Consider the following 44,423-nt stretch of genomic DNA (forward strand, 5'->3'; position numbering starts at 1 on the left):
GGGCCGGGCCCGGGGCGGCCGGTGCAGGGCCGGGCCCGGGGCGGCCGGTGCAGGGCCGGGGAGCGCGGCGGACCCGTGGAGAGCCGGGCCCCAAGGCTGCCCGCGGAGAAGTCAGGCCCAGGGGAGGCCCATCGGTGGGGTCAGGCCCGGGGGCGGCCCATGGCGCGGAAGGTCCATCCGGCGTCGCGCCACACGGCGGGGTCCAGGGCGTTCCGGCCGTCGAGGATGATCCGCTGGTTCACGACCTCGCCGAGCGCGGCGGGGTCGATCTCGCGGAACTCGCGCCACTCGGTCAGGTGCAGCACCACGTCGGCGCCGCGCACCGCCTCCAGTGCGCTGTCGGCGTAGCCGAGGGTGGGGAAGATCCGGCGGGCGTTGTCCATGCCCTTCGGGTCGTACACGGTGACCTGGCCGCCCTGGAGGTGGATCTGCCCGGCCACGTTCAGGGCGGGCGAGTCGCGCACGTCGTCGGAGTCGGGCTTGAAGGCGGCGCCCAGCACTGCGACGCGCTTGCCGAGGAAGGTGCCGTCGCCGAGGGCCTCGCGGGCCATGCCGACCATCTGGCCGCGGCGCCGCATGTTGATGGAGTCGATCTCCCGCAGGAAGGTCAGGGCCTGGTCGGCGCCGAGCTCGCCCGCGCGGGCCATGAAGGCGCGGATGTCCTTCGGCAGGCAGCCGCCGCCGAAGCCGATGCCGGCCCGCAGGAACTTCGCGCCGATGCGGTCGTCGTGCCCGATGGCCTCCGCCAGCTTCGCCACGTCGCCGCCGGCGGCCTCGCAGACCTCGGCCATGGCGTTGATGAAGGAGATCTTCGTGGCGAGGAAGGAGTTCGCGGCGGTCTTGACCAGCTCGGCGGTCGGGAAGTCCGTGACGACGAACGGCGAGCCCTCGCCGATGGGCGTCTCGTACACCTCGCGCAGGATCTTCTCGGCGCGCTCGCTCTCCACGCCGACGACGATCCGGTCCGGGTGCAGGGTGTCCTGCACGGCGAAGCCCTCGCGCAGGAACTCCGGGTTCCAGGCCAGTTCCACGTCGGCCCCGGCGGGGGCGCGGTCGGCGAGCAGACGCGAGAGGCGCTCGGCGCTGCCGACCGGCACGGTGGACTTGCCGACGACGAGACTGGGCTTGCGCAGGTGCGGCACCAGCGACCCGAAGGCCGCGTCGACGTACGTCATGTCGCAGCCGTACTCGCCGTGCCGCTGCGGCGTGTTCACGCACACGAAGTGGACGTCTCCGAACTCTCCGACCTCCTCCCAGGAGGTGGTGAACCGCAGCCGTCCCGTGGAACCCTCGATTCCGGCGACGTGCTTGCGCAGCAGGTCCTCCAGGCCGGGCTCGTACATGGGGACGCGCCCGGCGGCCAGCATCTCGATCTTCTGCGGCAGCACGTCGAGCCCGAGCACGTCGAAGCCGAGTTCCGCCATGGCCGCCGCATGGGTGGCGCCGAGGTAGCCGGTGCCGATCACGGTGATCTTCAGGGCCATGTGTGCTGCTCCTGTGCTGTGCGGGCGGGTGCGCCAGGCGAGCATAGCCGGGCCCCACCTGGGGCATTGTTCCGGCGGCGTGGGCCCTGTCAGCAAGCTCACGCGAGCGCCACATAGGCCCGGGCGCGGGGCGGGCACTAAAATCAGGGTTACTTAACGGTAGTTAGCACGTAGCTCAGGGGAGTGAGAGACAGATGGCGGGAACGCCTGACTTCGATCTGTACCGCCCGTCCGAGGAGCACGACATGCTCCGCGAGACCGTCCGCTCGCTCGCCGAGGCCAAGATCGCCCCGTACGCGGCGGCGGTCGACGAGGAAGCCCGCTTCCCGCAGGAGGCGCTCGACGCCCTGGTCGGCTCCGACCTGCACGCCGTCCACGTCCCGGAGAGCTACGGCGGCGCGGGCGCCGACGCCCTCGCCACGGTGATCGTCATCGAGGAGGTCGCCCGTGTCTGCGCCTCCTCGTCGCTGATCCCCGCGGTGAACAAGCTCGGTTCGCTCCCGGTCGTCCTGTCGGGCTCCGAGGAGCTGAAGCAGAAGTACCTGCGGCCGCTCGCCCAGGGCGACGCGATGTTCTCGTACTGCCTGTCGGAGCCGGACGCCGGCTCCGACGCCGCCGGCATGAAGACGAAGGCGGTCCGCGACGGCGACCACTACGTCCTCAACGGCGTGAAGCGCTGGATCACCAACGCGGGCGTGTCCGAGTACTACACAGTCATGGCGGTCACGGACCCGGAGAAGCGCTCCAAGGGCATCTCCGCCTTCGTGGTGGAGAAGTCCGACGAGGGCGTCTCCTTCGGCGCACCCGAGAAGAAGCTCGGCATCAAGGGCTCCCCGACGCGCGAGGTCTACCTCGACAACGTCCGCATCCCCGCCGACCGCATGATCGGCGAGGAGGGCACCGGCTTCGCCACCGCGATGAAGACCCTGGACCACACCCGCATCACCATCGCGGCGCAGGCCCTCGGCATCGCGCAGGGCGCCCTCGACTACGCCAAGGGCTACGTCAAGGAGCGCAAGCAGTTCGGCAAGCCCATCGCCGACTTCCAGGGCGTCCAGTTCATGCTGGCCGACATGGCGATGAAGCTGGAGGCCGCCCGCCAGCTCACGTACGCGGCCGCCGCGAAGTCGGAGCGCGTCGACGGCGACCTCACCTTCTTCGGCGCCGCCGCGAAGTGCTTCGCCTCGGACGCGGCGATGGAGATCACCACGGACGCGGTGCAGCTCCTCGGCGGCTACGGCTACACCCGCGACTACCCGGTCGAGCGCATGATGCGCGACGCGAAGATCACGCAGATCTACGAGGGCACGAACCAGGTCCAGCGGATCGTGATGGCCCGCAACCTGCCGTAGCCCCTCCGGGCCGCCCCGGCGGCGGCCCCGAAGGCCGCACGCGGCAACGCTCCGGTCCGCCCCGGCGCCGCGGGCGGGCCACCTGCCTCCGCTCGCCGCGGCGGCCACCGCCCCGCACCGACACCGCAGCCCCCGGCCCACGCCGGGGGCTGCTGCCGTACGCGGGTCGGGTGAGGGCCGGGGCCTACGTCACCGGCGCGCGCGGCCAGGGCGGAGGCGCCCGCCGTGCGGCCTTCCCGGCCCGGGCGCTTCCGCGTACGGGCATCCGGTACGGCTCGGCGCGGTTGACCTGCGCGTTCGATGCGGACGGCCCCCGAGATTTGAGTGACTTCTGAGGCGGAATTATGGCCTCCGCCACAGCGTGGGGTCGGTGCCCTTGATGGGGTGGTCTCGACCGAACGGGCACGGGGGTGCTCTGCCTGACCAGCAGGGAGTCCTCGTGTCCGCTGCAAGACCCATGGGGGAACAAGCATGTACACGGGAATCCTTTCCCGCACCGCTCTGCGCCGTACGACCGTGACCGTGGCGAGCGTCGCCGCGGCCGCCGTCTTCACCACCGCCGCCGCCCACGCGGCACCCGCGCGGAGCGCTGACAGCAAGCCGGCGACCGCGGCCGCACAGGCCGCCGCCGTCGTCGAGAAGGCCACCGGCACGGCCGACATCGTGCCCGCCGCGACCACGCCCGAGGGCTCGCTGCGCGCGGTCGTGGCCACGGAGGGCGGCGTGAACACCGTCACCGCCCCCGCCACCGCCCGGGGCGTCGTCGAAGCCTCGGCCGGGGACGCGGACACCGTGGGGATCGGCCTGCCCGACGTGGGCACGTCCTCCGCGACCGCCACCGGCAACGGCACGATCGTCTACTCGGGCGCGGACTCGGCCACCGACCTCGCGGTCCAGCCGACCGTCAACGGCGTCCGCTCCCTGGTCGTCATCAACAACGCCTCCGCCGCCAAGGAGTACCGCTTCGACCTCCACCTGCCGGCCGGCGCCGTGGCGGAGGAGCAGGAGGACGGAAGCGTCACCGTCAGCAGGGGCGAGGAGCTGCTGGGCACCTTCGACGCGCCCTGGGCCAAGGACGCCCGCGGCGCGGCGGTGCCGACGTCGTACCGCGTCGAGGGCGGGGCGCTCGTCCAGACGGTCGGGTTCGACGAGGACACCGCCTTCCCGGTGGTCGCCGACCCGAGCTGGTGGGACCAGACGAAGTTCATCGCCAAGTGCAGCGCCGCCGTCGCGGGCGTCCTGCTGACCTTCCTCCCGGCGGGGTCCAGCATCAAGGTCGCCCGCGCCGTCGCCCTGTTCAAGAAGTACGGTGCCAAGAAGACCGCCACGATCATCTGGCGCTTCGTCAACGGCAAGCGCGTCGGGTCGAAGGAGCGCGAGGCGGTCAAGGCGTTCATCGGCATCACTGCCATCTCCAACGCATGCCAGAAGTGAGGTGACTTCTTTGGGTGTCATCGAGAAGGTGGCCGTCGTGGCGCTGGCGGTCGAGGTCGCGGTGATGGTGCTGGCGCGGGTCGGCACCGAGCGGCGCCACTGGAGCCACTACAAGAAGCGCGGCCCGGTGCCCGACCGCCGCGACGACATCACGCACGCGTCCGGCGTGCTCTACGGGATCGCCGCGCTCGCGGTCGCCGCGGCGGCCTTCACGGTGCCGCTGGAGTGGTCCTTGTCGACCGTCGGGACGTTCGCGCTCTTCGGCGTGCTGCTCCCGGCGCTGGCCGCCAACTCGGTCATGGTCCTGGCGACCCGGGGCCGTCCCGACCGGGCGCCGCGCTGGTCGCAGGGGCTGGCCTACGCGGTGGCCGCGGGCGGCGGGCTGCTCTCGGTCGGCCTCGCCGTCTGACGCCCGCACCGGCGACCACCCGCGCCTGAGGGTCCGGGGCCTGCACGGCCCCGGACCCTCCCGGCTTCCCGGCGGGCCCGGTCAGCCCCGGCAGGTGCTGCCGGGGCTGCTGCGTGGCCGGCCTACCCGTGGCAGGCGCACGTGCAGGTGATGGCGAACCACGGCTCCTCGTCGGGGCCCGGGGCGTCGGAGTCGTACACCTCCATCGGACGGCAGACCTCGTGCTCGCCCCCCTCGCACTCCTGTGTCCGCCCGGACCGCCGGGAATCCGCGATGATCTGCTCCGTCGTCCGCGCCGCGTTCACCGTGTGCCTCCCAGTAGGTCGGACACGTCCGGCAGCGGCGGGAAGTACGGCGCGCAGGCGGGGCACGCGTACACGGCGAACCCCGGGCCACTGGCCTGGTGCACCTCGGACACCACCACCGGCTCCTCCGTGACCCGCTCGCACCGCACGCACAGCCGGACGGGACGCCGCCCGCCCCTCGGCACGCTCACCAGGCCGCCCCGGCGCCCTGCCCGTACGGGAACCCGGGGCGCGGGCCCCATCCCCAGGCGGGGCCGGACCGCGCGCTCCTCCCCTGCCGGGAAGACGCCCCGGCCGCACAGGCCGCCTTCCCTCGGCCGGAGACGGGCCGATCGATGGCATGCGCGGCGACCGGATGCCCTGTGGAACCGCCCTTCAGCAGGCCGAACAGCCGCGCGAGTAGCGCAGCGATAGGGTTTCGCATGTCCGAAGCTCCGTTCTTCGGTAGCCCCTGGGATTCGGCCCTTGCCCGGCCGCCCGGGGGCGCTTCTGTTGGCGCATCCACGTTAGCGCAGTTATCCACGGTTATCTACGGATGCACGGAGACCTGCGGTCACCCACGCTGGCGCCATGGACCTTGATCGCACCCGCCCTCTGTGGAGGCAGATCTCAGCGGAGATCATCCGGCGGATCCAGGACGGGACCTACCCGCCCGGCAGTCGCGTGCCTTCCACGCTGGAGATCGCCCAGGAGTTCGGTGTGGTGAACGCGACCGCGGCGAAGGCCATGCGGCACGTGCGGGAACAGGGGTGGACGCGGGGCGAGGTCGGGTTGGGAACGTTCGTCGCCGACCCGCTGCCGCCCGCCGAGTAGTCGCCCCCCTCCCCGAGGCGCCCGGCGTCACCGGCGCCGCTCGCCACGCCCTGCCGAAGCTCCTTCGAGGCTGGTGGCCGTGCCCCCGGGGCCCTTGCTGCGCAGACTAGGCACTTGTCAGGTGTGTCATGCCAAGACAGGTGACGTCAGCTGATGTCGCAGCTCGACTACGGTCGAGGTATGACTGTCGACCTCGAAGGACCCGAGCCGCTGTACGAGCAGATCGCAGACGAGCTCGGGCGGCGCATCGCCGAAGGCGTCTACGCGCCTCGCCGCCGGGTCCCCTCGGAGGCGGCCATCTGCGACGAGTTCGGCGTGTCCCGCCCGACCGCGCGGGCCGCCATCCAGCTCCTGGGCCGCCGGGGCCTGATCGTCACGGTCCGCGGGAAGGGCTCGTTCGTCACCGAGCAGTCGCCCAGCGAGTGATCGCCTGTCCGCAGCGCCCGCCGTCGCCCGCGCCGCACTTCCGGTCACCGGCGTACGGCAGGCGCTGCGGCCGGCCGGGAGGCGTCAGTGGCCCTCCGGATGTCGGCGCAGGAGGACGTTGCAGTCCGACACCGTGGTCATGTCGCCTCCAGCACGGGCCCGCCGCCGCAGCTCCGCCAACTCCGTGCAACCGGCGCAGCCCTGGACCGGTACGGGCTCCGGTTCCATGCCCAGCGGCAGTTGCACCGGCGGCGCCGGCCACCTCACGGGTTCTGTGGTCATCCTGCTCTCCGACCCCTTCTGCGGCTTGCGCGGTTTACGGGGCGAACGTAGGGCGCCGGGCCTGGCGGACTCCATGGGCTTGCATGTACTTGCACGCCAATCGGTTGGCGCCGACGCACTGTTGACGTGGTCTGCGCAGTACAGCGAGGCTGGTGCAAGCCCGAGCAAGCACCCACCTGAGGGAGCCCCGCCATGGCCGTGGAGTTCGTCGGGATCGACCCCGACACCGACCGGGACCACTGTCCTACCGTGTGGGCGGACACAGCGTCCCAGGAGATCCTGCTTCAAGGATGGAAGCCGAGCCCCGCGACGCTGGCTGCATGCGAGGCGAGCAGTCCCGCCAACGGCCCGGTGCCGGCCACCGAAGCCGTGGTCAGGATCCCGGCCAGGATGATCTCCATCCTCAGGGAGGCATGTGATGCCGTCGAGCGCGCCCAGCTTCGCTGATCTGCTGCTTCGCTGCCAACGGTCCGCGGTTCATCTGGAGTTGCGCGACTCCTACGCCCCGACGGACCGCTTCGAGGCATGGAAGCGGGGAGAGCGGATCGAGTGGGAGGACCGCCAGTCCTGGTGGCATCCCTACGATCAGCTGATCACCGACACCGTGAAGCGAGGCGTGGTCATCCGGCGGGCCCGCATCGTGTCCGAACCCGTCTCCGAGTACATCCGGTGGGAGCACTACGTCACTCGCGCCAATATCACGGCGGGCGAGGAGGTCCGCTGGCTGCCACGGCGTCGGGCCACCGCCATCGCCCTGCCGGGCAACGACTTCTGGCTGTTCGACGACAGCCTCCTCCGCGTGCACCACTTCTCCGGTGACGGAGCCGTGGTCGAGGACGAGATCACCGCCGATCCGGAGGCCGTGAAACTGTGCTCCACCGCATTCGAAGCGGTCTGGGAGCGTGCCGTCCCGCACCACCTGTACGCCATCTGACGAAGGCCGCTCCATGCCCCCGCACCCCTCTTCACACGTCCAGCGAGCCCGCGCGGAGATCGCCGGCCGTCTGCGCGAGATCCGGAAGGACGCGGGAATCACGGGGCGGGAGCTGGCCGCCCGATGCGGCTGGTCGGAGTCGAAGTCGTCCCGCATCGAGAACGCCCGGACCACGCCGTCCGACCAGGACATCCGCACGTGGTGCCGTGCCTGCGCCGCTGACGACCAGATCCCCGACCTGATCGCGGCGAACCGGCAGTCCGCCGACGCCCACGTGCAGTGGCGGCGGCTTCAGCGGACGGGCCTCAGGCGGCTGCAGGAGTCCGCGGGCGACCTGTACCGCCAGACCAGGGTGTTCCGTGTGTACGTATCCGATGTGATCCCCGGATTCCTCCAGACCCCGGGATACGCCACCGCTCTCCTGTCGTCCATCGCGGACTTCCGTGGGACTCCGGATGACGTGAGCGACGCCGTGGCAGCTCGCATGAAGCGCAACGTGGTGCTGAACGGCGGCGTACGCCGCTTCTCGTTCGTGCTGGAGGAGGCGGTTCTGCGGTACCGGTTGTGCAGTACCGAGACCATGGCGGCCCAGCTCGGGCATCTGCTCGGCGTCATGGACCTCCAGAACGTCGCCGTGGGCATCGTTCCGTTCTCGGCTCGGCGAACAATGTGGCCCATGCCGACCTTCACGATCTTCGATGACTCACGGGTGCACGCGGACACGCTGGAGGCCGCCTCCACCCTGACGCAGCCCAGCCAGGTGGACCTCTACGCAAGAGCGTTCGGTCGACTCTCGCAGGCAGCCTCCCGGGGAGCTGCGGCACGCTCGCTCATTTCGGACGCGCTGGCAGTACTCGACTGAGCGGCTCGGCGCGGGCTCTCGATGCACCGTCAAGTCCGCCCTCGACCTGCTTCAGGTCGGAGATGGAGCCCCGGGCGGGCATGGGGTGTGGTCGTCACCGCCGAGCCGAGGGCACGCGGGGCCCGCCGCCTGATGTACCGGCGGTCGCCGTACGGGCGTGCGGGGGGTGCGGGGGGCGCGGTCACCCGTGGGGGTGAGTTGTCCTCGGGCGCGTGGGGCGGGAGGGGCGGGGGCGCTATACAGGCGGGATGTCTGTAGGCATCGGCGTATGCGCCACCGACCACACACTTGAGTACCGCGGATTCCGGTTCGTCGCCCGCACGACGGACGGGGGGCAACGCGGGACGGAGCCCGTCGTGCTGCTCGGCGGGTCCTCGCAGGACCGGTTCTCCTGGCTGCGGTACGAGCGATGGCTGCTGCCGCACGGCGGCATGGTGACCCTGGACCTGCCCGGATACGGCGACGCCGATCCGCTGCCGGTGGAGCACGGCATGGACTTCCTCGGTGAAGCCGTGCGGCACGCCCTCGACGCGTTGGAGCTGCCGCGCGTGAACGTGTTCGGCGCCTGCTTCGGCGCCTCCATCGCCCTGCGGTTCGCGCAGCGGAACCCTGACCGGGTCGCGCGGCTGATGCTCGGCGGTACCGCCGTGCACACCTCGCCCGAGTACGTCGCGTCCGCGCACCGGTGGCGCCGCATGGCGGACGCCGGGCGGCTCGACGCGCTCGCCGAGGACCTCGTCGAGCAGTTCATGGCTCCGCCGGACCGCGGGGTGGTGCGGCGGCGGGCGGCCGTGGCGCGGCTGATGCGACAGCGGTTCGGGAGCATGACGGAGCGGCAGCTGACCATGGACGTCACGCACCACGAGCGGCTCCTGACCCACCCGTGGAGCGTGCCCGACCGGTCCGTCACCGCCCCGGTGCTGGTCTTCACCGGCGAGCACGACGTGCTGACGCCGCCCGCCGTGGGACGCAGCGTCGCCGCGGAGCTCGGCGGACTGTTCACCACCATCAGGGAGTCGGACCACCTGGTGCAGCTGGAGCGGGACGCCGAACTGGCCGATCTGATGGTTCGCTTCTTCACCGACCGGCCGCTCGGCGACCTCCCGTACCTGACCCCCGTCGAGCGCTGCGCGCCCGTGTAGCGTCAGCCGTCCAGTTCCTCCAGGGTCGCCGTGGACGGGCCGCGGCGGCCGGCCGCGTCCCGGGCGACCGCTTCCGCGTCGCGCAGGACACGGACCGCGTTGTGCCAGGTCAGCTTCGCGATGTCGGCGCGTGACCAGTGGCGTGCCAGGAGTTCCGCGACGAGGTTCGGGTAGCCCGCCACGTCGTCGAGACCGGCCGGGGTGAAGGCGGTGCCGTCGAAGTCGCCGCCGATGCCGACGTGGTCGACGCCCGCCGCCTCGCGCATGTGGTCGAGGTGGTCCGCGACGGTCGCCGCCGTGGCGACCGGGCGGGGGTGCGCCTGCTCGAACTCCGCGTGCAGGCGCATCGCCTCCGGCGTGGTGTCGAGGTGGTGGAAGCCGTGCGACCGCAGGTTCTCGTCCGCCCTCGCCGTCCATTCCACCGCCGCGGGCAGGATGAACTTCGGCACGAACGTCGCCATGGCCACGCCGCCGTTCGCGGGGAGGCGCTCCAGCACGTCGTCCGGGACGTTCCTCGGGTGGTCGCAGACCGCCCGGGAGGAGGAGTGCGAGAAGATCACCGGCGCTTCGGTGGCGTCCAGGGCGTCGCGCATCGTCGTCGCCGCCACGTGGGACAGGTCCACCAGCATGCCCAGGCGGTTCATCTCGCGGACCACCTCGCGGCCGAAGGCGGACAGGCCGCCGACCGCCGGGACGTCCGTCGCCGAGTCGGCCCACGCGATGTTGTCGTTGTGCGTGAGCGTCATGTAGCGCACGCCCAGGGCGTACAGGGCGCGCAGGGCGGCCAGCGACGCGTTGATGGAGTGGCCGCCCTCGGCGCCCTTCAGGGAGGCGATGCGGCCCTCCGCGCGGGCCCGCTCCATGTCGTCCGCCGTGCGGGCGGGCGCCAGCCGGTCCGCGTGGCGCGCCACGAGCCGGTCCACGCAGTCGATCTGCTCCAGCGTCGCGGTGACCGCGCGGTCCCCCGCGAAGTCGCTGCGGACGTACACCGACCAGAACTGGGCGCCGACGCCGCCCGCGCGGAGGCGGGCGAGGTCGGTGTGGAGGCGACCCGTCTGGTCCGCCGCGATGTCCAGCCGGCCGAGGTCGTAGCCGCCCTGGGTGCGCAGCGCCCACGGCAGGTCGTTGTGGCCGTCCACGACCGGGTGCTCGGCGAGCAGGCCGCGGGCCTCCGCGAGGCGGTCCGCCCGGGCCGTCACTGCGCGGAGCCGTACGACGCCGCGCCCTCGACCTTCGCCCGCAGGCGCTTGCCCTTCTCCGTGGCCTGGTCGTTGAGGTCCTGCTGGAACTCCTTCATCCGGGCGAGGAGGTCCGGGTCCTGGGCCGCGAGGATGCGGGCCGCGAGCAGGCCGGCGTTGCGGGCGCCCGCCACGGACACCGTGGCGACGGGGACGCCCGCCGGCATCTGGACGATCGACAGCAGGGAGTCCATGCCGTCCAGGTACTTCAGCGGCACCGGGACGCCGATGACGGGCAGCGGGGTGACCGAGGCGAGCATGCCGGGCAGGTGGGCCGCGCCGCCGGCGCCCGCGACGATCGCCTTGAGGCCGCGGTCGGCGGCCCGCTCGCCGTACGCGACCATCTCGCGGGGCATGCGGTGCGCGGAGACGACGTCGACCTCGTACGGGATCTCGAACTCGTCGAGCGCCTGGGCCGCGGCCTCCATGACGGGCCAGTCGGAGTCCGAGCCCATGACGATGCCGACGAGCGGGGCGGGTGCGTTACTCAACGATCGTTCCTCGCAGGTAGTCGGCGGCGTGGCGGGCGCGCTCCAGCACGTCGTCCAGGTCGTCGCCGTAGGTGTTGACGTGGCCCACCTTGCGGCCCGGCTTCACGTCCTTGCCGTACATGTGGATCTTGAGCTTGGGGTCCCGGGCCATGCAGTGCAGGTAGCCCTGGTACATGTCGGGGTAGTCGCCGCCGAGGACGTTCGCCATGACCGTCCAGGTCGCGCGGGGGCGCGGGTCGCCCAGCGGCAGGTCGAGGACCGCGCGGACGTGGTTGGCGAACTGCGAGGTGACCGCGCCGTCCTGGGTCCAGTGGCCGGAGTTGTGCGGGCGCATCGCCAGCTCGTTGACGAGGATCCGGCCGTCGCGGGTCTCGAACAGCTCGACGGCGAGGTGGCCCACCACGCCCAGCTCGCGGGCGATGCGCAGGGCCAGTTCCTGGGCCTCCACGGCCCGGGCCTCGGGGAGGTCCGGGGCGGGGGCGATGACGGTGTCGCAGACGCCGTCGACCTGCCGGGACTCCACGACGGGGTAGGCCACGGCCTGGCCGTGCGGGGAGCGGACGACGTTCGCCGCCAGCTCGCGCACGAAATCGACCTTCTCCTCCGCGAGGACGGGGACGCCCGCGAGGAACGGGGCGGCCGCCTCCTCCTCGGAGCGGACGAACCACACGCCCTTGCCGTCGTAGCCGCCGCGGACCGTCTTCAGGATGACCGGGAAGCCGCCGGCCTCCCGGGCGAACGCGGCCGCGTCGGCCGGGTCCGCGACGATGCGGTGGCGCGGGCTGGGCGCGCCGATCGCGTCGAGCTTCGCCCGCATCACGCCCTTGTCCTGGGCGTGCACCAACGCGTCGGGCCCCGGGCGGACGGGGATGCCGTCCGCTTCCAGGGCCCTGAGGTGCTCGGTGGGCACGTGCTCGTGATCGAACGTGATCACGTCGCACCCGCGCGCGAAGTCACGCAGCGTGTCCAGGTCGCGGTAGTCGCCGATGACGACATCGCTCACGACCTGGGCCGCGGAATCCTGGGGCGTGTCACTGAGGAGCTTGAATCTGATGCCGAGGGGGATGCCCGCCTCGTGGGTCATACGGGCGAGCTGACCGCCGCCGACCATGCCGACTACCGGGAACGTCACCCTTCCAGGGTATCGGGCGCCCGCACGGGACCCGTTAGGTACTCCTCCTCGTGCTCTCCCGGGGTTCCCCGGCGTTCCTCCTGAGCCCGCGCGTCACCCGGGTGGTGGTGGTTAGCATGACGGAGTTGACGCATTCGACCGGACGGGGCTGAAAGATCACGATGAGTGAGCGCGGCGTGCTGCGGGCGCGGCTTGACCGGCTACTCCGGGAGGTCGCCAAGTTCGGTCTGGTCGGCGGTGTGGGGCTGCTGGTCAACATGGCGGTGTTCAACCTGGTCCGGCACGCGACGGAGATCCCCGTCGTCCGGGCCAGTCTGATCGCGACCGTGGTGGCCATCGCGTGCAACTACGTGGGGTTCCGCTACTTCACGTACCGCGACCGGGACAAGACGGGGCGGACCCGTGAGATGACGCTGTTCCTGGTGTTCAGTGTGGTGGGCCTGGTGATCGAGAACGGGGTGCTCTACACCGCCACCTACGGGTTCGGCTGGGACACCCCGCTGCAGAACAACGTCTTCAAGTTCTCGGGGATCGCCGTGGCGACGCTGTTCCGGTTCTGGTCGTACCGGACGTGGGTGTTCCGTGCGCTGCCCGCGGCGGCGGAGCCCGCGGGCGGGGCCTCGGTGCAGGACCGGCCCGCCCTGGAGGACCCGGCCCCCGCGGCGGCGGGGCACGGCAGCCGGTAGGCGCGGCGGCCCCCCGGGCCGCCCGGCCGGTACCCGGCTCTCCCCCTCTGAGGGGCTCGTACCGCTGTGAGGGACTCGTGCCGCGCGTCCTGGCGGCCGCGTGACCGTGCGCCTCGCCTCGCCTCCGGGGAGGAGCGCCACCCCGGGCCCAGCCCCCGTCGGCTCTCGGCAGGGCGGCAGCGCCGCAGCGGGACCGGCCGTACGGTCCCGGGCGGTGCCGCCGGCACGGCCTCCGCGGGCGGCCCCGCCGGTGGGCGCGAACAGGTCGCGGGCGGGTACGGGGCTCGGCGGACGCCGGCCCGGCGCGGGGTGCCCGTGCCCCGGAGGCGCCGCCCGGCCTCCGCGGGTCAGCGGACGGGGCGGGTCGTCGGGGCCGGGGCGGGACTGCCGACCTCGCGGCTGAGGAAGAGGGCGAAGACCGCGGGCTTCAGCTGGACCAGCTCCAGGCGGCCGCCGTCGGCCTCGGCGAGGTCCCGGGCCACGGCCAGGCCGATACCCGTCGAGTTCCGGCCGCTGATGGCCCGCTCGAAGATCCTCGCGCCCAGATCGGCCGGGACGCCCGGGCCCTCGTCGGAGACCTCCACGACGGTCTGGTTGCCGGTGACGCGGGTGCGCAGGGCGACGGTGCCGCCGCCGTGCATGAGGGAGTTCTCGATCAGCGCGGCCAGCACCTGGGCGACCGCGCCCGGCGTGCCGACGGCCCGCATGCCGGTCTTCCCGGACCGTACGAGCGCTCGGCCGGCGCTGCGGTAGGCGGGCCGCCACTCGTCGATCTGCTGCTTGACGACCTCGTCGACGTCGAAGGCGACGGCGGAGCCCGTACGGGGGTCGCGGGAGTTCGTCAGCAGCCGCTGGACGACGTCGGTGAGCCGCTCCACCTGGGCGAGGGCGGCGTGTGCCTCCTCCTGGACCGTCTCGGGGTCGTCGGTGACCGCGATCTCCTCCAGCCGCATGGACAGGGCGGTCAGCGGAGTGCGGAGCTGGTGCGAGGCGTCGGCGGCGAGCCTCCGCTCGGCGGTGAGCATCCGCCCGATGCGCTCCGCGGACGCGTCCAGCACGTCGGCGACCCGGTCCAGCTCGGGCACGCCGTACCGCTTGTGGCGGGGCCTGGGGTCGCCGGAGCCGAGCCGTTCCGCGGTCTCGGCGAGGTCGGTGAGCGGCGCGGCGAGCCGGTTGCCCTGCCGTACGGCGAGGAGGACGGCGGTGATCACGGCGAGCAGCGCGACGGCGCCGATGATCAGCAGGGTGCGGCCCACCTCGCGCAGGACGCCGGACCGGGACTCCTCCACGGTGACCTTCTCGCCGTGCTCCCCTATGGCGGTGCCGCGGATGACGCTGCCGTCGGGGCGGGAACCCACCTCGATGGGGGGCTCGCCGGGGATCTCGATGCGGGCGTACCGCTCGGCGCCGCTCTGGTCGGCGAGGATGTCCGGGTCGACGGGCTCGCCGCCGATGAGCCGGCTGTCGACGATGCTGGCGAGGCGCACCGCCTCGGAGTCGACGCTCTCCTGGGCGCTGCTGCTGATGGTGCGGGTCTCCACGATGACGAGGGAGACGCCGAAGAGGGCGATGACCACCAGCACGACGGCGAGGGTGGAGTTGATGAGCCGACGGCGCACGGCGGGGCTCTAGCTCTTCTCGAAGCGGAAGCCGACGCCGCGGACGGTCGCGATGTAGCGGGGGTTGGCCGCGTCGTCGCCGAGCTTCTTGCGGAGCCAGGAGATGTGCATGTCGAGGGTCTTGGTGGAGGACCACCAGGTGGTGTCCCAGACCTCGCGCATGAGCTGGTCGCGGGTGACCACGCGGCCGGCGTCGCGGACGAGGACCCGCAGCAGGTCGAACTCCTTCGCGGTGAGCTGGAGTTCTTCGTCGCCCATCCAGGCGCGGTGCGACTCGACGTCGATGCGGACGCCGTGCGTGGCGGGCTGGGCGGCGGGCTCGGCCGCGCCGCGCCGCAGCAGGGCGCGGACCCGGGCGAGCAGCTCGGCGAGGCGGAACGGCTTGGTGACGTAGTCGTCGGCGCCCGCGTCGAGCCCGACGACGGTGTCGACCTCGTCGGCGCGGGCGGTCAGGACGAGGATCGGCAGCGTGTGCCCCTCGGCGCGCAGCCTGCGGCATACCTCCAGGCCGTCCATGCCCGGCAGCCCCAGGTCGAGGACGATCAGGTCGATCCCGCCGCGCAGGCCCGCTTCGAGCGCGCCGGGCCCGTCCTCACGGACCTCGACCTCGTACCCCTCCCGCCGCAGCGCGCGGGCCAGCGGTTCCGAGATGGATGCGTCGTCCTCGGAGAGCAGTACTCGGGTCATGGGGTGATGGTAGTCCGCGGGGTGCGCCGTCCGTGAGGAGACGGAAGCAAGATCATCGAGACCTGCGGTCACGGGGGCTCATTCAGCGGATGACCTTTGAACGTGCGCACACGGTTCCATGATCGCCTGTGATCCATCTCTCAAGTCCTTCCATTTCCCTCTGTGTCATGGCGTATGGTGGCGAGACGCTTGTTGCGGTAATCGGGGACCTTTGGCGCCATCGCTCATCTGATGCGGCAAGGGTCTCTTTTTCTGCGCGGCGTACGCATCCGAAGGACCAACCAGTTGGCCGGACTCCGCCCCCCGTGAGAGGTGCGGCGGGGTATGGATCCCGGAACGGCTACCCCGAACCGGTGCCGGCCACCCCCCACGCGGGCGCCCGCGGCCCGACCGGCCGCACGCGTCCCGAGACAACAAGGATCTTGACCATGGCGTCCAGCCTGACGAAGGACTCGGCGGGCCTCCCCGCCCACGAGAGGACCCTTCTCGGCCACCCCCGCGGCCTGGCTTTCCTCTTCATGACCGAGATGTGGGAGCGCTACAGCTACTACGGCATGCGCGCCCTGCTCGTGCTGTACCTGTCGGCCAAGGCCGCCGACGGCGGTCTCGGCTTCGAGGACGCGACGGCCATCGCGATCTACTCCGTCTACAACGCGATGGTGTACCTGCTCGCCCTGCCGGGCGGCTGGTTCGGCGACCGCGTCTGGGGCGCCCGCAAGACGGTCGCGGTCGCCGGCACGATCATCATGATCGGCCACTTCTTGCTCGCGGTGCCCCTGGAGGCGTCGTTCTTCGCCGGCCTCGCGTTCATCGCGGCCGGCTCCGGCCTGCTGAAGGCCAACATCTCGACGATGGTCGGCCACCTGTACCGGGACAAGAACGACCCGCGCCGGGACGGCGGCTTCACGATCTTCTACATGGGCATCAACCTGGGTGCCTTCGTCGCGCCCCTCACCATCGGCCTCGTCGGCCAGACGGTGAACTGGCACCTGGGCTTCGCCATGGCCGGTGTCGGCATGGCCCTCGGCCTGCTCTTCTACTTCCTCGGCTTCCGCAGCCTCGCGCCCGCGTCGAGCATGGTGCCGGCCCCGCTGTCCGCCGCCGAGCGCACCGGCCTCGTCAAGAAGGCCCTGATCTGGCTGGCCGTCGCCGGCGCCGCGTACGCCCTGGTCGGCCTGGCCGGCGTGTTCACGATCGACTGGGTGCTGTGGCCGCTGACCGTCCTGGGCCTCGCCCTGCCGACGTACTACCTGGTCAAGGTGCGGCGCGACCGCGACCTGGAGCCGGTGGAGCGGTCCCGGATGTCGGCGTACGCCTGGTTCTTCGTGGCCGCCGCCGCGTTCTGGGCGATCTACGACCAGACCGGCTCCACGCTCAGCCTCTTCGCGAAGAACAACACCGAGAACACCCTGTTCGGCTTCGACTTCCCGTCGAGCTGGTTCCAGTCGCTGAACCCGCTGTACGTGATGGCGCTCGCGCCGGTCTTCGCCTGGCTGTGGGTGGCGCTGTCACGGCGCGGCAAGGAGCCGAGCACGCTCAGCAAGTTCGCGACCGGTCTGGTGATGATCGGCGGCTCCTTCTTCGTGATGATGCTGGCGCAGGCCGCGTCGTCGGGCGGCGTCAAGGTCACGCCGCTGTGGCTGTGCTCGGTGTACCTGATCCAGACGGTGGGCGAGCTGACCCTCTCCCCCGTCGGCCTGTCGCTGACGACGAAGCTGGCTCCGGCGAAGTACGCCTCCCAGATGATGGGCGTCTGGTTCCTCGCGGTGACCGCGGGCTCCTCCGTGATCTCGCTGCTGCAGCTCGTGGGCGCGCCCACGGACACCGCGTGGTGGTTCGCCAGCCAGGGCGCCGTCGCCGTGCTGGGCGGTTTCGCGATCTTCATGTTCCGCAAGAAGGTGCAGCCGCTGATGGGCGGCGTGCACTGACCTTCCGGTCGGCGCGCCCGGTCACCGGCGCACCCCGGCCTTCCGGTCCTCCCGGGGGCGCCGCACCGGCAGGGTGCGGCGCCCCCGGCGCGTCCGGGGCGGCGGGCCGCACGGCACGTCGCGCGGAAGGCGGGCACCGGATGCCGGGTCCGGCGCCGGGGCCGGACCGGCGCCGCTACCGGGGCGGCACATCCGCAGCGGGGCCGCCGCCCGGACGGCGGCCGTGCCGCTCCCGGCCGGCCTGCGGTGCTTCAGCGGCGGCGGGCGGGATGCCTATAGTGCAGCGACCCGGCGGGCAGGCGCCCGGGCGGGCCGTGCCAAGGGGGAGGGACCGATGTCGGACACCGTGCACGAGGCGGACTCGGCGGAGCAGGCACCGCGGAGACGCGGCCGCGGCGCCGGACGGCGGCCCCGGCGCGGCCGGCGGATCGCCGTCCTCGTCCTGGCCGCCGTCGTCCTGGGCTGCGCCGGCGCCGCCTGGTGGGCGTACCGCGGCCTGGACGCCAACATCAGCAGCGTGGACCTCGGCCGGGCGCTCGGCGACGACCGCCCGCAGAAGGCCCCGAGCGCCCTGGAGGCCACGAACCTGCTGGTCCTCGGCTCCGACTCGCGGGCCGGCGACAACGCGCAGCTCGACGGCGGCGCCGTCGGCGGCGCCCGGTCCGACACGGCGCTCGTGGTGCACGTCTCGGCGGACCGGTCGAAGGCGGTCGCCGTGTCCATCCCGCGCGACACGCTCGTGGACCGGCCGTCCTGCACCGGGGCAGGAGGCGGCGAAGTGGGTCCCGCATCGCGCGTGATGTTCAACTCGGTGTACTCGACGGGCGGCTCGGCGTGCGTCGTCAAGACGGTGGAGAAGATGTCCGGGGTGCGCATCGACCACCTGATGGAGATCGACTTCGCCGGGTTCAAGGACCTCGTCGACGAGCTGGGCGGCGTCACGGTCAAGGTCGAGGAGCCCATCCGGGACACCAAGGGCGGCTTCACCCTGGAGCCCGGGACGCACCGGCTGAACGGCACGGACTCGCTGAAGTTCGTCCGGACCCGGTACGGCTACCGGGACGGCAGCGACCTGGGGCGCATAGGGCTCCAGCAGCAGTTCCTCGTGGCGCTGCTGAAGGAGGTCAAGCAGCAGGACCTGCTGGGCAGCCCGGCAAAGGCGTACCGGATCGCGCAGTCCGCCACGAAGGCGCTGACGACGGACGAGGAGCTGGCGTCGTTGACCGCGCTCGCGGAGTTCGGGCGCAGCATGCAGGGCATCGACCCCGCGACGATGGACACGATCATGCTGCCGGTCGCCTACGACAAGGCCGACCCGAACCGGGTGGTGCCGGCGGAGCCGCAGGCGGGCGAGCTGTGGAAGGCGATCCGGGAGGACGCCCCGGTACCGGAGAGCGCCCGCACGTCCCCCGCCACGGCGGGCTGACGCCGACGACGATGCCCCGGGCCCGCACACGGACGTGCAGGGCCCGGGGCGCGCGCATGCCTGCCGGGTCCCGCGCGGTGCGCCCGTCCGGCGGACGGACGGCTGCACCTGCTGCACGGGAAGCCCGGCTCGTCGATGCTCCGGAGCCGCGGGACGCCGGTGCAAAGAGGTCTGGCGGAAGGGCGGTTGGGGAGTGCGCCCCCGGCGTTCCCCCAGGGCACGTGATACGTTCGATCACGGATTCGCCCCCCTGAAGGCGTGATCGACTGCGGCGCGCCTCCTCCACCGCGACGGGAGAACGCATGCGGCTCGAACGGCTCAACAGGGAGGCGCACGCGCACCTCCGCCTCAACCAGACGACGGACCTGTCGTACGCCGGAAGCACGCACCTGGTGGACCTGGCGGCCGTGGAGTTCGTGCAGGCCGCCGCCGACTTCCCCATCGTCTTCCTGGACGAGGACGGAATGACCCCGAAGGGCCTCCTCGGCCTCCAGGACGGGGTGAACTCCTTCGTCCGGGACGACGGCCGCTGGCGGGAACCGGCGTACGTACCGGGAGTCATACGGATGTTCCCCTTCCTGCTGAGCGACGACGGGGACGGCGACATCGGCGTGTACGTCGACCTCGACTTCACCGGCTGGGACACCACGCACGGCAAGCGCCTCTTCGAGGACGACGGCAGCGACGCCCCCTACCTGCACGAGGTGATGGAGTTCCTGCGCGGCGCGGTCGTGGAGGAGCGGCGCACCCGGGACTTCATGGGGGACCTGGAGCGCCTGGAGCTGCTGCGGCCCATGACGCTGACGTTCGAGCACCCGGAGCGCGCCTTCACCGTCGGCGACCTCTGGACGGTGGACGAGGACCGGCTCCAGGCGCTGCCCTACGGGGAGGTGGCGCTCCTCCACAGCAAGGGGTACCTGGCGTGCATCCACGCCCACCTGCTGTCCCTGCACCAGGGGACCAAGCTCCTCTACCGGCTGATGGGCGACTGATCCCGCTCCGCCCGAGGGCAGTGCACGGACCCTCCGCGTTCGTCCGGTTCCTTCACCCGGGCACCCCGCGGGCGGCCGCGCCTGCCATCATGGGCGGTCTCGCGCGACGGGCGCGCGGGGGCGAGGTGCATGGGGGTGCGATGGCGGCGGTGACCGGTACCGGGACGCGGATGACCTGGGGTGAGGCGCTCGCGAGGCTGCGGGGGGCGCAGAAGGCGGCCAAGGGGGTGTCGCTGTACTCGCGGTTCGTCAACCGGCCCGCGGGACGGGTGCTCGCCGCGACGTCCTACGCGGCCCGGCTCACCCCCAACCAGGTGACCCTGGTCAGCGCGGCCTTCAGCTTCGCCGCGGTGGCCGCCATCGCCCTGGCCCCGCCGTCGTGGGCGGCCGGGGTGCTCATATGGGCGGCGCTGGCCGTCGGGTTCGCCTTCGACTCCGCCGACGGGCAGCTGGCCCGGCTGCGCGGCGGTGGCAGCCCCGCCGGCGAGTGGCTGGACCACGTCGTCGACTGCGCGAAGACCACCGGACTGCACATCGCCGTGCTCATCGCCTTCTACCGGCACCCGCAGTTCTTCGGCGTCGAGGGGTCCGAGCTGTGGCTGCTGCTGCCGCTCGGCTTCCTGACGGCGGCGATCGTCACGTTCTTCGGCGGGCTGCTCACCGAGCAGCTCAAGCCCCGGCCGGCGCCGGGCAGCGCCCCGCCACCGCCGTCGACGCTGCGCGCGGTGGCGCTGCTGCCCGTCGACCACGGGGTCTTCTGCGCGGTGTTCGTCCTGCTCGGCGGCGGCGAGCTGTTCCTGTGGGGGTACGGGCTGCTGGGTGCCGCCGCCGCGCTCTACCTGCCCCTGTTCCTGGCCAAGTGGTTCCGCGAACTCGACCGGGCGGGCCGGGGCTAGCGGCTCCGCCGGCTCAGCCGGGCAGGCCGGAGCCGCTCTCGGCGGCCGGCGCCGGCGGCTGCGTCAGCGTGTCCAGGGCGCGGCGCAGCTGCGTGCTGGACGTGTGCACCGTGTACGGGAAGTAGACGACGTCCACGCCGACCGCCGCGAAGTCGGCCTCCAGCCGGTCGCCCTTCGGCGTGCCCCGCCAGTCGTCGCCCTTGAACAGCACGTCGAAGCGGACCTGCTTCCACGTCTCCAGCTTGTCGGGAACCGTCTCGACGAACGCGGCGTCGACGTACTTGATGTTCCGGACGATCTCCAGCCGCTCGATGAGCGGGATCACCGGACGGCGCCCCTTGGCCCGCTCCGCCATCTCGTCCGACACCACTCCGGCGACCAGGTAGTCGCAGTGCTGCCGGGCATGGCGAAGGATGTTCAGGTGCCCTATGTGGAAAAGGTCGTAGGCACCCGGGGCGTATCCGACCCGGTATCCTCGGCGCTCCGACATGGCTTGCTTGCCCCCCTCTGAGACGTTCCGCCCCCCGTGTTCCGCGATGACAGTACCGTGCACGCCTCGTGGAGGACAGGTGAACGAGGGACGGGTGAACGACTAGGGTGCACGAGCCATCGTTCGTCACAAGGGGGGCAGCCGATGCCGGACACACGTCCGTCGGAGCCGGAGGGCATACCGCAGCAGGGCCGTGGGCGGCGGGTGCTGCTCGTGTCCACGAACTACGCGCCCGAGCACACCGGCATCGGCCCGTACGCCACGCAGATAGCGGAGCACTGGGCGGCGGCCGGCCACGAGACGCACGTGCTGGCGGGCATGCCGCACTACCCGGCCTGGTCGGTCGACCAGGACTACCGGGGCGCGTGGCGGCGCACCGAACAGCGGGGCGGCGTGACCGTGCACCGACGCCGGCACACCGTACCGGCCCGGCAGACAGCCGTGCGCAGGGCGCTGTTCGAGGCGTCGGTGCTGGCGCACAAACTGACCGCGCCGCCGCGCATGGGCCGCCCGGACGCGGTGTCCGCGCAGCTGCCCAGCCTGGCGGGCGGCGTGGCGGGGGCCCGGCTGGCGGCCCGGTGGGGCGTGCCGTACGTGCCCGTCGTGCAGGACCTGATGGGGGCGGCGGCGGCGCAGAGCGGCATCGAGGGCGGTGACCGGGCGGCGGCGGCAGCGGCCCGCGTCGAGGGGTACGTGCTGCGGCGCGGCACCCTCGTCGGGGTCATCCACGAGACGTTCGTGGACCGGGTCAGGGCCCTGGGCGTGCCGGCCGACCGCATCCGGATCGTGCCGAACTGGTCCCACGTGGCGGCGCCGTCCGCACCCCGGGAGGAGACCCGCGCCCGGCTCGGCTGGGCACCCACCGACACCGTCGTCCTGCACGCCGGGAACATGGGCCTCAAGCAGGGGCTCGACGTGCTCGTGGAGACGGCCCGCCTGGACCCGCGGGTGCGGGTGGTGCTGATGGGCGACGGCAACCAGCGCGAGGCGCTCGGCGAGCTGGCGCGGGGCGTGCCGAACCTGGAGTTCCTGGCGCCGGCCGGGACGGACGACTTCCCCGACGTGCTCGCCGCGGCCGACGTGCTGGCCGTGACGCAGCGGGCCTCGGTGCTCGACATGAGCGTGCCGTCCAAGCTGACCTCGTACTTCGCCGCGGGGCGCCCGGTCGTGGCGTCCGTCGCCGACGGCGGGGGCACCGCCGGGGAGGTGCTGCGGTCGGGGGCCGGCGTGCTCGTCCCGCCGGAGGACCCCTCGGCGCTGCTGGCGGCGGTCCGTACGCTTGCTGCGGACCCGGAGAAGGCACGGGAACTGGGGGCGGCCGGACCGCGTCATGTGGAGGCGCACCTCGGCCGGGCCGCAGGGCTCGCCCGCTACGACGCGCTCCTCGACGAGGCACTGTCGCTGGCGGCGGCGGTGCCGGGGCCGGCACGGCGGGAAGCGGCAGCAGGAGGGGCTGACAGGTGACGCAGCAGGCGCAGGGCGGTGGGGCGGTGGGGCCGGTGCCCGCCACCGTGATGGTGGAGGACGAACCGGACCTCCTGCGGGACCAGTTCCGGCAGTTGCTGCGGTATCCGCGGCTGATCGCCGGCGGTGTGCTGATCGGCCTGCTGGGCGGCGCCTGGCTGGGCTACAGCACCTCCGACACGTACGTGGCGACGAGCGACGTGGTGCTGCGGGTGCCGGTCGAGGACCCCTTCAACCCGAGCATCGCGGTCGAGAAGACCCTCGACATGAACACCGAGCGGCAGGCAGCGACGAGCCGCCGCACCGCCGAGCGGGCGGCCGAGGAGCTCGGGTACGCCGGGGACCCGTCGAACCTGCTGACGGACCTCCAGGTGACCAACCCGCCGAAGTCGCTGGTGCTGCGGTTCGCCTACACCAGCGGTGACCCGGCGGCGTCGGCGGAGCGCGCCAACGCGCTCGTGGAGGCGTACCTCGCGGACCGGCGGGAGCAGACCGAGCACACCCGCGACACGATGATCAAGGGGCTGCAGCAGCAGCTCGACCCGGTCGCGAAGCGCCACGACGAGCTGGCGGAGAAGCTGGAGGGCCGCAGCGGCTCCGACGTGGAGGCCGACTACACCGTCAAGGCGAACCTGCTCAACCGCATGACGGAGCTGAGCAACCGCATCAGCAAGCTGAAGGCGCTCGACATGACGCCGGGCAAGGTGCTGAAGACGGCGACGCCGCCGGCCTCGTCGGACGGGCCGGGCTGGCCGCTGTCGCTGGGGCTGGGCGGCGCCGTCGGCATCGCGCTGGGCCTGCTGCTGGCATGGGTGCGGCTGGTGTTCGACCCGGCGGCCCGGTCGGAGGGCGACGTGGCGCGGGCGCTGCGCGCCCCGGTCCTCGGTTCGCTGCCGCGGGTCGCGGAGAGCCAGCCGCTGCTGGCGGAGAACCGGGACGACTCGCCGCTCGCCGAGGAGTACCGGTCGATCGCCTACCGCCTCGCCTACGACCAGCGGTTCGCCGACCGGCGGCGGCTGCTCGTGGCGGCGCCGCGCGGCTCCAGCCGCACGGCGGCGGCGGTGGCCGTCAACCTCGCCGCGTCGTTCGCGGAGACCGGCAAGCGGGTGCTGATCGTGGAGGCGGAGCTGCGCAGGCCGTCGCTGGAGAACCAGCTGCGGGCCCGGGAGATCAACCGCCCCGCCTGGCGGCACGACGCGGAGAGCGGCGCCGCGACCAGCGGCTGGCCCGGCAAGCGCCGGCTGACCGTGGACGCCGGGGAGTCGGGCAGCTTCGAGCTGGTGCCGGGTGCCCGGGTGCGGAACGTGGCGCGGGCGCTGACGTCGCCGGAGATGTCCCGGCTCGTCGAGGAGGCCGACGACCCGCGGGTCACGGTCATCGTGCTGACCCCGCCGGTCTTCGCGTACGCCGACGCGCTGGCGCTGGTGGACCGGGTGGACGGGGTGCTGGTCGTGTGCGACCCGCGCGGTGTGCACCGCTCCCAGCTCGCCCGGCTGCGGGACCTGATAACGGGTGCGGGCGGCACCGTGCTGGGCACGGTCATGCACCGCGGGGAGCGCGGCAAGGACGCGTCCCCCAAGGGCGGGAACCGCCGCAAGGGCGGCGGGCGCGGCCAGCGCGGCGGCTCCTCGGCGGCGGACGGTGACGGGGGCTACGCCGACGCCGGGTACGCCGACGCTGGTGACGCGGACGCCGGATACGGCGAGGGCGGCTACGACGGCGCGGAGTCCGGCGGCGGGGCCCGTGACGACGCGTACGACGGCGGACGTGAGCGCCGCTTCGAGGACCGCGACGACGCGCTCGGCGACGGCACCTCCACGATGGCGCTGCGCACGGTGTCGCCCCGCGACCGGTCGTGAGCACCCCGGACGGCGCCCTGCGGGGCCGTACGGCGGCGCTCGCGTCCGTGCTGGACCAGGGCGCCGCCGGGCTGACGAACATCCTCGTGCTGGTGCTGGCGGCCCGGCTGTCCACGGTGTCGGGTTTCGCCCGGTTCTCCATGGTGTACCTGGTGTTCACCGTGGTGCTGGGCCTGTTCATGGCGTACGTGGGGCAGGCGCTCGTCCTGGAACGCGGGAGCACCGCGGAGCGGGCCGCGGCCTGCCGGGGGGCGCTGGGGTTCACCGCGGTGGCGGCCTGCGCGGTGGGCGCGGCCCTGGTGGCGGCCGGGGCGGTGGCGCCGCCGTCGGCGCGGGCCCTCGCGGCGCTCGGGGCGGTGCTTCCCGTGGTGCTGCTCCAGGACGCGGCGCGGTACTGCTTCTCGCTGCTGGGGCGCCCGCACCACGCGCTCGCCGCGGACGGGCTGCGCCTGGGATGCACCGTGGCGGTGCTCGCCGTGCAGCCCGACGGCGCGTCACCGGTGCGGCTCGTGCTGGCCTGGGGCCTCGCGGCGCTGCCCGGCCTGCTGCTGGCGCTGGCGCTGCTGCGGCGCCCGCTGCGCGGCGGGGGGCGGGCGGACCTGCGGCGCTATGTGCGGCGCGGGCACCTGGGGCGGCGGTTCGCCGTGGAGTTCGCCGTCGGCAACGGCTCCAGCCAGCTCGCGGTGCTCGGCCTCGGCCTGCTGGGCAGCCCGTCGGCGGTGGGCGCGCTGCGGGGTGCGTCGGCGCTGTTCGGCCCGCTGAACGTGTTCTTCGGCGCCGCGAACGGCTTCGGGCCGCCGCTGCTGAACCGGCTCGGCGGCGGGCGCGCGGTGGTGCGGGCGACGCTGCTGCTGGGCGCGGCGCTGGCCGGTACGGGCGCGGTGTGGGGCGCGGTGTGGTGGCTGCTGCCCGGCGGGTGGGGCCGGCAGGTGCTGGGCGACACGTGGCCGGCGGTGGCGGCGATCCTGCCCGCGTCGGCGGTCCAGTACACGCTGATGGGCTTCGGGGTGAGCGCCCTGCTGACGCTGCGCGTGCTGAGCCCGCGCGACACGCTGCCGGTGCAGGTCTTCTTCTCGCTGCTGTCGGTGGCGCTGCTGGGCGCGGGCTTCGCGCTGGCGGGCGCGGTGGGCGCGGCGTGGGGCCTGGCGTGCGGCTCGGGGGCGAAGGCACTGGCCGCGTGGGTACGGGTGTGGCGGCTGCGGCGCGCTGCGCCCGGCGCCGAGCCGGCGCCCCGCGACCCCGCCGCGCGGGCGGCGGCACACGACTGACCGATACGCCCGACCGGCCCCCGCAGGCGCGCGCTCCTGCGGGGGCCGTGTGGTGTCCGGCGGGGCGGTGACGGGCGGGCGGTGCCCCGGCGGGCGCCCGGGTCCCGCGGGGCGGACCGGCTTCGGGCGCGGGCCGTCAGGCCGAGAGCGCCTGGTCCCCGCGGTCGCCGGTGTGCGCGCAGGCCGCGGCCAGCTCGTCCAGGGACACGTCCAGTGCGGCGGCGAGCGCCACCACGGTGAAGAAGGCGGGTGTCGGGGCCCGGCCGGTCTCGATCTTGCGCAGGGTCTCCGCCGACACCCCTGCCGCCGCGGCGACCTCCACCATGCTGCGGCTGCCACGCGCCTGGCGCAGCAGCGCGCCGAACCGCTCCCCGCGCTGCCGCTCGTACGGGGTCAAAGGAGTCCTCACCATGCCCGTGATACTAATACCGGTATAAGAATTGGGTCACTGCGGGCGAGGAGTGCAGGACATGGTGGAGATCAAGACCGACGCGGCACTGGACGCGATGCGGGAAGCAGGGCGCGTCGTGGCCCGCGCCCTCGCCGCCGTCCGGGAAGCGGCCGGCGTCGGGGTGTCCCTGAAGGAACTGGACGAAGCGGCCCGTACCGTCCTGGCGGAGGCCGGGGCCCGCTCCCCCTTCCTCGGCTACCGGCCCTCCTTCGCCCCCACGCCGTTCCCCGCGGTGATCTGCACGTCGGTCAACGACGCGATCGTCCACGGCGTCCCCACCGACTACCGCCTGCGCGACGGCGACCTGGTGAGTGTCGACTGCGGTGCCCGGCTCGACGGCTGGACCGGTGACGCGGCCGTCAGCTTCACCGTCGGAACCCCCCGCCCCGCGGACCTCGCCCTGATCGCCGCCACGCAGCAGGCCCTCGACGCCGGCATCGCCGCAGCTCGGGTCGGCAGCCGCATCGGCGACGTCTCCCACGCCATCGGCTCCGTCGCCCGCACGGCGGGCTGCGGCATGCCCGCCGACTTCGGCGGGCACGGCATCGGCCGCAGCATGCACGAGGACCCGCACGTTCCCAACCGGGGGCGCCCCGGTCGCGGCCTCCGCCTGCGCCACGGCCTGGTCATAGCCATCGAGCCCATGCTCATGGCCGGCGGACACGACGACTACCGCACCGCGCCCGACGGATGGACGCTGTGCACCGTCGACGGCAGCCGGGCGGCCCACATCGAGCACACCGTCGCCATCACGGAGGAGGGCCCGCGCGTCCTGACCCTCCCGTGACCGGGTACGGACGGGACACGGAGCGGCCGTCCGCACGACGGCGCGGCGGCCGGCCCCCGGGCCGCCCCGACGTACGCGCGGCGCCCACCACGCTCCGCCGGGCCCCGGGGCGCGGGCGGCAGCCCGAGGCCGCCGGGCCCCGGCGCGGGGCCGGCGCGGTCAGTCCAGGCCCGCCTTGGGGTCCCTCCTGCGGGTGGCGATGAGCGCGAGGCACAGGGCCGCGATGGCGACCTTGCCGGTGGCCTGGAGCAGCGGTCCCCGTACGAGGATGAAGGAGTAGCCCGCCACCAGCGGCGCGGTGATCAGCAGCAGGCTGCCCGAGGGTGAGCCGCGCACCGCGCGGCGGGCCACCCGGCGGTCGACGCGGGCCGCGGCGTACCCGAGCGCGGCGAGGCCGACCGTCATGCCCACCGGGCCGAAGTCGATCCACAGCTCGGCCCAGATCGGCGACGACAGGTTCGTGTTGACGGCGCCCATCCACTCGCCGACGGTGACGCCCGTGTCGGACGGCTTGTCCTCCCAGAGGGAGCGCGGCACGGCGAACAGCAGGGAGCCCGTGAGCTGGTAGCCGTACGTGTGGCCCTGGCCCGACTCGACGTACGTGATGGTGTTGGCGAACATGCCGACCTGGTCGTAGTCCTTGAGGGCCAGCGGTTCCAGGAAGGACGTCGTCTCGATCTGCCGGGTGTTGTTCTCGTCGTACCGGAAGCGGTCCATGAACGGGAAGAGGAGCAGCGCCACGATGACGCCGAGGCTCAGTGACGTGCGGTACATGGCGGCGCTGGCCGGGAACGCGGTGAAGAGCAGCGCGAACATCACCGTCAGGAACCAGTAGCGGGGGTTCGAGACGGGGTTGTTGACGATGATGTTGAGAATCACGAGCGCGCCGAAGACGGCGACGACGGACCAGGTGCGCCGGGCGCGGCGCGAGGTGATCATCCAGCGCAGGTAGACGAGCAGCGCGATGAGCGGGGGGACCGTGCCGAAGCCGCGCAGGAACGCCTGGCCGGCCTGACCGCCGCCCTCGGTGGCGACGCCGGTGTCCTCGATGGTCTCGATGATCTCCTGGCGGCTGCTGAAGAACACGGAGGGGCCGCCGAGCTTCACGATGAGCAGGGCACCGCACGCGAAGGCGAACAGCGCCAGCAGGTACGTCCGCCGCCGGTGGATGAGGACCGGCCGGTCGTCGGGCGCGACCTCGCCCGGCGGGCGCGGCTCCCCGGGGGCGCGCCGGCGCCACGGCGGCCGGTAGCGGGCCAGCAGCGCGCCCACGTCGAAGGCGAAGCAGCCGAGCAGGAGCAGGGACACGGCCTGGACGAGGTGCTCGCGGGGGCCGACGACGGGCGTGGGCACCCGGCCCAGCACCGCCTGCGCGAGCGGGGCGACGCCCATCGCCATGTAGCAGAACATCCAGAACGTGGCCTGGAGCAGTTTGCGGCGGGTCGTGAGGACCATGGCGGACAGCCGCAGGCCGCAGTAGACGGTGAGGACGAGCTGCAGCCAGAACGCCGCGTCCCGGGGGCCTTCGCCGGGCTGGGAGATGACGACGAGCGGCAGGAAGCAGGACAGGCCGAGGACGAGGGGCACGGCCAGCGCCCGGGACAGCAGGGTCCGGGGCCGGAACGGCGGCGGCAGCGGCACCACCACGCTCCCGGCGGGCGCCGCCCGGCGTACGGCAGGCGGCGTGGTGGTGTCGGCCGTCACTTGTGTTCCCCCCGTCGCCCGGTTCCGGGCGCAGTCTAACGAGGCCGTCGGGACCTTCCGCCCGCGCAGCCGCTAACCTGTTGCTCCGATTTTCACACCGTGCGCACAGGGGGGAGTCCGGCGGTATGCGCGATCTGTCCGCGTTCACGCTGGCCGGGTACGACAAGGGCCGGGGCAAGCTGACGCAGGCCCTGTGGTTCGCCGTGCTCAACCTGGTCTTCATGGCCTGGTGGTGCCCCGCCCGGCTGCGCGTGGCGCTGCTGCGCGCGTTCGGCGCCACCGTGGGGTCGAACGTGTTCATCCGCCACAAGGTCCGCGTCCTGTGGCCCTGGAAGCTGAGCATCGGGGACAACACGTGGATCGGTGAGGGCGCCTGGCTGCTCAACCTGGAGCCGGTCACGATCGGGGCCGACGTGTGCGTGTCCCAGGAGGCGCTGCTCTGCACCGGCAGCCACGACCACCGCGCCGCCGACTTCCGCTACCGCAACGCGCCCATCACCGTCGAGGACGGCGCCTGGGTCGCGGCCCGCGCGACCGTGCTGGCCGGCACCCGCGTCGGACGGCACGCCGTGGTGGGCGCCGGGGCCGTGCTCCACCAGGACCTGCCCGAGCTGACCCTGCACACCGCGGACGGCACCCGCCGCCCCGTCAAGGAGCCCCAGTGAGCGCCGTACCGCCCCGCACGTCCCTGCGTGTCCTGCACGCCGTCACCCTGCACTCCCCCACGGGGGCGTTCGGCGGCCCGGTGCGGGTCGCCCTGAACCTGGCGCACGGGCTGCGGGAGCGCGGCCACGAGCCGCGGCTGCTGGCGCTGGCCGACGGCTTCGGCCCGACGCCGCCCGCCGACGTGGAGGGCGTCCCTGCGCGGCTGTACCCGGCGAAGCGGCTGCTGCCGCTCGGTTTCAGCGGCATCACCTCGCCCGCCCTGCTGGCCGAGGCCCGGGGCCTGGTGCGCGGCGCCGACGTGGTCCACGTGCACCTGGCGCGCGACCTGGTGACCCTGCCGGTGGCGCTGGCCGCGCTGCGCGCCGGGGTGCCGCTGGTGCTCCAGACCCACGGCATGGTGGACCCCAGCGACAAGCTGCTGGCGAAGGTTCTGGACGCGCTGGCCGTGCGGCGGGTCCTGCGGGGCGCGGCGGCCGTGCTGCACCTGACGGCGCACGAGCGGCGCGGCCTCGACGCCGTCCTCGGGGAGCCGCTCGGCAACGCCGTGCCGCTCGTCAACGGCGTGCCCCGGCAGGACCCGCGGCCCGCGCCGGAGGGTCCGCCGCTGGTCCTCTACGCGGCCCGGCTGCAGGCCCGCAAGCGGCCCTGCGACTTCGTGGCCGCCGTGCCCGGCGTGCTGCGGCGCCACCCGGACGCCCGGTTCGTCATCGCGGGCCCCGACGAGGGCGAACTGCCCGCCGTGCAGCAGCTCGTGGACGAGCTGGGGCTGCGGGAGCAGGTCCGCTACATCGGCGCCCTGGGCTCGGCGGAGGTCCTCGACCAGCTGCGCGCGGCGCACGTGTACGTGCTGCCGTCCGTGGAGGAGCCCTTCCCGATGTCGGTCCTGGAGTCGCTGTCCGTGGGCACCCCGGCCGTGGTGACGGAGTCGAACGGGCTCGCGTCGGCCGTGCGGGACGCCGGTGCGGGCCGGGTCGTGCGGGACGCCTCCGGCCTGGCGGACGCGGTCGTGGAACTGCTGGAGCCCGTGGAAGCGCGGAAGGCGTCGGCCGCGGCGCACGCGCTCGCGGCCGACGCCTTCTCCATCGGCGCCGTGGTGGACGACCTGCTGGACGTCTACGGCCGGGCCTACGCCCGCAGCCAGGCGTAGCAGCCGCTCGACTCGAACCCGGCCGCGCCGGACGGGATGGTCAGCGTGTGCTGCCCGTCCTTCGCGCCCGGGGCGGGCCCGGAGGTGAGGATGCCGCCCTTCGCGTCCGTGACCTGCCAGGTGCAGGACGGGCCGGACGAAGCGGTCCGGTAGCGGCCCGGGGCGGGCTTCTCGTGGGTGCCGTCGGCGTAGCCGCCCTCCGCGGCGTCGAGCACCGGCTGCTGCTCGGGGCACAGATGGGTGACGGCGTCCTCGGCGTCGCGGACGTCACCGGCGACGACCGCGGCGGCGGCGGCGTCCTTGTCGTGCTTCGCGGTCCGCTCGATCCGCTGGCACGACTCCCGTCCGAGGTCGAGGACGGCGGCGGGCTCCACCGACTCGGGGACGCGCCCGCTGAGGTACTCCTTCTCCTTCTTGGAGAAGGAGCCCGTGGCGGGCTTCAGCTTCCCGTCCGTCGCGGTGTCCTTCTTCGGCTTCTGCGACGCCTCGGACGCCTGCGGCTGCGGGGTCTCCTCGGCCGGGGCGTCCAGCTCCTTCTCGACCCGTTCGGCCGCGGAGAGGCCGGGCGAGGCCGGCGCCGAGGCGCCGGCCTTCCCGTCCCCGTCCGGGTCGGCCGAGCAACCGCTCACGGTGAGCGCCGCCGCCAGCAGCAGCGCGGCCGCCGCGGCGGGGCGGCCCGGCCGCCGGAGAGGGGAGATGCGCATGGGTTGCTCCTGCACCGCGGTCTAGTTCGGAGTGAACGTGAGGACCAGCTTCGGCGTGCCCGCCGAGGAGGGGGCCTCGCTCGACCACAGCCACAGCGAGTCCGTGCCCTCCGCGGTGAGCGCCAGCTCGTACGTGCTGCCGAGGGCGGCGCCGACGGCGGTCGTGTCGAGCTGCACCGAGGCTCCGGCGTTCGGGGTCGTCGGCGGGGTGAGCGTGCCGAGCGTCTCCGTGCCGAGGGCGGGCCGGTTCGCGTAGGTGACGCCGTCCTCGGTCCAGTCGCCGGTGACGGTGGTGACCTTCACGGGGTCGGTCGACCCGGCGTACGACGACGAGTCGGTGCGCACCTCCAGCGCCGCGCCGACCAGCTGGGTGCCGGCCGGGGCCTCGGGGAGCTGGAACCGCAGGTACGTCTCGTACGCGGAGCTGCCGCGCACCGCGAGGGACGTGGCGCTGCCGTAGTTGGTGCCGGACGCGCCCGCGTTGACGTAGGCGTCCTCGGCGGCCTGCAGCGTGGTGACGGTGTCGCCCGCCACGGAGGCCTTCGCGTGGTGCGCGGCGACCTGGGCGCTGCTGAGCACGGTCGGGTAGACCGCGGCCTCGTCGATCTGGCCCGCGAAGTAGTTGCTCGACGGGCGGGACGGCCAGCTGCCGATCTGGTCGCCGCCCACGTGCCAGTAGCCGAGGTACTTCTCGTGGCCGCTGTAGCCGTTGGAGCCGATCTTCTTGCCGTCGACGTACAGCGTCATGCCGTCGGGGCCCTGGGTGCCGACGACGTGGTGCCACTTGCCGTCGTTGTAGGTGCCCCAGGTGGACAGGGTGCGGGCCCGGCCGTCGTAGGCGCCGAAGTACAGCTGGCCCCAGTTGTTCATGTAGATGTGCTTGTCGTACCGGCTGCTGTAGCGGGTGGTGTTGTTGCCGAAGCCGATCAGCTTGCCGCCGCGGTTCGTGGTGGTCTTGAACCACGCCTCGATGCTGTAGCTGTCGCCGACGCTGACGCGGCGGTCGCTGTACAGCTTGTCGTTGGAGCCGTCGAACGAGTAGGCCGTGTTGCCGCCGGCCAGTGCGCCCGGCTGGCCCTGGGTCGGGCCGCCGTACTGCAGGCCGCTCAGGTCGCCGGCGGAGGAGTCCGCGACGTACGGGCTGGTGGTGTCGTCGAGCCGCCAGTACATCCCCGCGCCGTCACCGGTGATCGCCGTCGGGTAGGGCTCCGTGGACGCGGCGACGGTCGCGGTGACGGTCGCGGACAGGGCGCTGACGTTGCCGGCGCCGTCGGTGGCGGTCACCCGGTAGGTGTGGGAGCTGCCGGGGGCCAGGCCGGTGTCGGTGAAGGACACCTGCGGGCGGTGCCAGGGCAGCGACTCGGCGTCGATCGTGGCGATCGGGGTGGCGCCGCCGTCCCGGTAGAGCTTGTACGTCAGCTTGCTGTCGTCGAGGTCCATGCTGGCGCGCCAGCGCACCTGCACCTCGCCGGGCTTGGTGCTGGCGGCGCTCGCCACGGGGGTGGTGGGCTTGCCGGTGTCGCCGGTGGACGCGAAGCGGGTGAGGCCCTGCGCGGGAGCGCCGTTGACGGTGGTGAACTCACCGCCGGACCACATGTACTCGACGCCGTCCTTGGCGCTGACGGTCATGACGCGCGGGCCGATGCCCTCGCCCAGACCGTCGTTGGTGTCGGGGAACCAGCCGAGCTTGCCCGTGGACGTGGTCCGCTGGGCCAGGAAGTGGTAGCGGCGCCCGTCGGGGAACTCGTCCTCGCTGGAGCAGTTGTGCGCGTGGGAGGCGCTGTACAGCACGCCGCCGTGGGACTCGACGGCCTGGGTGGCGCCGAAGCAGCCGTCGCGCCAGCGCTGCTCGTAGGTGCCGAGGTCCAGGGCTATTCGGCCGTCGAAGCCGCCGGTGCCCTCGTTGGCCGTGTAGAAGCCGGTCTCGTCGACGTCGATGTCCTTGACGACCGAGACGTTCTGGATGAAGCCGTTGGGGTACGTCTTCACGTTCGCGCCCGTGGTGGCGTCCACCACGGCGAGGGCGTGCGAGGCGGCGCCGTTGACGTAGAAGAAGTCGCCGCCGAGCAGGACGTGCTTCCCGTCGGGGGTGAGCTCGACGGCGCGGCCGGGCTCGTCGGCGTTCGCCGTGAACGGGCGCAGGGCGCCGGTGGAGGCGTCGACGGCGGCGAACCGCTCCCGGGTCTCGCCGTTGACCTGTCCGAAGTCGCCGCCCGCGTACACGGTGTCCGAGGTGACCGCGAGCGCCCGCACGGTGGCGGGGAAGACGGCGTTGAACCCGTCCTTGGGGGTGCAGGAGGCGATGTCGATGGCCGCGGCGCTCGACACCGGCTTGCCGTTCACCGCGCCGAAGTAGCCGCCGACGTACAGGGTGCTCTTGTCCGGCGACACGGCCAGGGCCCGCACGGTGGCCGTGCCCTGGCTGACCGTGAAGGACAGCTCGCAGTCGGTGGGCGCACCGGTCGCGGCGTCCAGCGCCACGAAGTTGAGCGCCTCCCGCGTGGTGCCGGAGGCACCCTCCGGCGGCCGCACGGCGGAGAAGGTGCCGCCGGCGAAGACCACGCCGTCGGCCTCGGCCATCGCCCAGACGATGCCGTTGGTCTGCCAGGTCGGCAGGTCGTCCGCGGTGAAGCCCACCGGCGGAGTGAGCGCGGTGGCCTGCGGCGCGACGGCCACGCCGACGCCACCCGCCGCCACGGACAGGGCGAGGGCGACGCGCAGCCCTCTTGTCTTCTTCATGTACCCCCCAAGACGACAACGTCCTGATGCTGTGGGCGGCGGTCTGCGGTCGGCGGCGCGGCTCAGGCGGTCGCTCAGATCCGGACAGTCACCCAGTCAGATGGAATGAGCCGTAGAGTAACGCCTGTTCGGCCAATTCCGGCCATCTGTGACGCAAATCCACAGCTTGGTTGCGTATAAATCGAGTCAATCACGTGATACGAGCGGTTGCGACGCCGCGTTCACCGGCGCAGCGCCGGTGGTCCGCCTCCGTTCCCGCCCGCCACCAGCGGCAAGGCCACCCGGGGGCCGCCGAACGGGAGGGCGGGCAGGCTGAGGCGAAGGGGAGCGCATGCCGGCGCGCGACGCGCTGTCGCACGCCCCACCGGACAGCAAACACACCGCCCCACCCGCGCCGCGTGCGGCCGGGCAGGGCGGTGAGCTGCGGATATCGAGTCACGGGCGGCGGGGCGGACACGCCCCTGCCGCCGTCGGCTCAGCGGTCGACGCGGACCGCGGCGCCCGACAACTCGTCCTGGACCTGGCGCACATCGGCGTCCACCATGATCCGGGCCAGGTCCTCGACCAGCACCTCGGGCTTCCAGCCGAGCAGCCGCTCGGCCTTGCTCGCGTCACCGATGAGGGCATCCACCTCGCTGGGGCGCTCGTACTTCGCGTCGTACCGCACGTGCTCCTGCCAGTCGAGTCCCGCATGGCCGAAAGCAGTCTCCAGGAACTGACGCACCGTGGCCGCCACGCCGGTGGCGACGACGTAGTCGGTGGGCTCGTCCTGCTGGAGCATCCGCCACATCGCGTCCACGTACTCGGGCGCGTAGCCCCAGTCGCGCACCGCGTCCAGGTTGCCGAGGTACAGCTCCTTCTGGAGCCCCGCCTTGATGCGGGCGACGGCACGCGTGATCTTGCGGGTCACGAAGGTCTCGCCGCGGCGCGGCGACTCGTGGTTGAAGAGGATGCCGTTCACCGCGTACATGCCGTACGCCTCGCGGTAGTTGACCGTGGCCCAGTAGCCGTACACCTTCGCGACGCCGTACGGGCTGCGCGGGTGGAACGGGGTCTCCTCGTTCTGCGGCGGCGGCGTCGAACCGAACATCTCCGACGACGACGCCTGGTAGATCCGGGTCTCGATGCCGGAGGCGCGGATCGCCTCCAGGAGGCGCAGCGCGCCGAGGCCGGTGACGTCGCCGGTGTACAGCGGGGCGTCGAAGGAGACCCGGACATGGGACTGGGCGCCGAGGTTGTAGACCTCGTCGGGCTGTATCTCGCGCAGCAGGTTCACCAGGGCGACGCCGTCGGACAGGTCGGCGTGGTGCAGCACGAACCGGCGGCCCTCCTCCTGCGGGCCCTGGTAGATGTGGTCGATCCGCTCGGTGTTGAAGGTGGAGGACCGCCGCACCAGGCCGTGCACCGTGTACCCCTTGGACAGCAGCAGCTCCGACAGGTACGAGCCGTCCTGCCCGGTGACCCCTGTGATCAGTGCGGTCTTGCTCATGCGTGGTTCTCCTCCCGGGCGGACCGCCCTACGGCTCCGGCCCTGGCGTTGTGTTGCGGGATGTGCGGTGGGTTCTGGGGTGCGGCGTGCGGCGCCACGCATCCGCGGGCGCGCGGTGCGACCGGCTCCCGGGGTGGCGGCGCAGGCGCCCGCTGTGGCGCCCTATGCAGGGATATAGGCGATAGATGCGTCACATCCGGACTCCGGGTGTGGCGGACGGCGGTGGGCCTGGCATGATCCGGCACATGACCGACTCGCAGGCGGCCACGCCGCCCACCACCCCGTCGTCGCCCCTCCTGCCGGCCCGAGCCCGGATATTCGTGGCCGGGCACCGCGGGCTCGTCGGCTCCGCCGTGGTCCGGCGCCTGACCGCCGACGGCCACGAGGTGATCACCCGCGGCCGCTCGGAGCTCGACCTGCGGGACGCCGCGGCCACGGCCGCCTTCCTCGCCGACGTACGGCCGGACGCGGTGGTCCTGGCCGCCGCCAAGGTCGGCGGCATCATGGCCAACAGCACCCAGCCCGTGCCGTTCCTCGAGGACAACCTGCGGATCCAGCTCAGCGTGATCGCGGGCGCCCACGCGGCCGGGGTGGCCCGGCTGCTGTTCCTCGGCTCGTCGTGCATCTACCCGAAGCACGCGCCGCAGCCGATCAGCGAGGACGCGCTGCTGACCGGCCCCCTGGAGCCGACGAACGAGCCGTACGCCCTCGCCAAGATCGCCGGCATCTGCCAGGTGCAGTCCTACCGCCGCCAGTTCGGCGCCTCCTACATCTCGGCGATGCCGACGAACCTCTACGGCCCGGGCGACAACTTCGACCTGGAGACCTCGCACGTGCTGCCGGCGCTGATCCGCCGCTTCCACGAGGCGCGCGAGGCCGGCCGGGACGAGGTGACGCTCTGGGGCTCGGGCACCCCCCGCCGGGAGTTCCTGCACGTCGACGACCTGGCGGACGCGTGCGCCACGCTGCTGGCCCGGTACGACGGCGACGCCCCGGTCAACGTGGGCTGCGGCGAGGACCTCACCATCCGGGAGCTGGCCGAGACGGTCGCGGACGTGACCGGCTTCGCGGGCCGCATCGCCTGGGACACCTCCAAGCCGGACGGCACGCCCCGCAAGCTGCTGGACGTCTCGCGCCTGACCGGTCTGGGCTGGAAGCCCGGCATCGCACTGCGCGACGGCATCGCGTCGACGTACGCCTGGTGGCTCGGACAGCACTGATCCCACGACGCGGCCTCAGTACGCTCCGCGGCCGTCGACGACGGCGCGGAGCGTACGGCTCATCACATCGAGGTCGCTGCTGAACGACCAGTTGTCGACGTAGTGCAGGTCGAGCTGGATGGTTTCGTCCCACGACAGGTCGGACCGGCCGCTGACCTGCCACAGGCCGGTCATGCCCGGCTTCACCCGCAGTCGGCGCAGCGCCGCCGCGTCATAGCCGGCGACCTCGTCCGGCAGCGGCGGGCGCGGCCCCACCAGGGACATGTCTCCGAGCACCACGTTGACGAGCTGGGGCGGCTCGTCCAGGGGGGTGCGGCGCAGGAAGCGCCCGACGCGGGTGACCCGCGGGTCGCGCCGCATCTTGAACATCAGCCCGTCGTTCTCGTTGCGCGAGGCCAGCTCCGCCTTCAGCTTGTCGGCGTCGACGACCATCGTGCGGAACTTCCACATGGTGAAGGGCTGCTCGTCCCGCCCGACCCGCTGCTGCCGGTAGAACGCCGGTCCGCGCGAGTCCAGCCGTATCAGCAGCGTCAGCAGCAGGAACAGCGGCGACAGCAGCAGCAGCCCGGCCGCGGCGCCGCCCCGGTCCATGACGGCCTTCAGGAACGCGTGGACGCCGCCGGAGCGCGGCCGCTCCACCCGCAGGACGGTGAGGCCCGCCACGGAGGCGGCCGTCAGCCGCTTCGCGGAGGTCTCCACGAGGCCGGGCGCCAGCGCCACCTCCAGGCCCTCGTCGTGCAGCGCCCAGCACACCTCCCGCAGCCGCTCGCCGGTGAGCAGCGGGCCGGGGGCCAGCAGCACCACGTCGGCGCCGTGCCAGCGGGCGAAGCCCACGAGCCGCTCCCCCACGCCGTCCGGGCCGACGTCCAGACGGTCCCCGTGCCCCAGTGCGACCGGCACCATCGGGTCGCGGCCCTCCGGCGGACCGTCGCCGACGACGACGGTGCCCACCACGGCGTACGGGTGGTCGGTACCGGAGGCCAGCCGCCGCACGGCGCCCTCCAGTGCGCCGGGCTCACCGACCACGAGCACCCGGTCGACGGCCTCGGCCGCGCGCCGCACGGCCGTCAGGTGCCGGTGGACGGCGCGGCGGGCGACGAGGGTGCACACGAGCCCCGGCGTGAGCGCGAGCAGCGCCGCGTACGGCTGCGGGGTTCGGGCGGTGGCCACGCTGAGCACCGCCAGGACGGCGACGAGGATGAGCCAGTCGTGCAGCACCGGCAGGGCCCCGCGGGACTCGCCGAGCTCGAAGAGCCGGTAGCGTCGGCGCAGCGCCTGCACGCCCACCCACGCCGAGGCGGCCACGGCCGCGTACCGCACCGGGTGCGGCTGGTCGACCCGGCCGAACACCAGCAGCACCGACGCCGCGGTGACACCGGCGTCCACGGCGAGCAGCACCGGCAGGTACCAGCGCGGCTTCGCCAGGCGGCCGGCGGTCACCGGCTGCGCCCCTCCAGCGGTGCGGGCACCGATGGGCCGTGCCGTGCGGAAGCCGTGCGTGTGAGTGTTTGCCAAGATCGTCAGCCCCCCCAGGCCAGGAAAAGAGACCGCCGCTCAGGACGCGGCTCCGGTACTCACATTTCCTTCACGGGAGGGCACACTACGGCACACGACCGCCTCGCAGAACACGTTCTCGTGTAAGGCTCCGTATACACAACGTTTCCGGACACCTCGCTCCGGAGGTGCCTCATACGCGGCGCGTACCGCGAGTACGCAGGTGGCCGAGGGGTGTTCGCGAAGCGGCGGCAGGTGCTACGCGGGGGCGGCCAGCTCCGCCCAGACCGTCTTGCCCGGGGCGTCGGTGGCGCGGATCACACCCCAGTCGAGGCAGAGCCGCTGGACGATGAACATGCCGTGGCCACCGGGCCGGCCCGCCCGGTGGGGGGTGCGGGGCGCCGGCTGGCCGGTCCCGCGGTCCGCGACCTCCAGCCGCAGCACCCGGCCGCCGCGGACGACCCGCAGTTCCTCGGGCCCCTCGGCGTGCAGGCAGGCGTTGGTGACCAGTTCGGAGACGACCAGCAGGACGTCCTCGGCGGCGGCCCGGCGCTCCGCGGTGGAGGCGGGCAGCCAACCCCAGTCGTAGAGCGCCTGCCGGGTGAAGTCCCTGGCCATCGGGACGACGCCGCTGGCCCCGTCGAGGGCGAGCGTGCGCGTCTCGGGGGCGGCGCCGGCGCTGGCCTCGCCCGCCGCCGGGGCCGTACGGGCGTCCGCGGCCAGGTCGGGCCGCCGGACGCCGCTACGGTCCGCCCGGACGCCTGCGTCCGGGTCCGCCGGGGGGCCGGACGGCATGCCGGAAGGCGTCCCGCGCCGCGAGGACGGAGCACCGGAGCCACCCGGCCGTGGGCCGAGTCCGCTCGGCGGTTGCTGCTGCGCCGCACCCATCAGCGCGTCACCTCACCGATTCACCAGGTCGCCGCCCTCGTCGACGTCGACATCGTTTAACAGAGAGTGTGAACCCTCGGTGGAGCCCCGGGGGTTCTTCCATGTCCTTCGGCGTGCTTCTGCCCGACCGTCTTCGGGCGACACCCACCAGATGGGTCGACCGCGCTACAGGGTGAGCGCGGCCTCCAGTGAGGGGTGCACGGTGAAGACCGCCTCGGCGCCGGTGATCTCGAAGACCCGGGCCACCGCGGGGCGCATCGCGGCGAGGTGCACGCCGCCACCTCCCGCCTCGGCTTTCAGTCGGGCGCCGAGCAGCACGTTGAGACCGGTGGAGTCCAGGAATGCGAGCTGCGAGCAGTCGACCACGAGGCGTGTGCAGCCGCGGGCGAGGGCGGCGTCCAGGGGTTCGCGCAGGAGGTCCGCGGTGTGGTGATCGAGCTCACCCACCGGCGTGAGGATCTCGCTGGGGCCCTCCGTGCGAACCCCGACGCTGAGTCGGCCCTGATGTGCGCTGCCGACCGTCTCGCGGCCCATTCCGCCCCTCTTCGCCGATCCGTTCGGGTCGGGTGAACCCTACGCCGAATCCGGACCGGTCGGTAGTCGAAGCCCCCCACAAAGGGTATATACGGCATGAATGACACTTGCGTCGGTCCGTGGAAACCCGGTAGGGCTAGTAGGGCACACCCGACACGGCCGGCTTGGAGGCGCCGCACACCGCAGGCACACGTAATGGGCTTCGGCGGCCATATGCCGACAACCATGGAGGACACCATGTCACCCCGGCTCGACGAAACGCGTACCCACGACGCGCCGTCGGCAACTCCTTCCCACTCCTTCGACTCCGACACCTACTCCGCGTCCCCGTCCGGCACCGACCTCGGCGCCGACCTGGACCTCCCCGAGATCCCCCCGTACGACGAGGTGGACCCGCTCGACGCGCGAGCCCTGTCCAAGACCCTCTTCGCCCGTCTCGAAAGCCTCGAAGAGGGCACCCACGAGTACGCCTACGTGCGCAACACGCTCGTCGAGCTGAACCTCGCCCTCGTGAAGTTCGCCGCCTCCCGCTTCCGCTCCCGCAGCGAGCCGATGGAGGACATCGTCCAGGTCGGCACGATCGGCCTGATCAAGGCCATCGACCGGTTCGAGCTGAGCCGCGAGGTCGAGTTCCCGACCTTCGCCATGCCGACGATCATCGGCGAGATCAAGCGCTTCTTCCGCGACACGTCGTGGTCCGTGCGCGTGCCCCGCCGGCTCCAGGAGCTCCGCCTGGACCTGGCCAAGGCGGGCGACGAGCTGGCCCAGCAGCTGGACCGCTCCCCGACCGTGGCGGAACTGGCCGAGAAGCTCGGCATCAGCCAGGACGAGGTCGTCGAGGGCATGGCCGCGAGCAACGCCTACACCGCGAGCTCCCTCGACGCGCAGCCGGAGGAGGACGACACCGAGGGCGCGCTGGCCGACCGCATCGGGTACGAGGACCACGGCCTGGAAGGCATCGAGTACATCGAGTCGCTGAAGCCGCTGATCGCCTCGCTGCCGCCCCGCGACCGGCGGATCCTGTCGCTGCGCTTCGTGGCCGGGCTGACCCAGTCGGAGATCGGCGAGGAGCTCGACATCTCCCAGATGCACGTGTCCCGGCTGCTCTCGCGCACGCTCGCGAAGCTCAGAAAGGGCCTCACCGTGGAGGAGTGACCACGGTCCCCCCGCCTGGCCGAGGCACCCCAGGGGCCCCGCTCCCGGACACCCGGACGCCGTCACGGCGCACACGGGGGTCCGGGAGCGGGGCCCCCGGTCGTCTCACCGGGACCGCGCTGCCGGGGCATCGGGCGCGGGACCGTCCCTGCCGGGGGGTGTTCGCGCTGATGGACCGGTGACCGCGGGCTCCGGCCCGGCCCCGCTCCGGGACATCCGGTGCGGGGCCGGCCGGCCCCGTCGTCCGGGCCTCGGCCCCTCGGCGGCCCGTGCGGGCTGCCGAGGGGCCGAGGCCGTGTGCCGGGGCCGACGACCGCCCGTACGGCGGGCGGGAGCGGCGGCCGGGACGGCCCACCAGGCACGCGGCGGGCGCCCCTTCCGCCCGTCGGGGCGGTCAGGCCGGGCGGGCGGTGGTCACCACGTCCGCAGTTCGTAGAAGCCCCGGCCGAACGTCGCCGCCACCAGGCGGTTGCGGGACGGGTCGTACTCGATGTCGTCGACCGGGACGCGCGGCATGCCGCGGCCCAGCCGGAACCAGTGGCCGCCGCCCGTGAACGACGTGAAGACGCCCTGGTCGGTGGCCGCGTACAGGATGCCGGCGCGGGCCGCCACCAGGTCGTTCACCGGCGCCTCCGGCAGGTTCCCGGACAGGTCGCGCCACGTGCGGCCGCCGTCGGTGGAGCCGTACACGTGGGCCAGCGGGGAGCCGGAGCGGTACGCGGAGTGCGTGGTCCACACCCGGTCGGGGTCCTTCTCGTCGACCACCACGCGGGTGACCCAGGGGCGGCCCTCCGCGAGTTTCGTCCACGTCCCGCCGAGGTCGCGGGTCACCCAGACCCGGCCGTCGTCCGTGCCCGCGTAGACGGTGCGGCCGTCCCCCGCCGCGGCCAGGGAGGTGATCGTGCCGTAGTTCGTGTAGACGGGGTCGTCGCCCGGCCCGCCCGACAGGTCGCCGCTGATGGCCTGCCAGGTCGCGCCGCCGTCGGTGGAGCGGTTCACGACCTCGGAGCCGTAGTAGAGGATCTCCGGGTCCCGGGGGTCGAAGACGACCGGCGTGAACCAGTTGCGCCGCTGGTACGTCGTGGCGTCCGCGAAGTACGTGAGGGTGTCGCCGCCGTCGGTGGAGCGGAAGCAGTTGCCGTACTGGTAGCAGGCGATGACGTTGTCCTTGTCCCGGGGGTTGATCAGGTTCTCCTCGCCGTCGCCGCCCAGGTACTCGTCGAACCCGCCGTCCGGGGAGCCCCAGGAGCGCAGACTGCCGTTGTCCTGCGAACCGCCCGAGATCCGGGTGGGGTCCTGCGGGGTGATCGCGGCGCTGTAGAGCTGCGTGTACGGCTGGTGGCGGGACGCGACCCAGCCGCCGTCGCCGCGCGCGTCGGAGCGGTACACGCCGCCGTCGTTGCCGAGGTACACGCGGCCCGGCCGGCGCGGGTCCCACACCAGGGCGTGGTGGTCGACGTGGATGCTGGTGGCGTCCGCCGACCACGTGCGGCCCGCGTCCTTGGTGGTGAGCAGCGCGACGCCCGCGACGTGCACGTGGTCCGTGTCCACCGGGTCGATCCACACCTTGCCGAACCACCAGCCGAAGCTGGACTGCGACGCCGTCAGCCGGGGGTCGTCCGGGGTGCGCGCCCAGGTGTCGCCGCCGTCGGCCGAGGAGTAGAAGCCCTCGAAGGGGCCGCCCGTCCTGTTGACGAGGGCGTACAGGCGGTCGCCGGCGACCGCGAGGCCGATGCGGCCCACGTCGGCGCTCCGCGCGGGCAGGCCGCCGCCGAGGCGCTGCCAGGTGCGTCCGTCGTCGGTGGAGCGGAACACCCCGGAGCCGACACCCCCGTACGTCCGCAGGCTCGGCGTGCGCCGGTGGTCCCACAGGACCGCGTACAGCCGGTCGCCGTCGACGACGATCTCCGTGGCGCCGGTGAACGCGTTCTCGCCCTCCAGGATGCGCTGCCAGGTGGCGCCGCCGTCCTCCGAGCGGTAGACGCCGCGGTCGCCGCCGGCGTTGTAGAGGGAGCCGGCCGCGGCGACGTAGAGGCGGCGCGGGTCGGCCGGGTCGACGGTGATGGCGCTGATGGCACCCGAGTCGCGCAGCCCCAGCCGGGTCCAGTGCGCGCCGCCGTCGGTGCTGCGGTAGAGGCCGGTGCCTTCGTACGTGATGCTGCCGCCTCCCGGGTTCGGCTCGCCGGTGCCTGCGTACAGCGTCCCGTCGGGGGCCACCGCGACCGCGCCCATAGCCTGCGTGAGGTCGTCGGGCCAGACGGACCGGAAGGTGGCGCCCGCGTCCGTGCTGCGCCACAGGCCCCCGCTGGCGGCGGCGGCGTACAGGGTGTCGGCGCGCCGGGGGTCGAGGGCCAGGGAGACGATGCGGCCGCCGATGTTCGTGGGGCCGACGGACTTCCAGCGCCCGCCGACCGCGGGGAGCCGGGCGGCCTCCGCGGCGGCCCGGTCGTAGGCGTGGCGGGGCAGCGCCTGGCCGGGGAGCGTCTTCTGCACGTAGCGGTACTCGGCGGGAGCCGACGGGCCGCGGACGGGGCGGTAGACGTCCTCCGGTGGGACGTCCGCGGCAGCGGCGGCCGAGGAGGACCCGGTCTGCCGCGGTGCTCCGTCGGCTGCGGACGGTAACGTTCCGGCGGCCGGTGGCGCCACGGTGACCGGTAATGCTCCGGCGGCCGGTGGCGCCGAGGTCAGCGCCGCTCCGGCGACCGCGGCGACCAGCCACGGAAGCAGACGTCTGCGCGTCGGTCTGCGCATGGACAGCCCTCCCCATCGTCATGCCCGTTTCAAACGGGAACGACGGTACGGGTGGGGGGACGCGAGCAGAAGGGCGCATGTCGGCCGCTGTCGGCCGCTGTCGTCCACGACCCCGCGGCCCCGGAGGGGCCCGCGCACGGGACCGCCGGCCCGCGAGGCGGGCCGGCGGCGGGGTGGAACAGTCGGTTCCGGAGTGCCGGGTGGTGCTTCCGGCGGGTGTCCGCCGGTGGTGTTGGCGCCGGCGTCTGCCGGCGGAGGCCGGTGGAGGCCGGTGGAGGCCGGCGGGTGCGGATCGCGGCGTCGGCCGAGGGCTCCGGTCGTGTCCGCCGGTGGGTGTCGGCCGGACGGTGGCTGCCGGCGCAGGCCGTCGGCCGAGGTCGCGGGCCGGATGCCGTCGGGGGCCGGAGGGGATCGGACCCCCGGCGCCTGCCCGGGCCACGGTTGATGGCCGGATGGTGTCGAAGGCGTCAGCCGGGGGCGACCGTCGGGAATGCCGGGGGGGGATGCTGGAGATGCTGCTGTGCCCGGTGGTGCCGCGGTGACGGTGTCGGTCGGGGATGCCCGGGCCCCGGGGCCGGGGCTCCGGCTGCGCCGGGTGCTGTGGCGGGCGCCGGGTCTTCCGCACAGCACCCGCCCCGCCCGGCTGCGTCCGGTGGCGCGTCAGGCGGCCTGGTGGCGGCTGCCGGGGAACTGCGTGACCTCCGCGGCGGCCTCGTCACGCTCGTAGTTGGCGAGCGCGAGCCCCAGCGCGAAGAACGTGGGAGCCCACTCACCGACGAAGATGCCCCACCGGTCCGCCCGCTCGATGTCCTCCCGGCGGTTGGACGTCAGCCAGGACACCAGCGACAGGCCGATGGACCCGGCGGCGGCGAGGTAGGCGTGCTCACTCCGGACGCCGGCGTCATGCAGCTTCTTCACGAACATGGGTGCCTCCTGAGAACAGTGCGAGTCGTGCCGGATGGCCTTCACGAGGGGTTCGAGTTCCACGCTGGGGACGGATGCGAACAAAAAGTCATGAATCAGTCTGTTCATCACCCGAGTGCGCGCCCCGCCAGGGAAGCCGCCCGCCGGGTCG

At 73.2% G+C, this 44,423-nt stretch carries 41 protein-coding genes; 22 read left to right on the top strand and 19 right to left on the bottom strand.

Annotated elements, in window-relative coordinates:
* Positions 1-140: 140 nt before the first annotated feature.
* Positions 141-1,484 (bottom strand): UDP-glucose/GDP-mannose dehydrogenase family protein, encoded by a 1,344-nt coding sequence (locus tag BJP40_RS28215; protein ID WP_071283236.1) that lies wholly within the window; start codon positions 1,482-1,484, stop codon positions 141-143.
* A 194-nt stretch (positions 1,485-1,678) separates the two neighbouring features.
* On the opposite strand from BJP40_RS28215, the gene BJP40_RS28220 reads away from it, so the two are divergent.
* The 3 genes from BJP40_RS28220 (at position 1,679) to BJP40_RS28230 (ending at position 4,679) form a co-directional block, all read left to right on the top strand.
* The gene (locus BJP40_RS28220) at positions 1,679-2,836 is read left to right on the top strand and encodes an acyl-CoA dehydrogenase (protein WP_071263851.1); all 1,158 of its coding nucleotides are present in this window, start codon (positions 1,679-1,681) and stop codon (positions 2,834-2,836) included.
* A gap of 471 nt (positions 2,837-3,307) precedes the next feature.
* Positions 3,308-4,270 (top strand): hypothetical protein, encoded by a 963-nt coding sequence (locus BJP40_RS35995; RefSeq protein ID WP_071283237.1) that lies wholly within the window; start codon positions 3,308-3,310, stop codon positions 4,268-4,270.
* 1 nt (position 4,271) lies between these two features.
* Positions 4,272-4,679, top strand: a complete 408-nt coding sequence (locus BJP40_RS28230) for a hypothetical protein (RefSeq protein ID WP_226962621.1) — start codon at positions 4,272-4,274, stop codon at positions 4,677-4,679.
* Between the two features lie 122 nt (positions 4,680-4,801).
* On the opposite strand, the gene BJP40_RS28235 is transcribed toward BJP40_RS28230, so the two are convergent.
* Positions 4,802-4,984: a hypothetical protein gene (locus BJP40_RS28235; protein ID WP_071263840.1), complete on the bottom strand. Its 183-nt coding sequence runs from the start codon at positions 4,982-4,984 to the stop codon at positions 4,802-4,804.
* 570 nt (positions 4,985-5,554) lie between these two features.
* On the opposite strand from BJP40_RS28235, the gene BJP40_RS28245 reads away from it, so the two are divergent.
* Positions 5,555-5,797 (top strand): GntR family transcriptional regulator, encoded by a 243-nt coding sequence (locus tag BJP40_RS28245; RefSeq protein WP_071263836.1) that lies wholly within the window; start codon positions 5,555-5,557, stop codon positions 5,795-5,797.
* A gap of 180 nt (positions 5,798-5,977) precedes the next feature.
* Positions 5,978-6,223 (top strand): GntR family transcriptional regulator, encoded by a 246-nt coding sequence (locus tag BJP40_RS28250; protein ID WP_071263862.1) that lies wholly within the window; start codon positions 5,978-5,980, stop codon positions 6,221-6,223.
* Between the two features lie 84 nt (positions 6,224-6,307).
* Here the strand turns inward: BJP40_RS28250 and BJP40_RS32435 are convergent, their stop codons facing one another.
* Positions 6,308-6,505, bottom strand: a complete 198-nt coding sequence (locus tag BJP40_RS32435; protein WP_079171536.1) for a hypothetical protein — start codon at positions 6,503-6,505, stop codon at positions 6,308-6,310.
* A 192-nt stretch (positions 6,506-6,697) separates the two neighbouring features.
* On the opposite strand from BJP40_RS32435, the gene BJP40_RS28255 reads away from it, so the two are divergent.
* The 4 genes from BJP40_RS28255 (at position 6,698) to BJP40_RS28270 (ending at position 9,443) form a co-directional block, all read left to right on the top strand.
* A complete protein-coding gene (locus tag BJP40_RS28255; RefSeq protein WP_071283239.1) occupies positions 6,698-6,952 on the top strand; it encodes a hypothetical protein in 255 nt (84 codons plus the stop codon).
* Complete coding sequence (locus BJP40_RS28260; RefSeq protein WP_071283241.1) at positions 6,924-7,439, top strand: DUF6879 family protein; 516 nt, start codon at positions 6,924-6,926, stop codon at positions 7,437-7,439. Before BJP40_RS28255 ends, BJP40_RS28260 begins: the two co-directional genes overlap by 29 nt.
* Positions 7,440-7,452: 13 nt before the next feature.
* Entirely contained in the window at positions 7,453-8,301 is an 849-nt protein-coding gene (locus BJP40_RS28265; RefSeq protein ID WP_071283243.1) for a helix-turn-helix transcriptional regulator, read from the top strand.
* A 248-nt stretch (positions 8,302-8,549) separates the two neighbouring features.
* Positions 8,550-9,443, top strand: coding sequence for an alpha/beta fold hydrolase (locus tag BJP40_RS28270; RefSeq protein ID WP_071270126.1), 894 nt, complete (start codon positions 8,550-8,552; stop codon positions 9,441-9,443).
* A 2-nt stretch (positions 9,444-9,445) separates the two neighbouring features.
* Here BJP40_RS28270 and BJP40_RS28275 read toward each other — a convergent pair whose 3' ends face one another.
* Genes BJP40_RS28275 through BJP40_RS28285 form a run of 3 tightly spaced genes read right to left on the bottom strand, consistent with a single transcriptional unit; the run spans position 9,446 to position 12,304 of the window.
* Complete coding sequence (locus tag BJP40_RS28275; protein WP_071283245.1) at positions 9,446-10,642, bottom strand: dipeptidase; 1,197 nt, start codon at positions 10,640-10,642, stop codon at positions 9,446-9,448.
* Complete coding sequence (purE, locus tag BJP40_RS28280) at positions 10,639-11,136, bottom strand: 5-(carboxyamino)imidazole ribonucleotide mutase (protein ID WP_371258708.1); 498 nt, start codon at positions 11,134-11,136, stop codon at positions 10,639-10,641. The genes BJP40_RS28275 and purE overlap by 4 nt, the downstream gene beginning before the upstream one ends.
* Positions 11,137-11,164: 28 nt before the next feature.
* Positions 11,165-12,304, bottom strand: a complete 1,140-nt coding sequence (locus tag BJP40_RS28285; protein WP_079169401.1) for a 5-(carboxyamino)imidazole ribonucleotide synthase — start codon at positions 12,302-12,304, stop codon at positions 11,165-11,167.
* 161 nt (positions 12,305-12,465) lie between these two features.
* Between BJP40_RS28285 and BJP40_RS28290 the strand changes: the two genes are divergently transcribed.
* The gene (locus BJP40_RS28290; RefSeq protein ID WP_071283249.1) at positions 12,466-12,990 is read left to right on the top strand and encodes a GtrA family protein; all 525 of its coding nucleotides are present in this window, start codon (positions 12,466-12,468) and stop codon (positions 12,988-12,990) included.
* 347 nt (positions 12,991-13,337) lie between these two features.
* On the opposite strand, the gene BJP40_RS28295 is transcribed toward BJP40_RS28290, so the two are convergent.
* A complete protein-coding gene (locus tag BJP40_RS28295) occupies positions 13,338-14,609 on the bottom strand; it encodes an ATP-binding protein (protein ID WP_071283250.1) in 1,272 nt (423 codons plus the stop codon).
* 9 nt (positions 14,610-14,618) lie between these two features.
* Positions 14,619-15,296, bottom strand: a complete 678-nt coding sequence (locus BJP40_RS28300; RefSeq protein ID WP_071264972.1) for a response regulator transcription factor — start codon at positions 15,294-15,296, stop codon at positions 14,619-14,621.
* A 428-nt stretch (positions 15,297-15,724) separates the two neighbouring features.
* On the opposite strand from BJP40_RS28300, the gene BJP40_RS28305 reads away from it, so the two are divergent.
* The 4 genes from BJP40_RS28305 (at position 15,725) to BJP40_RS28320 (ending at position 20,538) form a co-directional block, all read left to right on the top strand.
* Positions 15,725-17,224, top strand: a complete 1,500-nt coding sequence (locus tag BJP40_RS28305) for a peptide MFS transporter (protein WP_071264974.1) — start codon at positions 15,725-15,727, stop codon at positions 17,222-17,224.
* A gap of 334 nt (positions 17,225-17,558) precedes the next feature.
* Positions 17,559-18,650, top strand: coding sequence for an LCP family protein (locus BJP40_RS28310; protein ID WP_071283252.1), 1,092 nt, complete (start codon positions 17,559-17,561; stop codon positions 18,648-18,650).
* A gap of 302 nt (positions 18,651-18,952) precedes the next feature.
* On the top strand, positions 18,953-19,642 hold the full coding sequence (locus tag BJP40_RS28315; RefSeq protein WP_071264978.1) for a SapC family protein: 690 nt from the start codon (positions 18,953-18,955) through the stop codon (positions 19,640-19,642).
* 170 nt (positions 19,643-19,812) lie between these two features.
* A complete protein-coding gene (locus BJP40_RS28320; protein WP_071283271.1) occupies positions 19,813-20,538 on the top strand; it encodes a CDP-alcohol phosphatidyltransferase family protein in 726 nt (241 codons plus the stop codon).
* Between the two features lie 13 nt (positions 20,539-20,551).
* Here BJP40_RS28320 and BJP40_RS28325 read toward each other — a convergent pair whose 3' ends face one another.
* Positions 20,552-21,028, bottom strand: a complete 477-nt coding sequence (locus BJP40_RS28325; RefSeq protein ID WP_071283254.1) for an adenylyltransferase/cytidyltransferase family protein — start codon at positions 21,026-21,028, stop codon at positions 20,552-20,554.
* Between the two features lie 144 nt (positions 21,029-21,172).
* Here BJP40_RS28325 and BJP40_RS28330 point away from each other — a divergent pair, with 144 nt between their 5' ends.
* Genes BJP40_RS28330 through BJP40_RS28340 form a run of 3 tightly spaced genes read left to right on the top strand, consistent with a single transcriptional unit; the run spans position 21,173 to position 25,619 of the window.
* Positions 21,173-22,492, top strand: a complete 1,320-nt coding sequence (locus tag BJP40_RS28330) for a glycosyltransferase family 4 protein (protein WP_079171537.1) — start codon at positions 21,173-21,175, stop codon at positions 22,490-22,492.
* Positions 22,489-24,351: a hypothetical protein gene (locus BJP40_RS28335; RefSeq protein WP_071283255.1), complete on the top strand. Its 1,863-nt coding sequence runs from the start codon at positions 22,489-22,491 to the stop codon at positions 24,349-24,351. Before BJP40_RS28330 ends, BJP40_RS28335 begins: the two co-directional genes overlap by 4 nt.
* 17 nt (positions 24,352-24,368) lie before the next feature.
* Positions 24,369-25,619, top strand: coding sequence for a hypothetical protein (locus BJP40_RS28340; RefSeq protein ID WP_071283275.1), 1,251 nt, complete (start codon positions 24,369-24,371; stop codon positions 25,617-25,619).
* A gap of 136 nt (positions 25,620-25,755) precedes the next feature.
* Here BJP40_RS28340 and BJP40_RS28345 read toward each other — a convergent pair whose 3' ends face one another.
* Positions 25,756-26,031, bottom strand: a complete 276-nt coding sequence (locus BJP40_RS28345; RefSeq protein ID WP_071283256.1) for a helix-turn-helix domain-containing protein — start codon at positions 26,029-26,031, stop codon at positions 25,756-25,758.
* 58 nt (positions 26,032-26,089) lie between these two features.
* Here BJP40_RS28345 and map point away from each other — a divergent pair, with 58 nt between their 5' ends.
* Positions 26,090-26,857 carry a type I methionyl aminopeptidase gene (gene map, locus BJP40_RS28350; protein ID WP_071283257.1) on the top strand — a complete coding sequence of 256 codons (768 nt, stop codon included), beginning with the start codon at positions 26,090-26,092 and terminating at the stop codon, positions 26,855-26,857.
* A 159-nt stretch (positions 26,858-27,016) separates the two neighbouring features.
* Here the strand turns inward: map and BJP40_RS28355 are convergent, their stop codons facing one another.
* The gene (locus BJP40_RS28355; RefSeq protein WP_071283259.1) at positions 27,017-28,561 is read right to left on the bottom strand and encodes a hypothetical protein; all 1,545 of its coding nucleotides are present in this window, start codon (positions 28,559-28,561) and stop codon (positions 27,017-27,019) included.
* 125 nt (positions 28,562-28,686) lie between these two features.
* On the opposite strand from BJP40_RS28355, the gene BJP40_RS28360 reads away from it, so the two are divergent.
* Both BJP40_RS28360 and BJP40_RS28365 read left to right on the top strand, forming a co-directional pair.
* Positions 28,687-29,226 (top strand): WcaF family extracellular polysaccharide biosynthesis acetyltransferase, encoded by a 540-nt coding sequence (locus BJP40_RS28360; protein ID WP_071274273.1) that lies wholly within the window; start codon positions 28,687-28,689, stop codon positions 29,224-29,226.
* Between the two features lie 23 nt (positions 29,227-29,249).
* Complete coding sequence (locus tag BJP40_RS28365) at positions 29,250-30,374, top strand: glycosyltransferase (protein WP_071283277.1); 1,125 nt, start codon at positions 29,250-29,252, stop codon at positions 30,372-30,374.
* On the opposite strand, the gene BJP40_RS28370 is transcribed toward BJP40_RS28365, so the two are convergent.
* The 3 genes from BJP40_RS28370 to gmd all read right to left on the bottom strand — a co-directional run bounded on the left by BJP40_RS28370 (position 30,353) and on the right by gmd (position 35,306).
* Complete coding sequence (locus BJP40_RS28370) at positions 30,353-31,078, bottom strand: hypothetical protein (RefSeq protein WP_071283261.1); 726 nt, start codon at positions 31,076-31,078, stop codon at positions 30,353-30,355. The genes BJP40_RS28365 and BJP40_RS28370 overlap by 22 nt on opposite strands.
* A 21-nt stretch (positions 31,079-31,099) precedes the next feature.
* Positions 31,100-33,817 (bottom strand): DNRLRE domain-containing protein, encoded by a 2,718-nt coding sequence (locus tag BJP40_RS28375; RefSeq protein WP_071283262.1) that lies wholly within the window; start codon positions 33,815-33,817, stop codon positions 31,100-31,102.
* Between the two features lie 475 nt (positions 33,818-34,292).
* Positions 34,293-35,306: a GDP-mannose 4,6-dehydratase gene (gene gmd / locus BJP40_RS28380; RefSeq protein ID WP_071274282.1), complete on the bottom strand. Its 1,014-nt coding sequence runs from the start codon at positions 35,304-35,306 to the stop codon at positions 34,293-34,295.
* A 233-nt stretch (positions 35,307-35,539) separates the two neighbouring features.
* On the opposite strand from gmd, the gene BJP40_RS28385 reads away from it, so the two are divergent.
* Positions 35,540-36,526, top strand: a complete 987-nt coding sequence (locus BJP40_RS28385) for a GDP-L-fucose synthase (protein WP_071274285.1) — start codon at positions 35,540-35,542, stop codon at positions 36,524-36,526.
* 15 nt (positions 36,527-36,541) lie between these two features.
* On the opposite strand, the gene BJP40_RS28390 is transcribed toward BJP40_RS28385, so the two are convergent.
* The 3 genes from BJP40_RS28390 to BJP40_RS28400 all read right to left on the bottom strand — a co-directional run bounded on the left by BJP40_RS28390 (position 36,542) and on the right by BJP40_RS28400 (position 39,442).
* Complete coding sequence (locus BJP40_RS28390) at positions 36,542-38,041, bottom strand: sugar transferase (protein WP_226962619.1); 1,500 nt, start codon at positions 38,039-38,041, stop codon at positions 36,542-36,544.
* Positions 38,042-38,278: 237 nt separating this feature from the next.
* A complete protein-coding gene (locus BJP40_RS28395) occupies positions 38,279-38,815 on the bottom strand; it encodes an ATP-binding protein (RefSeq protein WP_079171538.1) in 537 nt (178 codons plus the stop codon).
* 258 nt (positions 38,816-39,073) lie between these two features.
* Complete coding sequence (locus BJP40_RS28400; protein ID WP_071283264.1) at positions 39,074-39,442, bottom strand: STAS domain-containing protein; 369 nt, start codon at positions 39,440-39,442, stop codon at positions 39,074-39,076.
* A gap of 225 nt (positions 39,443-39,667) precedes the next feature.
* On the opposite strand from BJP40_RS28400, the gene BJP40_RS28405 reads away from it, so the two are divergent.
* Entirely contained in the window at positions 39,668-40,597 is a 930-nt protein-coding gene (locus tag BJP40_RS28405; protein ID WP_071283266.1) for an RNA polymerase sigma factor SigF, read from the top strand.
* Between the two features lie 414 nt (positions 40,598-41,011).
* Here BJP40_RS28405 and BJP40_RS28410 read toward each other — a convergent pair whose 3' ends face one another.
* Both BJP40_RS28410 and BJP40_RS28415 read right to left on the bottom strand, forming a co-directional pair.
* The gene (locus tag BJP40_RS28410) at positions 41,012-43,348 is read right to left on the bottom strand and encodes a sialidase family protein (RefSeq protein WP_071283267.1); all 2,337 of its coding nucleotides are present in this window, start codon (positions 43,346-43,348) and stop codon (positions 41,012-41,014) included.
* Between the two features lie 660 nt (positions 43,349-44,008).
* Positions 44,009-44,380, bottom strand: coding sequence for a hypothetical protein (locus BJP40_RS28415; protein ID WP_254792972.1), 372 nt, complete (start codon positions 44,378-44,380; stop codon positions 44,009-44,011).
* Positions 44,381-44,423 lie beyond the last annotated feature (43 nt).

The organism is Streptomyces sp. CC53 (genome assembly GCF_001865245.1).
Taxonomy (GTDB): domain Bacteria; phylum Actinomycetota; class Actinomycetes; order Streptomycetales; family Streptomycetaceae; genus Streptomyces.

Excerpts from the sequence above, each read along its gene's own strand:
- BJP40_RS28215 (WP_071283236.1), bottom strand. The coding sequence starts at position 1,484 with ATGGCCCTGAAGATCACCGTGATCGGCACCGGCTACCTCGGCGCCACC.
- BJP40_RS28220 (WP_071263851.1), top strand. The coding sequence starts at position 1,679 with ATGGCGGGAACGCCTGACTTCGATCTGTACCGCCCGTCCGAGGAGCAC.
- BJP40_RS35995 (WP_071283237.1), top strand. The coding sequence starts at position 3,308 with ATGTACACGGGAATCCTTTCCCGCACCGCTCTGCGCCGTACGACCGTG.
- BJP40_RS28245 (WP_071263836.1), top strand. The coding sequence starts at position 5,555 with ATGGACCTTGATCGCACCCGCCCTCTGTGGAGGCAGATCTCAGCGGAG.
- BJP40_RS28250 (WP_071263862.1), top strand. The coding sequence starts at position 5,978 with ATGACTGTCGACCTCGAAGGACCCGAGCCGCTGTACGAGCAGATCGCA.
- BJP40_RS32435 (WP_079171536.1), bottom strand. The coding sequence starts at position 6,505 with ATGACCACAGAACCCGTGAGGTGGCCGGCGCCGCCGGTGCAACTGCCG.
- BJP40_RS28255 (WP_071283239.1), top strand. The coding sequence starts at position 6,698 with ATGGCCGTGGAGTTCGTCGGGATCGACCCCGACACCGACCGGGACCAC.
- BJP40_RS28260 (WP_071283241.1), top strand. The coding sequence starts at position 6,924 with ATGCCGTCGAGCGCGCCCAGCTTCGCTGATCTGCTGCTTCGCTGCCAA.
- BJP40_RS28265 (WP_071283243.1), top strand. The coding sequence starts at position 7,453 with ATGCCCCCGCACCCCTCTTCACACGTCCAGCGAGCCCGCGCGGAGATC.
- BJP40_RS28270 (WP_071270126.1), top strand. The coding sequence starts at position 8,550 with ATGTCTGTAGGCATCGGCGTATGCGCCACCGACCACACACTTGAGTAC.
- purE (WP_371258708.1), bottom strand. The coding sequence starts at position 11,136 with ATGGGCTCGGACTCCGACTGGCCCGTCATGGAGGCCGCGGCCCAGGCG.
- BJP40_RS28290 (WP_071283249.1), top strand. The coding sequence starts at position 12,466 with ATGAGTGAGCGCGGCGTGCTGCGGGCGCGGCTTGACCGGCTACTCCGG.
- BJP40_RS28300 (WP_071264972.1), bottom strand. The coding sequence starts at position 15,296 with ATGACCCGAGTACTGCTCTCCGAGGACGACGCATCCATCTCGGAACCG.
- BJP40_RS28305 (WP_071264974.1), top strand. The coding sequence starts at position 15,725 with ATGGCGTCCAGCCTGACGAAGGACTCGGCGGGCCTCCCCGCCCACGAG.
- BJP40_RS28310 (WP_071283252.1), top strand. The coding sequence starts at position 17,559 with ATGTCGGACACCGTGCACGAGGCGGACTCGGCGGAGCAGGCACCGCGG.
- BJP40_RS28315 (WP_071264978.1), top strand. The coding sequence starts at position 18,953 with ATGCGGCTCGAACGGCTCAACAGGGAGGCGCACGCGCACCTCCGCCTC.
- BJP40_RS28320 (WP_071283271.1), top strand. The coding sequence starts at position 19,813 with ATGACCTGGGGTGAGGCGCTCGCGAGGCTGCGGGGGGCGCAGAAGGCG.
- BJP40_RS28325 (WP_071283254.1), bottom strand. The coding sequence starts at position 21,028 with ATGTCGGAGCGCCGAGGATACCGGGTCGGATACGCCCCGGGTGCCTAC.
- BJP40_RS28330 (WP_079171537.1), top strand. The coding sequence starts at position 21,173 with ATGCCGGACACACGTCCGTCGGAGCCGGAGGGCATACCGCAGCAGGGC.
- BJP40_RS28345 (WP_071283256.1), bottom strand. The coding sequence starts at position 26,031 with ATGGTGAGGACTCCTTTGACCCCGTACGAGCGGCAGCGCGGGGAGCGG.
- map (WP_071283257.1), top strand. The coding sequence starts at position 26,090 with ATGGTGGAGATCAAGACCGACGCGGCACTGGACGCGATGCGGGAAGCA.
- BJP40_RS28360 (WP_071274273.1), top strand. The coding sequence starts at position 28,687 with ATGCGCGATCTGTCCGCGTTCACGCTGGCCGGGTACGACAAGGGCCGG.
- BJP40_RS28370 (WP_071283261.1), bottom strand. The coding sequence starts at position 31,078 with ATGCGCATCTCCCCTCTCCGGCGGCCGGGCCGCCCCGCCGCGGCGGCC.
- BJP40_RS28375 (WP_071283262.1), bottom strand. The coding sequence starts at position 33,817 with ATGAAGAAGACAAGAGGGCTGCGCGTCGCCCTCGCCCTGTCCGTGGCG.
- gmd (WP_071274282.1), bottom strand. The coding sequence starts at position 35,306 with ATGAGCAAGACCGCACTGATCACAGGGGTCACCGGGCAGGACGGCTCG.
- BJP40_RS28385 (WP_071274285.1), top strand. The coding sequence starts at position 35,540 with ATGATCCGGCACATGACCGACTCGCAGGCGGCCACGCCGCCCACCACC.
- BJP40_RS28395 (WP_079171538.1), bottom strand. The coding sequence starts at position 38,815 with ATGCCGTCCGGCCCCCCGGCGGACCCGGACGCAGGCGTCCGGGCGGAC.
- BJP40_RS28400 (WP_071283264.1), bottom strand. The coding sequence starts at position 39,442 with ATGGGCCGCGAGACGGTCGGCAGCGCACATCAGGGCCGACTCAGCGTC.
- BJP40_RS28405 (WP_071283266.1), top strand. The coding sequence starts at position 39,668 with ATGGAGGACACCATGTCACCCCGGCTCGACGAAACGCGTACCCACGAC.
- BJP40_RS28410 (WP_071283267.1), bottom strand. The coding sequence starts at position 43,348 with ATGCGCAGACCGACGCGCAGACGTCTGCTTCCGTGGCTGGTCGCCGCG.
- BJP40_RS28415 (WP_254792972.1), bottom strand. The coding sequence starts at position 44,380 with ATGAACAGACTGATTCATGACTTTTTGTTCGCATCCGTCCCCAGCGTG.